Raw genomic sequence first — 49217 nt, 5'->3', positions numbered from 1 at the left:
GCCCGGACCCCGAGACCTGCTACCTCGTGCAGCGCCCTAACTGAACGGTATTGGGGTTAGCGTCCGACAGCTTTCTCCAGCTCGGCCTTGCTCATGGACGACCGGCCCGCGATGTTCTTGTCCTGGGCCTCCCTGTAGAGCTGCGCCTTGGTGCGGCCACCCGCTCCCTTGTGCGAGCGCAGTCCGCCACGCCGGGCCGACGAGATGTCATCGGTAGAGGTCTTGCTGGCCTGCTTCGCCTCGCCGGTGCGCGCCCGCTCCTTGTTCACGGTGCGCGCCGCGATCTGCTTGGCCGTCTTCTCGGAGCGGCCGCGGTCCTCGAGACCGTCCTTGATGTGCTCGTACTGCTTCTCGCGTTTCTTGCTCCAGCCCTGCGGCACGGTTCCTCCTGCTCGTGGTCTGCCCTTAGGAGTACCCGCGAGCGCGGGCTCGTTACGACCGGGGCTCGTCGGGGCACTCCTAGACAAACGCCACCATCCGGAGGTACTTCATGACTGCGCCCCAACAGTCCGCGCACCAGGACAAGCCAGCTGCCCAGCCGACGTCTGTACAGAACGCGAGCATCGGCCAGCTGACCTCCCAGGTCAGCGAGCAGGTCACCCGCCTCGTCCGCGACGAACTCGCGCTCGCGCAGATCGAGGCCAAGAGCAAGGTCAAGCACCTCGGCGTCGGCGTCGGGATGTTCGGCGGCGCCGGCGTCTTCGGCTTCTACGCCTTGGGCGTGTTCATCGCCGCCGCCGTACTCGGGCTCGCCACCGCGCTCGACGCCTGGCTGGCCGCGCTGATCGTCGGAGCTGTGCTCGTGATCATCGCGGCCGTCGTGGCGCTGACCGGCAAGAAGAACCTGTCGCAGGGCTCACCGCCGGTACCGAAAGAGGCGATCGAGAGCACCAAGACCGACGTCGCGACCGTCCGCGAGGCGGTTCAGCGATGACCGAGTCCGCCGACAGCACGCCGAAGACGGCCGAGGAGCTGCGCGCCGACATCGAGGCCACCCGCGCGGAGCTGGCCGAGACCGCCGACGCGCTCGCGGCGAAGCTCGACGTCAAGGCTCAGGCCAAGGAGAAGGTGCACGCGGTCGGCGATAAGGTCACGACGACGGTCACCGAGAACAAGACGCCCATCGGCGCCATTGCCGGCTCCGCGGCTGCAGTATTCGCCCTCGTCGTGGTGCTGCGGGTGCGGCGCAGCCGCAAGCCGAAGGCCAAGGTGGCAAAGGCGCTCGCGAAGGCCGAGAAGGCGCGTCAGAAGAAGAACAAGAAGAAGGATTAGGACGGACTAGCCGCTGGTCGCCCGCACGAGGTGGGCGACCAGCTTCGGGTCGGCCTCGAGGAAGATCAGCTTCCGGAGTTCTTCGAACGTCTGCCGCAGTCGTTTGACGTCCACCGGCTGCTCACGTTGTTGCGCTCCGACAAGCAGGTTGATCGTCATTCGGGCAAGCAGCCGCGCAGCGGTGCGGTCCAGGCCCAAGGCAACTACCGCGTCCGTGACGTGTCGTTCCCGACGGCGGTCGACGCGCACCGTAACCGCGTTCACCTCGGCGTTGCTGCGGGCCCACGCCCGGATCGCCGCTTCTGACGCATGCGGCAACGAGACGGTGAACTCGAGGAGGGTGGCGATCCGCAGCGTGGCATCGGGCTGGGCCTTCGCGATTGCGGTGAGCCGCTCGGTGCTCTCGGACTCCCAGAACAGCAGCAGCGCGTCGACGAACGCCGGCATGCTGCCGAAGTGGTGATAGAACGAGCCCTTCGTGACCTGCAGCCGTTCGCACAGCGCGTTGATCGTCAGGGCCTCGCTCCCGCTCTCGCCCAGGACGTCCAACGCCGCGCGGTAGTAGTCCTCGACGCTCAGGCGGTCCATGCCGCTATCGTGTCACGGCTTCACGGCAGGTAGCGGTAACCCATGCCCGGCTCGGTGATCAGGTGCCGTGGCCGCGATGGCTCCGGCTCGAGTTTGCGGCGCAGTTGTGCCAGGTAGATGCGCAGGTAACTCGGGTCGGTGTGCTCGGACGACCCGCGCACGGCGGTCAGCAGGGTGTCGCTGCTGACGAGCTTGCCCGGGCGGCGCAGCAGCACGTCCAGGATCTTCCATTCGGTAGGCGTCAGGTGGACGGACGTGCCGTCGGCAGCCGTCGCGGTCGTCAGACCGAGGTCGATACGCACCTCGCCGACCGTCACCGCAACGTCCTCGTCGGTGGTCGCCGAGCGGCGGCTGGTGGCCCGCAACCGAGCGAGTAGCTCGTCCATACTGAAAGGTTTGGTGACGTAGTCATCGGCGCCGAGGTCGAGCGCCTCGACCTTGTCGGCGCTGTCGCTGCGCGCCGACAGCACGATGATCGGGGTGCTCGAGTACGAGCGCACAGCGCGGATCACTTCGACGCCGGAGATGTCGGGCAGACCCAGGTCGAGAACGATCACGTCGTGCTTCTGCTCGGCCAGCGCGGTGAGTGCGCGGGTGCCGGTCTCGGCCTCGGTGACGGCGTAACCCCGGGCCACCAGGTTCATTGCCAACGCCCGCAGCAGAGCCCGCTCGTCCTCGACGATCAGCACGCGCGTCATGGAGCCACCTGCCGAGCGATCTCCAGTGAGACGACGAAGGTGGCGCCGCCGCCGGGCGTGGGTTCAGCCGTGACCGAACCGCCCATGGCCTCGGTCAATCCGCGCGCGATAGCCAGCCCGAGCCCGACGCCCGAGCCGTTGCGGGGCGAGTCGTCGGTGCACTGGAAGGCTCGGAACCAGGCCTCGGGATCCTCGCCGGGCAACCCCGGGCCCTGATCGATAACCCGCAGCTCGACCCGGTCGGCGTGCGCGCTGCCCGCCACCCGTACCGCCGTGTCCGCGGGGGCGTAGCGCTGCGCGTTCTGGATCAGGTTGGCCAGCACCCGTTCGAGCAGGCCGGCGTCGGCGCGCACCTCGGGCAGGTCGGCCGAGACGTCCACCTCGATCGGCCGCTCGAGCGCTACGTGGTCGAGCGCGCGGGCCAGCACGTCGTCGAGTCCGACGGCTGCGGGCGCGACCGGCATCGCCCCCACCTGCAGGCGGGAGAGGTCGAGCAGATTGGTGACGAGATCGGTGAGCCGATCCAGCGAGGTCTCGGCCGAGGCAAGCAGCTCGTCGCGGTCGGCGTCGGTCCATGCCACCTCGGGTGCGCGCAGGCTGGACACCGCCGCCTTGGCCGCTGCGATGGGCGTGCGCAGGTCGTGGCTGACGGCGTTGAGCAGCGCCGTGCGCTGCCGGTCGGACTCGGCCAGCGGCTCGGCGGCCCGGGCCGCTTCGGCCAGCTCGCGCTGGCGGTACGCCACGGCCAGGTTGGCCGCGAAGGCGCTGAGGACGCGCTGGTCACCGGCACTCAGCGGGTGGCCGCGCAACGCGAGGTGCAGGCCGTCGACGACCAACGCTCCGGCGTCGCCCTCGTCCGGCGTGCTCGGTGGGTCGTCGCCGACCGACGCCTCCACGCGCCACTGCCGGGTGGCCGGTTCCTGGCGGAGCAGCGACGCCGCATCGACGGCGAAGCTCTCGCGGGTGCGGGTGAGCAGCGCGGGCACGGCCTGCTCGCCACGGAGCAGGCTTCCCGCGAATGTCGACAGCGTCTCGGCCTCGGCGCCGGCGCGAGCAGCCTGCGTCGAACGCCGCGCCGCGAGGTCGACCACCCGGGAGACCAGCACCGCAATGACGAGGAAGGTCACGACCGCTACCAGGTTCGACGGCCGGTTGATGTCCAGCGTGTAGCGCGGCTCGACGAAGTAGTAGTTGAGCAGCAGGCTGGCGGCGACGACGCTGACCAGCGCCGGGTAGAAGCCGCCGACGAGACTGGTGAGCACCACGATCAGCAAGAAGAGCGGGACTTCGGCGGCGAAGTCGAGTTGCCCGCGAAACTGCGTGCCGACGACCGTCAGCGCCGGCAGCAAGATAGCGGCGAGCACAAATCCGGCGATCCGACGCTGCGCCGTGAGCCCATGGGTCAGCTGCGGTAGTCGCAACCCCGAGCTGCCGGCGCCGCGCGCGTAGTCGTGGCTGACGAGGTGGACGTCGATGTGGCCGGACATCCGGGTGACCAGTTCGCCGGTGCCGGCCCCGGTCAGCGCGGCGGCGAACCGGTTACGTCGCGAGGTGCCCAGCACGATCTGTGTGGCGTCGACGCGACGGGCGAAGTCGAGCAGCGCCGACGGCACCGCGTCGCCAAGCACCGAGTGGTACGTGCCCCCGAGCGACTCCACGAGCAGCCGCTGCCCGGACAGCGCGGCGACGCCGGGGCCGGACAACCCGTCGCTGCGGGCGACGTGCACAGCCAGCAGCTCGCCGCCCGCGGTGCGGGCCGCGATGCGTGAGGCCCGACGGATCAGGGTGTCGCCCTCGGGGCCGCCGGTGAGCGCGACGACAACGCGTTCCTTCGTCTCCCAGGTGGCGGTGATGCCGTGCTGCTCTCGGTAGCGCTGCATCCCCTCCTCGACCGAATCCGCGAGCCACAGCAGCGCCAGCTCGCGCAGCGCGGTCAGGTTGCCGGGACGGAAGTAGTTCGACAGCGCAGCGTCGATCTTGTCGGGCTTGTAGATGTTGCCGTGCGCCATCCGCCGGCGCAGCGCCTCGGGCGTCATGTCGACGAGTTCCACCTGCTCGGCCGCGCGCACGAACGCGTCGGGCACCGTCTCGCGTTGCGGCACGCCGGTGATCTCGGCGACCACATCGTTGAGGGACTCGAGGTGTTGGACGTTCAGCGTGGTCACCACGTCGATGCCCGCGTCGAGCAGCGCGTGGACGTCCTGCCAGCGGCGTTGGTTCGGCCCTGAGCCGGGCACATTGGTGTGCGCCAGCTCGTCGACCAGCGCAACGGCCGGGTGCCGCGCGAGCACCGCGTCGAGGTCGAGTTCGGTGAATGTGGCGCCGCGGTGCACGACACTGCGGCGCTCGACGCAGGGCAGGCCGTCGAGCTGCTTCGCTGTATGCGGGCGATCGTGGGTCTCGGCGATGGCCACCACGACGTCGGTGCCGCGCTCAAGGCGCCGACGGCCCTCGTCGAGCATGGCCACCGTCTTGCCGACGCCCGGCGCGGCGCCGAGGTAGACGCGCAGCGTGCCGCGTGCCATCGCCACCTCCCGGTCCGGCCCCGTCCGGGCCCCAACCTAACGGGCGGCATGACCGACACGAGTCATGGCCGGTCGGCGGGCAGGGCGACAACGGCGGTCCGGCCGCCGCCCGGCGTGTCGTCGAGGGTGAGGGTCCCGTGCATCGCCTCGGTGAAACCGCGGGCAATGGCCAGGCCCAACCCGACGCGGTGTGCTGTAGCGGGTGGCGTGGTCCTCGCGGCGTTGGAACGGCGCGAACACCCGGTCGCGCTCGTCGTCGGGGATGCCGGGACCGCGATCGGCGACCCGGATCTCGACGGCCTGCCCGACTCGGTGTTGGAGGCGGTGCCCGCGGCCGAGGCGCAGCTGGTCGAGTTCGGGCGCACCTTCGACGCCGCCGCGCTGCAGAAACTCGCCGACCGGCACCGCGACCTGCTCGACCCGGACGGCACACTCGACGACGTCGAGAAGCGGCGCCGGGAGCGGGACCTGCGGTTCACCCAACGCCCCGACGGGTCCTGCACCGGCAGCTTCGAGGGCACCGCGGAGCCGGCGGAGGTGCTGCAGGTCGCGTTCGACTCCCTCAGCGCACCGAAACCCGCTGCCGATGGGGTGAAAGACCCCCGCTCGGCGGGGCAGCGGCGTCACGACGCGCTGCTCGACGCCCTCAAGATCACGGTCGGGTCCGGCAGCTTGGAGAAGTCCGGTGGGGTGCTGGCCACCATCATCCTGACCATGACCGCCCACGACTACGCCCACGGCACCGGGTTCGCCACCACCAGCCACGGGGCGCAGGTCCCCACCGCGGAGGCGATGTCCTGGGCCGGTGGCAACTACCGACCTGTGACCTCCCAACTCAGCCAAGCAATCGTGGCCTACCGCAGTACCGACCAACTGTGCGAACCCAACCTCACCCGGACCCAGCGGCGTGACTGACCGCAGCCCGCAGTACGGGCCCATCACCACCGGGAGTTCGAACGCATGGGCTGGACCGTCCGCATCGTCGACGGCCGACCAGAATGGACGCCCCCACGCTGGATCGACCCGGGATCGACCCGCAACAGAAACCCACCCGCACGTGACAGATCCGATCTTTGTGATCCAGCACCACCTGGCCACCGCCGACCACTACGACGTGCGGTTCGAGATCCAGGGCGTGTTGGTGTCGTGGGCCGTGCCGAAGGGTCCGTCCACCGATCCGCGGGTCCGCCGGCTGGCCAAGCGCACTGGCGACCATGATCTCGCGTACGCCGATTACGAGGGGGTTCTCGGTCCGCGACGCGGCGGAGGGACGGTGCAGGTCTGGGATCGCGGCACGTTCCGCAACATCAGCCGGCGCAAGGGCGAGCCGATCAGCGCCGCCGAGGCGCTGGACGAAGGCCACCTCTCCGTCGACGTCGCGGGCGAGAAGATCAGCGGCGGCTACACGCTGATCCGCACCGGCGGCGACATGTGGTTGCTGATCAAGCACAAGGGAGCCGGCGCCGATCCCTCGAGCGAACCGACGAGCGCGCTACCCGAGTCGGTGCTCACCGGCCGCACGATGGCGCAGATCGCCGAGCAGGGTTAGCGATGGTCAGCCGGCGTCAGCCCGACCGGCCGCCCAGCCGCTCCACCGCTCGACGTGCACGGTCACGACCGGGCCGGGCGGCGGCTGCAGTTTATAGACGGGGTAGCGCGCCACGAGCAGGTCGAGTACCTGGGGCGTCAGGTCATTGACCTCGGCCAGGCCGTCGGCGCGCGCCCACCACAGCTGCGTCCAGTCGTCGGCGTAATGGTCGACGAGGAGCGAGACGGCCGGGTGAGCAGCGATGTCGGCCAGGCGCCCGAGCGACGTCGTCGACTTCGGCTTCCTATCGACGGCCGAATGCAGATCGTCACCGTCGACGGCGAATACGAGCGGCACCAGGCGTGGTTGCCCGTCGGCCCGCACGGTGGCCAGCCGGGCAACAGGCGATGCCACGAACCGAGCGCGAGCTTGTTGCGACGTCAACCGCACAACCGCAGCCTAGGGAACCAATCGTGCACTTCGTGGTGGGATGAGGGCATGACTGCTCCCCCGCAGGACGGCCGCATCGTCGTCGAGGAGCTGACGAAGGTGTTCGGCGGCAATGTCCGCGCCGTCGACCAGCTCAGCTTCACCGTCGAGCCCGGCTCGGTGACCGGCTTCCTCGGCCCGAACGGCGCCGGCAAGACGACCGCGCTGCGCATGACGCTGGGCCTCGTTCGGCCGACAAGCGGGCGCGCCACGATCGGCGGCGTCGAATACCGCGACCTCGGCACGCCGACCCGCACGGTGGGCGCGGCCCTCGAGGCCTCGAGCTTCCATCCGGCCCGCAGCGCACGCAACCACCTGCGGATCATGTGCACGGTGGCCGGCCTGCCCGACCAGCGGGCCGACGAAGTGCTGCAGCTCGTCGGACTGGGCGACGCCGCACGGCGCAAAGTCCGGGGTTACTCCCTGGGAATGCGCCAACGGCTGGGCCTTGCCGCGGCGCTGCTCGGTGACCCAGCCGTCCTCATTCTCGACGAGCCGGCAAACGGACTCGACCCCGACGGCATCCGCTGGCTGCGGGGATTCCTCCGCTCCCTGGCCGATCAGGGACGCACCGTGCTGGTCTCGAGCCACCAGCTCAACGAGGTGCAGGAGATCGCGGACCGCGTGGTCATCCTCAATCATGGACGGCTCGTACGCGCCGGCTCGATCGCGGAGCTGACGGCCGGCACGGACCGGGTCTTCGTCCGCACACCTGATCCCGAAAGTCTGCGTCGTGCCCTCGGGCCGGCCGCCGCGCTCGACCTGGCCGACGCGACGACCGTCTACGTCCGCGGGCTCACCGCCGAGCAGGTCGGCCATGCCGCCCACGCCAACGGCGTCGAATTGCACGAGTTGACCCCGCAACGCTCGGACCTCGAGGACCTGTTCTTCGCGCTGACCTCAGGAGCACCTCGATGATCCGCCTCATCCGCGCCGAGCTGCTCAAGCTGCGCACGACCCAGGTGTGGTTCTGGCTGCTCCTCGGCGCCATCGCCATCAGTGCGCTGTTCGTGATCGGCCCGCTGGCGTCGGATGACATCAAGAGCAGCGGCGACGTTGCCGACATGTTCTCCAACGCCGCAATCGCCTACGTCCTGACCTTCGTGCTCGGCGTCCTCGGAGTGACGACAGAGTTCCGCTACCAGACGATCACGCCCACGCTGCTGGCCACACCGTCGCGGTGGGCGCTGGTGACGGCCAAGATGATCACCTACGCGATCCTCGGCATCGTCTACGCCGCCATCTGCGTGCTGGTCGAGCTGGCGATTGCGGTGCCGTGGCTCAGCAGCAAAGGCGTCGACTACTCACTGGGCGGCGACGGCATCCCGCACGCGCTGATCAGCGTGTTCGTCGTGCTCGCCCTGTTCGGGACGATCGGCCTCGGCGTGGGCGCGCTGCTGAAGAACCAGATCGTCGCAGTCACCGTCGGCATCGTGTTCCTAGTCGTGCTGCAGAACATCTTTCTTGCGATTCCCGGTGTCAAGCACGTCTACCCGTACCTGCCGGGCGGCGCGGCCGCAGCGATCGCGGCCGTGACGTCCGACAATCGAAGCATCAACGGCGTCACCCTGCTCTCGACCGCCGGCGGTGTCATCGTGCTGGTGCTGTGGGCGATCATTCCGGCGGTCGTCGGCGCATCATTCACACTGAATCGCGACATCACCTGATGCACAGCGTCTGATGCCGCACACCGCAGCGAATTCAGCCCTCCGAGTCTGATTCCCAGGTCTGTTCCGCGTACCCTCGACAACTGGCGACAACAACGAGGACAACCCGAGGACGGCCGAACACACCGTGGCTACGACGGAGCAGTCGACAGGCACCGAAACCCTCACGCCCGGCGACTTCGGCGCGAACGAGTGGCTTGTCGAGGACATGTACGAGCGCTACCAGGCCGACCCGGACAGCGTCGACGCCGCCTGGCACGACTTCTTCGCCGACTACCGCCCGGACAGCAACGGGTCGGGCAACGGACGCGCAGCGGCCAGTGACATCGACCCCGAGGCCGAGATGGCGACTGAGAACGCGTCTGTCGCCGAGACCCTGCCCGCGCCCGCCCCGAAGCGCAAGCCGGCCCCAGCCGCCCCAGAAAAGCCGGCGGAGCACGCGCCCGCAGCTGCTGCTCCGCAGCCCACGGCCGCGGCGACACCGTCCACCCAGCGCACCAATGCCCGCAGCACGCCGGCCGCCCGTCCCGCCGAGGGCTCGCCCGCCGAATCACCCGCCGCTGAGAACGTCACCCCCGCCGCGGCCACGGGGCCCGCGACGCACGGCATCGAGAACGCGGGCACGGTCACGCTGCGCGGTGCGGCGGCCAGGGTCGTCAGCAACATGGAGCAGTCACTGCACGTACCGACGGCGACAAGCGTGCGGGCGGTGCCGGCCAAGTTGATCGCCGACAACCGAGTCGTGATCAACAATCACCTGCGTCGCGCACGTGGCGGCAAGATCAGCTTCACGCACATCATCGGCTACGCCGTGGTGCGCGCCCTGGCCGACGTCCCGGTCATGAACAACTACTTCGCCGAGATCGACGGCAAGCCGGCCGTCGTCACCCCCGAGCACGTCGGCCTGGGTATTGCCATTGATCTTGCCGGCAAGAACGGCGCGCGCTCGCTGGTCGTCGCGGCGATCAAAGAGGCCGAGTCGATGGACTTCAGCCAGTTCTGGAACACCTACGAGGAAATCATCCGGCGCGCCCGCAACGGCAAGCTGACCGCGGAGGACTTCCAGGGCACCACGCTCAGCCTCACCAACCCGGGCACGATCGGCACGAATCACTCTGTGCCGCGGTTGATGGCGGGGCAGGGCACCATCGTCGGCGTCGGAGCCATGGAGTACCCGGCCGAGTTCAGCGGCATGAACGAGGATGCGCTCACCGAGCGCGCGATCAGCAAGATCATGACGCTGACCTCCACGTACGACCACCGCATCATCCAGGGCGCGCAGTCCGGGGAGTTCCTGCGCCGCATCCACCAGCTGCTGCTGGCCGACGAGTTCTACGACGAGATCTTCGCGGCCCTGCGCATCCCTTACGAGCCGGTGCGCTGGCTGGTCGATCGCGACTTCACCCACGAGGGCCAGATCGGCAAGAACGCCCGCGTCATCGAACTGATCAACGCCTACCGCACCAACGGCCACCTGATGGCCGACACCGACCCGCTCGAGTTCACCGTCCGCAGCCACCCCGACCTCGACATCGCCCGGCACGGGCTCACGCTGTGGGACCTCGACCGCGAGTTCCCGGTCGACGGCTTCGCCGGCGAGAAGTTGATGAAGTTGCGCGACATCCTGGGCGTGCTGCGCGACGCGTACTGCCGGCGCGTCGGCGTCGAGTACATGCACATCACCGATCCCGAACAGCGCCGCTGGCTGCAGGAGCGCATCGAGATCAAGGCGGCCCAGCCGTCGCGCGACGAGCAACTGCACATTCTGGGACGACTCAACGTCGCCGAGGCCTTCGAAACGTTCTTGCAGACCAAGTACGTCGGGCAGAAGCGGTTCAGCCTCGAGGGCGCCGAGACTGTCATCGCCCTCATGGATGCAGTCCTCGGCCAGGCCGCCGACGAGGGCCTCGACGAGGTCGTTATCGGCATGCCGCACCGCGGCCGGCTCAACGTGCTGGCCAACATCGTCGGCAAGCCCTACGCCAAGATCTTCAACGAGTTCGAGGGCAACATCGACCCGGGCTCGGCGCAGGGCTCGGGCGACGTCAAGTACCACCTCGGCGCCGACGGCACCTTTCACGCCGCGAGCGGCAACGAGATCACCGTCTCACTGACCGCGAACCCGTCGCACCTCGAGGCCGTCGACCCCGTGCTTGAGGGCATCGTGCGCGGCAAGCAGGACGAGCTGAACCAGGGGCAGGAGAATTATTCGATCCTGCCCGTGCTCATGCACGGCGATGCCGCGTTCGCCGGCCAGGGCGTGGTCGCCGAGACCCTCAACCTTTCGCAGCTGCGCGGCTACCGTACCGGCGGCACCGTGCACGTCATCGTCAACAACCAGGTCGGCTTCACGACATCGCCGTCGTCGTCGCGCTCGTCGCTGTACTCCACCGACATCGCGCGGATGATCGCGGCGCCGATCTTCCACGTGAACGGTGATGATCCCGAGGCGTGCGTCCGCGTCGCCGAGATGGCCGTCGAATTTCGCCAACACTTCCAAAAAGACGTCGTCATCGACATGGTCTGCTACCGCCGTCGCGGGCACAACGAGGCCGATAATCCCTCGTTCACGCAGCCGCTGATGTACGACATCATCGACAGGAAGCGCAGCGTCCGAAAGCTCTACACCGAGGCGCTTGTCGGCCGCGGCGACATCACCCTCGAGGACGCCGAGCACGCGCTCAAGGACTTCCAGGCCCAGCTGGAGAAGGTCTTCATCGAGACCCGCAACGCCTCCGACAAGGCCCCGCCGCAGCCCGAGATCGAGCGTGAGACGCCGTCGCAGACCGTCACCACCGCCGTCCCGATCGACGTCATCAAGCGCATCGGCGAGGCGTACGCGAACCCGCCCGCGGGCTTCACCATGCACCCGCGGCTCAAGCCACAGATCGACCGCCGGGTGGCCATGGCCAGTTCGGGCAACGTCGACTGGGCCACGGCCGAGCTGTTCGCCTTCGGCTCGCTGGTCATGGAGGGCCGTACGGTGCGCCTGTCCGGCCAGGACAGCCGACGCGGCACGTTCACCCAGCGGCACGCCACGCTCATCGACCGGGAGACGGGCGACGAGTACACGCCGCTGCACGACCTGACCCCCGACCAGGCGCACTTCATGGCCTACGACTCGCTGCTGTCGGAATTCGCGGCCATGGGCTTCGAGTACGGCTACTCGGTGGCCCGAGCCGACGCGCTCGTCTGCTGGGAAGCCCAATTCGGCGACTTCTTCAACGGCGCGCAGACCATCATCGACGAGTTCATTTCCTCGGGCGAGGCTAAATGGGGTCAGCGTTCGGCGGTAACGCTGCTGCTGCCGCACGGGCAGGAAGGTCAGGGCCCCGACCACTCGTCGGGACGTCCCGAGCGGTTCCTGCAGCAGGCGGCGGAGAACAACATGACGGTCGCGATGTGCTCGTCGCCCGCGAACTACTTTCACCTGCTGCGCCGGCAGGGTCTGTCCCCCGTGCGCCGCCCATTGATCGCGTTCACCCCGAAGTCGCTGCTGCGCCTGAAGGCTGCGGTCAGCGACCTGGACGACTTCACCACCGGCACGTTCCAACCCGTCCTGGGCGACGCCAAGGTCGACCCGGCCGGCGTCACCCGGGTGTTGCTGTGCTCGGGCAAGGTCTATTACGACCTCGCGGCCGAGCGCGAGAAGTCCGGACGCACCGATGTCGCGATCGTGCGGCTCGAGCAGCTGTACCCGCTGCCGGTCGAGGCGTTGCAGGCCGAGCTCGGACGCTTCCCGAACGCCGATCTCGTGCACGTGCAGGAGGAGCCTGCGAACCAGGGTCTGCGACCGTTCCTGGCGCTGAACCTGCCCGAGCACCTCGAGGGTCGCACCCTGCGGCACGTCTCGCGTCGAGCCTCCGCCTCGCCGGCCGTCGGCTCGCAGTCCAAGCACGAGGCCCAGCAGAAGCAGATCGTCGTCGAGAGCTTCGCGTAGAGCTGACGTCCGCCGTCCCCGTTGAGTGTCGGGTTGCCGTCCGAGTGGCGACTTTCAACGCGCCACTCGGCCGGTAACCCGACACTCAACCTGATGGGGGGACGGTCATCGACGCGATCCGCTGGGGCATCCTCGGCGCGGGCGGGATCGCGGCCACCGTGTCGGCCGACATCACCGCGCTGCCCGGTCATGTGCTGCACGCCGTCGGAGCGCGTGACGCCGATCGCGCGGCCGCCTTCGCCCACCGGCACGGGGTGCACCGGTCCTACGGCTCGTACCTCGAGCTCGTCACTGACCCGGGTGTTGACGTTGTGTACATCGCAACCACGCACGCGCAACACCAAGAGCACGCGCTGCTCGCCCTGCGCGCAGGCAAGCCGGTGCTGGTCGAGAAGGCGTTCACCCTGAACGCAGCGCAGGCGCGTGATGTGGTGGCCGAGGCACGGTTGCGTCGGCTGTTCTGCATGGAAGCGATGTGGGTGCGCTTCCACCCGCTGATCCGGGAGGTGTCGCGGCTGCTTGCCGACGGCGCCATCGGCAAGGTCGTGGCCGTCCGGGCCGATCTGTCCAAGCGCTTCGACTTCGACCCCGCCCACCGGCTCTTCGACCTCGACGCCGGAGGGGGCGCCCTGCTCGACCTCGGCGTCTACCCGGCCGCCGTCGTGTGGACGTGGCTGGGCCGACCTGACACCGTGCAGGCGACGGGAGCACTGGCCCCCACCGGCTCGGACCTGTCCGTGGGCATGCAGTGGGGTTACCCCGACGGGCGGTTCGCCCAGATCCACACGAGCGCCGCGACGGACAGCCCGTTCGCCGCTCTCATCACCGGCACCCGCGGATGGATCAGCCTCGAACCGCGCCTGCACCGCGGCCGCCGACTCGTCGTGCACACCGCCGACGGCGACGTCGAGCACCTCGCCCCGGCGATCGCCGGCAACGGTTACCGGGCCGAGTTGGAAGAGGTCGCCCGCTGCCTGGCCGCCGGTGAGCTGGAGAGCCCGGCCGTCCCGCTCGACGACACGATCGGCATCCTGGACGTCCTGGACGACGCGCGCCGGCAGCTCGGTGCGCGTTACCCCGCCGACTGATTCGGAGCGCAGGCATGTACTTCACCGACCGAGGCATCGAGGAGCTCGTGTCCCGGCGTGGCGAGGAGGAGGTAACCCTCGAGTGGCTCGGAGCCCGGCTGCAGGCTTTCGTCGACGCGCATCCGGATTTCGAGACCGCCATCGACCGCCTCGCCACCTGGCTGGCCCGCGACGACGAGGACGAGGATTAAGGGCCGACCGGCACAAGTATCGGAGAGTCGGCAGCGCGCCGAGCGGGGTCGAACAGCGGCAGGAACAGCTGCGTCAGCGGGCCGATGGCCAACGCGAAGACGACGGTGCCGATGCCGATCGTCCCGCCGAACAACCACCCGACGATCAGCACGCCGAGTTCGATACCGGTGCGGCACAGCCGGATCGAGCGGCCGGTGACCCGGGCGAGCCCGGTCATCAGCCCGTCGCGCGGGCCGGGCCCGAGGTGCGCGCCGATGTACATGCCGGTCGCCACGCCGCACAGCAGCAACCCACCGACCATGAACCCGATCCGGCCTGCCCACCCGGAGGTGTGCGGCAACACCGCCAGGCTCACGTTCATCGACACCCCGACGAGCACTACGTTGCTGACCGTGCCGAGTCCGGGCCGCTGCCGCAAGGGAATCCAGAGCACCAGCACCGCTGCGCCGACAATGATCACCAACGTGCCGATGGCCAGACCGGCGTGCCGGGCCAGGCCCTGGTGGAACACGTCCCACGGGTCGAGGCCGAGCCCCGAACGGACCTGCATCGCCCCCGACAGGCCGTAGAGCCAGAGCCCGACGTAGAGCTGCCCGAGACGACGTATCCACACCATGTGTCAAGGATGCGCGCGAATTGGCAGGCAAACCCGGGCCATTGGCGAACCAACGGTCTGGTTTTGGCAGGCCATTGCTGGCAGGATTGCCCCATGTCAGCGCTCACCCGGATCGGCGGCCGATCATTGGCCGAGCAGTTGCCCGACGTCCGCTTGCTCCCGGGGCCGGTGTACTCGGCGCTCGCGTCCGGCATCACCGCGCTCGTCGTCGACGGTCGGGTGCCCACCGAGACGCGGTTGCCATCAGAGCGCGAACTTGCCGCCGCTCTCGGATTGAGTCGCGCCACCGTCACCGCCGCGTACGACGCGCTGCGCGCCGGTGGTTACCTTGCCAGCCGCACCGGCTCGGGCAGTTACGTCACCGTGCCGGTCGGCCGCCGACCGTCCAGCCGGATCGCACGCTGGTCGACCGTGGGCGAGGCGGGCACGGTGCTGGACCTGTCATGCGCAACACTGCCTGCTCCACCAGGTTTCGCAGGGGTCGTGGCCGAGGCCGCCGACGCTCTCGGCCCCTACCTGCACGGCGACGGTTACGACCCCGCCGGCCTGGCCGAACTACGCGAGGCGGTGGCTGCGCGCTTCACAGCTCGCGGGGTGGCCACCCGGCCCGAGCAGATCCTGATCACCGGCGGCGCGCTGCACGCCCTCGACCTGGTGCTGCGTCTGCTCGTGGGGCCGGGCGACCGAGTCGTCACGGAGTTGCCGACCTACTCCGGCGCGCCGGACACCGTGCGCGCCAACGGTGGGCGGCTCGTGCCGGTGCCGATGGCCGCCGACGGCGGCTGGCAGGTAGACCAGCTGCGCAACACGCTGCGCCAGACGGCCGCCCGGATTGCGTTCCTGATCCCCGACCACCACAACCCGACCGGCGCCTTCATGCCGGACGACGAGCGCCGTGCCGTCCTGGCCGCTGCGCGCCAGACCGGCACCACGGTCGTGGTCGACGAGAGTTTCGTCGACCTCGGTTTCGAGGGCACCGCCCGGCCGGCCGCGTCGTTCGACCCGACGGTCATCACCATCGGCTCACTGTCCAAGCCGGTGTGGGGTGGGCTACGTGTCGGCTGGATCCGCGCGTCCACCGAGCTCACCCACCGCCTCGCCGCCCTGCGTGCGTCCATCGACCTCAGCGGGCCGGTGCTCGAGCATCTCGTGGCTACGCGGCTGATGCGTCGCCTCGACGATATCGCTGCGTGGCGACGGACCGAACTGCGCCCGCAACGGGACGCACTGGTCGCTGCCCTCGCTCGCGAGCTGCCTCAGTGGCGCGTCGTCGTGCCCACCGGCGGGTTGTCACTGTGGGCCGAACTGGACGCACCGATGTCCACGTCGCTGTCGCTGCTGGCCGCGCAGGCCGGTGTCGTCCTCGTGCCGGGCTCGCGCTTCGGCGTCGACGGCACCCTGGAGCGCTTCCTGCGGCTGCCCTTCGCATTGCCCGCGGCCCAGCTGGACGACGCGGTGCGGCGCATCGCGGACGTGTGGGCGCAGCTGCCGCGGACCGGCCCGGCACCTCGACCGCTCATCGTTGCATAACTAGTTCCCGGTTGTGTGATCTGTGTGTCGTGATGATGGGTACCTTGCGAGTCGGAGATTGTTCACGGGTCCTGGGGGGGATTTGTCATGGCGGAGTCACACGAGAGCAAGCACGGCACAGCTGACGACCGGCGCGCAGGCGTACAGACGAAGACGCTCGGCGTCCTGGTGGCGGTCATGGTTGTGGCCGGCGTCGTCGCGCTGCTACTGACGGTGTTCGGTGGCAACTCGAAGGACAACCAGGCGGCCGGTCAGCCGGCCGGCAGTCAGGTAGGTAAGCAGACCAGCTCCAGCGCCGCGGCGAGCTCGACCATCGCCGCACCGACGACCAGCGTGGCTGCGACGACCACCACCAGCGCGCCAATCGCTGCCGCGCCCACGACCAGCGCCGTAACGAAGGCCAGCACGCCGAAGGCGAAGCCGGCCAAGACCAAGGCGTCGGCCAGCCCGACCACCAAGGTCGTGAAGTACAAGGTGAAGAAGGGCGACAACCTGACGCAGATCGCCGGGTGGTTCAACCAGCGCGGGTACGGGCTGGTCTACGACTGGAACAAGAGCGTCATCGGACAGAACCCGAACCTGATCTACCCGGGCCAGACGATCATCGTGTCGCTCACCGGCGACAAGATGAAGGTCACTACCAAGAACAAGTAGCCGACGATCAGGCGCGGGCGACACCGTCGCGCCGCGCCTGCTCGGCTACCGCCGAGCGCACGGCCGGTGCCACCCGCGGGTCGAACGGGGTAGGCACGATGTGCGTCGCCTCGAGCGAGTCGGCCACGACATCGCCCAGCGCCTGAGCCGCGGCCAGCTTCATGTTCTCGGTGATCGCCCGCGCACCGGCGTCGAATGCCCCGGCGAACACGCCGGGGAAGGCCAGCACGTTGTTGATCTGGTTCGGGTAGTCGCTGCGCCCGGTGGCCACCACAGCCGCATGCCGGTGCGCGACCTCGGGATGGACCTCCGGGGTGGGGTTGGCCAGCGCGAAGATGATCGCGTCGTCGGCCATCCGCGCGACGTCGTCCTCGCCCACCGCACCCGAGCTCAGTCCGAGGAAGACGTCGGCGCCTTCGAGGGCGTTGGACAGCGAACCGGCGAGCCCGGCCCGGTTCGTGATCCGGGCAAGCTCCGCCTTGACCAACGGCAGATCCTGGCGACCGGGGTGCACAATGCCCCTCGAGTCGGCCACCGCTATGTCGCCGATACCCGCTGCGAGCAGGATCTTGGTGCACGCGACGCCGGCCGCTCCGGCGCCGGAAACCACCACCCGCAAGTCGGCGAGCGTGCGACCGGTGACTATTGCGGCGTTGCGCAGCGCGGCCAGCACGACGATCGCGGTGCCGTGCTGGTCGTCGTGGAATACCGGGATGTCGAGCGTCGCGCGCAGCCGGGCCTCGATCTCGAAGCAGCGCGGCGCCGAGATGTCCTCGAGGTTGATGCCACCGAAGGACGGCGCGATGCGCTGGACGGTCTCCACGATCTCGTCGACGTCGGTGGTGGCCAGCACGATCGGGACGGAGTTGAGGCCGGCGAACTCGCTGAACAGCGCTGCCTTGCCCTCCATCACCGGCAGCGCAGCCGCGGCCCCGATGTTGCCCAGCCCGAGCACGGCGGTGCCGTCGCTGACCACGGCCACGAGCCGCGAGCGCCAGGTGTAGCGCCGGGCGAGCGCCTCGTCGTCGGCGATCGCGCTGCAGACCTCGGCCACCCCCGGGGTGTACGCCAGCGACAGGGCGCGGCGGTCGGTGAGGGGCGTGGTGCTGTGCACCACCAGCTTCCCGCCCTCGTGCGCGGCGAAGATCTCCTCGCGCGAGACGCTCGTGGCTGGCTCGGAGATGTGCGCGGCGGCGCGGACGTCGGTGCTCACTGCTGCTCCCATGGCTGACTTCGGGCATCGAGGCGATGCCCGGGATGGTCCCGGCCAGGTTGTGGCGCAGATCGTGTGGCATGCGGGGTTCGCCCGCTCCGTGGAGTGTGACACAGGTTGCCGGGCGTCTGCCGTGACGCGGGCTCAGGTCATGGGCGCGTCACTGGCGCGCGAGGAAACGGGGGCCCGGACCCCGCAGCCGCAGCACGACTTGCGCCTCCACGTCTGCGACACCGTGCAGTTCGCTGCCGCCGCCGGCGAAGGTGTTGTCGGACGCGAGCCACCATCCGTCGTCGACCTGACGCACGACGCGCTTGACGACCAGCCGATCCGGCATCGAGCGGAAGCGGGCCAGCACGACGTCACCAGCCGAGACCCGGCCACGACGGCCGGCTCGCCGGACGAGGACGACGTCGCCGTGGTGCAGCGTCGGGACCATCGACGGGCCGGACACCTCGACCACGCGCAGCGGCAGCAGGGTGCGCCACATGGCTGATCAGCGGCCCTTTCAGACGGGCATGGATGCGGGAGTAGGGTCAAAATCGTTCGCCTGACGGCGACCCGACTTTGGAGGAAGGCTATGCGCTTGTTCCACCCGTCCACCGTGGCTCACGCCCACTGCGACCTGCCGTGCGGGGTCTACGACCCGGCTCAGGCGCGCATCGAGGCCGAGTCCGTGAAGGCCATCATGGAGAAGTACCAGGGCAACGAGGACCCGGTCTTCCGCACCCGCGCGCTGATCATCAAGGAACAGCGCTCGGAGCTGGTCAAGCACCACCTGTGGGTGCTCTGGACCGACTACTTCAAGCCGCCGCACTTCGAGAAGTACCCGCAGCTGCACGAGCTGTTCAACAAAGCCACCAAGGCCGCGGGCGCGTCTGGCGGCAAGGGTGAGGTCGACCCGGCCAAGGCCGATGAGCTGCTGGGCCTGATCGCCGAGATCGACAAGATCTTCTGGGAGACAAAGGCCGCCTGAGCGAACTGCTCACGACGCAGATGACGTCACCCGCGAAGGCCGGCACCACCGCTCAGACCTCGGTGGAGCCGGCCTTCGCCGACTCCACCGAGGTCTGGCTGGTGCGCCACGGCGAGACCGAGTGGAGCATCTCCGGGCAGCACACCGGAGCCACCGACATCCCGTTGACCGCGGACGGCGAGCGGCAGGCTGCAGCCCTGCGCGAGCTGCTCACGACCGTGCGTCCCGCGTTCGTGCTGTCCTCGCCGCTGTCGCGTGCGGTCGACACCGCCCGCCTCGCCGGCATCACGGTCGACGAGACCACCGCCGACCTCGGCGAGTGGGACTACGGCGACTACGAGGGCATCGCCAGCCGGGAGATCCACAAAACCCGGCCGGGCTGGACCGTGTTCGCCGACGGCTGCCCGAACGGCGAGAGCGTCGAGGACGTGCAGCAGCGCGCCGACCGGGTGCTGCAGCGCATATCGGGACATCTCGCCGATGGACCGGTGATGTTGTTCGGGCACGGGCACTTCAGCCGAGTGCTCGGAGCCCGGTGGATCGGACTGCCCGCCGCGGGCGGCGCTAGTCTGCTGCTAGGCACGGCAGCGCCGTCGGTGCTGGGAGCCGAGCACGGGAAGCCGGCCCTGGTCCGGTGGAACATGCCGAACCCGGCCGCGTGAGCGGCGCAGACCGCGCAGCCAGGCAGCACCCGATCCGTTCGACGACCGAAGGAAGCACATGAGCGCACCGGAACCGACCCGCGTCGACCGCGACATCGTCGAGGTCGCCGCTCCGGCCGATGTTGCCTACGTCTCCACGCTGCGGCTCACAGCAGCGAGCCTCGCCGCCCGCTGCGAGCTGACCATCGACGACATCGAGGACCTGCGCCTGGCCGTCGACGAGGCCTGCGCACTCCTGCTACCCCACGCCTCGCACGGGTCCCGCCTCACGGCCCGCTTCGAGCTCGCCACCGGGCGCCTGCAGGTGTCCGCGTCGGTGTCGACACTCGATGCCGCCGAGCCCGACCGCGACGGTTTCGGCTGGACCGTGCTCGGCGCGCTGGCCACCTCGGTCGACGTCGTCAAGGCCGACACGCAGCTCACCATCTCCGTCGTCAAGGCCCGTGAGGCAGCGCCAGCGTGACCACTGTTGATAGGCCGAGCCGCGATCACGGCCGGGCGTCCGCGCTGCTCGCCGAACTGCACGAGCTGTCCGAGGACGACCCGCGGCGCCGCTTGCTGCGCGACCAGCTCGTCGAGCTGCACATGCCGCTCGTCGTCTACCTGTCGCGCCGCTTCTCGGGGCGCAACGAGCCGATGAACGACCTCGTCCAGGTCGGTGCCATCGGCCTGATCAAGGCAATCGACCGCTTCGACCCCGAGCGCAAGCTCGAGTTCTCGACGTACGCCACCCCGACGATCCTCGGCGAGATCAAACGGCACTTCCGCGACACCGGCTGGCTGATCCACGTGCCGCGCCGCGCGCAGGAACTGCAGACCACGCTGAACGCGGCCCGGGCCGACCTCAGCCAGGAGCTCGGCCGAGCACCGACGGTGCCCGAGCTGGCGTCGCGGATCGAGATCGACGAGGAGACCGTCCTCGAAGCGCTCGACGCCGCCCGCGCCTACTCCGGCGTGCCGCTCGACGTGCTGGCCGCACCGGGCGAGACCGTGCCCGAGCACCCCATGCTCGGCACCATCGACGAGGGCTTCGAGCAGGTCGAGCAACGCGCCATGCTGCGCAAGGTCATCGCCAACCTGCCCGAAGCCGAACGCGAGATCCTGCTGCTGCGCTTCATCGCCAACAAGACCCAGACCGAGATCGCGGCGATTGTCGGCGTCTCGCAGATGCAGGTGTCGCGGCTCGTCGCCCGCGGGTTGAAGCGGATGCGCGAGAGTCTCGGCGCTCCGGAACCCGAGGTCGAGCAGCGCCGCCGCAAGTCGTGACTCGCGGCTCGGTCAGCGGGGCGGCTCGCGGTCCAGTGCGGCGCGGGCCGGCGGGGTGAACACCAGGTAGAGCACGGCCACCGCGGCCACCAGGATCGGACCACCGTAGGCGACCCGGCCGGCCTGGAAGGCCAGGCTGTAGGACACCGGGATGGCCAGCAGCTGCAGCACCACCATCGGGGTGCGGGCCGCGGGCCGCAGCAGCAGCAGCCCGCGCGCGCCGACGAGCAGGGCCGCGGCGCCGAGCAGCGCGAACGCCCCGCCGAACAGCGCGCGTCCCACGCTGTCGGGGTCACCGAGCAGGGTGTTCACGATCTCGAACAGGCCCAGACCGGTCAGGCCCGCTGCCTCGACGATCAGGATGACGGCGGCCACCCGGATCGGGACGGGGGCACCGCGCCACGCGGCACGGTAGCCATGCACCTGTCCAGCCTAGCCACGGGCGTGCCGGGCCTCGTGCGGGCCGTAGGCTGGCCGGATGCGGGCTCTAGTCGTGACGAATCCGCACGCCACGGCGACGACCCACCGAGAGCGCGATGTCCTCGCGCATGCCCTCGGCGGCGTCGCCGACCTCGAGGTCGTGGGCACCGCCAACCGCGGTCACGCCGCCGCCCTGGCCTGTCGGGCCATGCGCAATGGCACCGACGTCGTGGTCGCGCTGGGCGGCGACGGCACCGTCAACGAGGTCATCAACGGCCTGCTCACCGACGGCGTGCACGACCGCATCCCGGCCCTCGGCATCGTGCCCGCCGGGTCGACGAACGTCTTTGCCCGCGCGCTCGGTCTGCCCAACGATCTCTTCGAGGCCACCGGGTCGCTGCTCGAGGGGCTACGTGCGGGCACCCGGCGCAAGGTCAGCATGGCCCTCGCGGACGATCGCTATTTTTGCTTCTCCGCGGGGCTCGGCTACGACGCGGCCATCGTGCACGGCGTCGAACGCAAGCGACGGCAGGGCCGCCGTTCGACGCACACGCTCTACGCACGGGTCGGAGTCCGCGAATTCCTGCGCACCGACCGCCGGCACCCCACGCTGCACGTCGAACTGCCCGATGGCACCCGCATCGACGACGTCTTCTTCACGGTGCTCACGAACACCGACCCGTGGACGTACGTCGGCAACCAGCCGCTGCACCCGACGCCCAACACCACCTTCGACACCGGGCTGGGCCTTTACGCCCGGCGGCGGATGAGCGCGCTGGGCATCCTGTTCAGCATGGCGCGGCTGGCGGGCCCGCGCCCTCGGATCGGCCGGCGCGGCGCCTTCGTGGCCGAGGACCTGGACGGTGTGACGGTCATCGCCGACGAGCCCATCGCCTTCCAGGTCGACGGCGATGCGCTCGACACCCGTTCGAAGGTGACCTTTCGGACCGTTCCCCGCGCCCTCGATGTCGTCGTGGCACCGGACGAGCAGGCCCCGCAGGACTGAGGAAATCGACCGACTCAGAGCGTCACGGCTGGTGACAGACCTCGACCCGGGCCCACGAACCGCGTACCGTCGCCGAGGTCGGGTTGCACGGCTGGCACACGGGCCGTCGCGTACACGGCCCGAGCCCCCAAAGCTCTGCAAGGTATTTACACGCCACGTGCGCGTATCCGCACCGAGGTGTTCGGATGTGCGCAGGAGCGCAGCCGGATGTGCTTGAAACCGCGGGTGCGCTCGTGAAAGGATTCACAAGCGTAGGCGAACGAGCGACGATGCTCGTGCGTACGCGCGCCGAGTGAGGAGATTTTGACAATGGACTGGCGGCACCGAGCAATTTGCCGTGACGAGGACCCGGAGCTGTTCTTCCCGATCGGGAACACGGGACCTGCGTTGCTGCAGATCGAGCAGGCCAAGATGGTCTGCCGGCGATGCCCGGTCATTCAGGAATGTCTGACCTGGGCTCTGGAATCAGGGCAGGATGCGGGCGTGTGGGGCGGTTTGTCCGAGGACGAACGGCGCGCCCTGAAGCGCCGTAACGCGCGGGCCCGCGCCCGCCTCGCCTGACCCATGAACGCCCCCTCGACGTCGCGCAGGATCCGGATCGTCCCTCGGTAGTCACGCGGACGAGCGGGACTTGCGCGGCGCGAGTGGCAACCGCAATATCGCCTCCGTGCCGCCAGAACCGCCAGAACCGCCGACGCCGCCGTCCGCGGCCAGCCGACGGTACTCCACCGTTCCGCCGAGTTCGGCCGAGACCAGCGTGTTCACGATCTGCAGGCCGAGGCGATCGGGTTTCGCTCCGGAGAACTCCGGCGGCAGGCCCACCCCGTCATCGCGCACCGTGACGCTCAACGAGCCGCGGCTGCGCTGCGCCGACACGGTGACCGTCCCTGACCGCTCGTCTGGAAATGCATGCTCGATGGCGTTCTGCACGATCTCGGTCATCACCAGCACGAGCGCGGTCGCGATCTCGGCCGGCACCTCACCAAAGGTGCCCTCGCGCGCCGCGTGCACCCGCTCGGCAGAGCCCATGACGTCAGAGAGCATGCCGAGCAACCGGTCGACGACCTCGTCGAAGTTCACAGCCTCGTCGATCGACACCGACAGCGTCTCGTGCACCAGCGCGATCGACTGCACGCGCCGCATCGACTCCTCGAGCGCCGTCCGGGCGGCCGGCACCGCTACCCGGCGGGCCTGCAGCCGCAGTAGCGCGGCCACCGTCTGCAGATTGTTCTTCACCCGGTGATGGATCTCGCGGATCGTGGCGTCCTTCGACAGGATCTGCCGGTCGCGACGCCGTAGCTCGGTGACGTCCTGCATCAACAGCAGCGCGCCAAGCGTCTCGCCGCGGGGTCGCAGCGGCAGGGCGCGGAAGAGGATCGTCGCTCCCCCGCCGTCGATCTCGATGCTGGCCGGGTGTCCGCCGTCAATGGCGTCGGCCACCGCGGCAGCGAGGTCGCCGGCGTCGAACGGGTCATCGGCGACGGTGCTGGTCAGCGCGTCGATGGGCTCGCTGAGAACGTTGCCGGTGACGCCGAGCCGGTTGAACGCCGACAGCGCGTTCGGGCTGGCGTAGATGATCGTGCCGTCGGGCTCGAGGCGCACGAGGCCATCGCCCACGCGCGGGCCTGCGCCCTCCTCCACCGGCGAGTCGGTGGCCGGGAACGTGCCGTCGGCGACCATGCCGGCCAGGTCCGCGGCGCTCTGCAGGTAGACGAGCTCGAGTTGGCTGGGTGTGCGCACGCTGGCCAGGTTGGCGTCGCGGCCGATGACGGCCACGACGTCCTCGCCGCAACGCACCGGGATGGCCTCTCGGCGGATGGGTAGGTCACCGTCCCAGTCGGGGTCGACCTCACGGAAGATCCGCGACTCGGAGTATGCGACGCGCAGCGGCGCAACCCGACCGCCGACCTGCAGTATCCCCACCTGGTCGTGCTGGTAGGCCGTCGGCCCGGTGGTGGGCCGGCACTGCGCCACGCACAGAAACGCCGGGACGCTGCCCGCTTCGGCGGCGGGCACCGCGACCGGCACCCAGAGCAGCAGGTCGGCGAACGCGAGGTCCGAGAGCAGCTGCCATTCACCGACCAGGCGCGCGATGTGATCGACCTGGACGTCGTCGAGTGAGGTACGGGCGGCAAGGGTCTCGGTGAGCGCGGACATCGATAGCGAGCCTGCCACTGCGTGCTGTGCCCTCCGCGCCGGGGCGGCAACTCACCGGCGCAAGGGGGTGCCAACGGGGCATGTCGTACGAATGTTTCCGCGCAGTCTCAGGCTGACGACATTCAGAGGAGAGACAATGCCGTCGACGAACCGCCCGCCCCGCCTGCCCGTACCCGCCGCGATAACGGTGGCCGTCCTTGCTCGTCGTCCCCCTGGTCGCGCTGGCGAGTAGTTACGCTCGGGCACGTGCTGCAGCTGGTGTTCGTCGAGCCGTGCATCCCTGGGAACACCGGCAACGCGATCCGCACCGCGGCGGCCACCGGCACGCATCTGCACCTCGTCGAGCCGCTGGCGTTCAGCCTGGCGGACGCTCAGCTGCGCCGGGCCGGGCTCGATTACCACGACCTTGCGGTCGTGACGGTGCACCCCTCCGTCGCCGCGCTGTGGGACGCACTCGGTCCGGCTCGGGTGTTCGCGTTCACCAGCCACGCAAGCACGTCGTACACCGACATCGCCTATCGCGACGGTGACGTCCTGGTGTTCGGCGGCGAGCCCGACGGCCTACCCGAGCACGTGCTCACCGACCCGCACATCACCGAACGCGTGCGCATCCCGATGTTGCCGGGACGCCGCTCGCTGAATCTGTCGAACTCGGCCGCGATTGCCACCTACGAGGCGTGGCGGCAGCTCGGCTTCGCCGGCGCCTGACCCGGCTTCGCGCCTGCAGTGGTCGCCAAAATCGCAGATTTTGCGACCGCTGCAGGCGCGAAGCCGGGAGTGGTCAGGGCAACCGGACGCAAACGGTGAGCCCGCCGTCGGCGTTGGCGCTCGCCTCGATCTCGCCGCCGTGGGCCGCCACCACGGAGCGCGCGATCGTCAGCCCCAGGCCGACTCCGCCGCCGTGGTCGAGCCGCTCGCCACTCATCCGGCGGAACGGCTCGAACAGCCCGGCTACGTCGCTCGGAGCAACCGCAGGGCCGGTGTTGGTCACGGTCAGGCCGCTGTCGGGGTCCACGCTCACCTGCACCTGACCGTCCTCGACGTTGTACTTGATCGCGTTCTGCACGAGGTTCCCGGCAAGGCGTTCAAGCAGGGGCAGCTCGCCGCGGACGGTCGTGGGGCGGGACTCGAGCTCGACGTGCACGCCGCGTTCCTTCGCGAACGGCGCCTGCAGGTCTACCGCATCGCGCACGATCCGATCAAGCGGTTGCGGTTGCCGCGACAGCAGCCCGCGTTCGGTCTCGGCGAGGGTGAGCAGCCCGTCGATGAGCCGTTCATTGCGTTCGTTCGTCGCGAGCAGTTGCCGCGACACCAGCTCCAGCTGGTCGGCGGTCAGCGCGTTGCCGAGGCTGACCTCGATCACCGCTCGCTGGGTGGCAAGTGGCGTGCGCAGCTCGTGCGAGGCGTTGGCTGCGAAACGTCGCTGCGCCTCGTAGCCTGCGGCCACCCGGTCGAGCATGTTGTCGACCGCGTCGGCGAGCGCGCGGGTCTCATCATGCGGGCCCTCGCGGCGCAGTCGCAGACCCAGGCTGGTGGGCCCCAGCCGCTCGACGGTGTCGGCCATCGCGCGCACCGGTGACACCGTCCAACGGGCCAGGCTGTAGGCGGCTGCACCCAGCACCGCGGCCATGGCAATCAGCTCGACCCAGGCCGTCGCCGGGCTGAAGATGCGGTCGCAGCCGGCGATGACACCGGGAAGGTTCACTCGCCCGAGACCGCCACCGCAGCTGGTGTCGTAGGTGCTGCTCTTCTCGAGCAGCGAGTAGCCGAGCAGCGCCATCCACCCGACCCAGACGAAGGCCACGGGCCAGGTGACCAGCAGGACGAGCAACACCCGTCTGCGCGGGGTCAGTTGCACGGCTCGTACCCGTCAGACCCGGTCCCGAGCCGGTAACCGATGCGTGGCACGGTGTGTACGACAGCCGGCTCACCGAGCTTCTTGCGTAGCGTCATCACGGCCACGCGCACGGCGTTCGTGAACGGGTCGGCGTGCTCGTCCCACGCCTTTTCGAGCAGTTCCTCGGCGCTGACGACGGTGCCGGCCGAACGCAGCAGCACGGTCAGGACGGCGAACTCCTTGGGCGTCAGGTCGAGCAACCGCCCGTCGCGGAACGCCCGGTGCCGCGGGATGTCGACCTCGACGCCGGCGTGCTGCAGGACAGGCGGCGCGGACACGGGCGGGCGCCGGGCCAGCGTCTGGATGCGGGCGGCGAGCTCGGCGAACGCGAACGGCTTGGTCAGGTAATCGTCGGCACCGAGCGAGAGACCGTCGACGCGGTCGCGGATGCCGGCTGCGGCGGTGAGGATCAGGATGCGGGTGCCGAGCTCGGCATTGACGGCCCAGCGGCAGACCTCGTCGCCGGTGCGGTGCGGCATGTCGCGGTCGAGCACGGCGACGTCATAGCGGTGCACGCTCAACCGTTCGAGCGCGGCCTCGCCGTCGTAACAGACGTCGACGGCCATCGCGAGTTTGCGCAGACCGTCGGCAACGGTGTCGGCGAGCAGCCGCTCGTCGTCGGCCAACAGCACGCGCACGACGTCCTCCCTGCCTCCGGTCGGTCGCGCCAGCCTGGCGCAGCGGCCATAAGCGCGGCATAAGCGCCGACGGAACGTTGACCATAGCCGCTGCCCGGCACCGTCACAGCCATGACCGGCCTCCGCGTGACCACAGTCCTCGACCCGCCCGCCTCGCCCGCCGTGCCGTCGCGCCGCCGGCGGCCGGTCCTGTTGGTCACCCTGGTCGTCGTTGCTGTCCTACTCGCCGCGGCCGGATACGTCGCCGCGGCCCGCGTCCGCAGCACTGATCTACGCCGCTCCTACCTGGGTGCGAACGGGTGGCCGACGATCGGGCAGGCTGCCTACCGCGTCGGCACGGTCGTGCACGCCAGCGCGGCGCAGGATCCGGTACCGATCGCCAGCCTGGCCAAGGTGATGACTGCCTACGTCGTGCTGCAGAGCATGCCGTTGCGCGGGCGCGACGAGGGACCGTCGCTGACCATCACCGCACGCGACGTGCAGGACTATGTACTACGCCGCAGCCGCGACGAGTCGGTGGTGCGCGTCGCTGCTGGTGAGCGGCTCACCGAGCGGCAGGCCCTGGCAGCTCTGCTGATCCCCTCGGCAAACAACGTGGCCGTGCTGCTCGCGCGCCGCGTCGCCGGGTCGACTGCTGAGTTCGTGGCTCGAATGAACGCAGCGGCGAGCCGATTGGGCATGGCGCAGACCCGCTACGTCGACCCGAGTGGTTTCGACCCGCGCACGGTGTCGACGGCCCGCGACCAGCTGACGTTGGCAACGGCCGTCGCCGGCAACGCAGTGATCAGTGATCTCGTCTCACGCACGTCGTACCGGCTGCCCGTGGCGGGGGTGGTGCGCAACACCGACATCCTACTGGGACGGGAGGGGTTCGTGGGTACGAAGACGGGCTCCGACGACGCGGCCGGCGGTTGCTTCATGTTCCGAACCACGCGTGTGGTGCACCGCCAGCTCACCGAGGTGCTCGGGGTGGTGCTCGGGCAGCGGGGACGCCACGACATCACCGCCGGGTTGACGGCAGCGCACCAGCTTGCCGCCCACATCGGTTCGCCCGCGGGCGGTTGAACAGCGCTACTCGACGAGGGTGATCTCGGTGATGCGTACCGAGATGCGGGTGCGCAGGCTGTCAGGTGCACGGTCGCCGCCACAACAGCGACTGATCAACGCCCGGACGTCCTTCTCGAGGCCCAGCTGGCGTAGGCACGGACTGCAGGCATTGAGGTGCTGCGCGATGCGCGACTTGGTCGCGTCGTCGGTCTCGTCGTCGAGGAACACCGACAACTCCTCGAGGACGTCCCCGCAGTCTATGTTGCCCGGCCCGAAGCCCATCCGTACGTTCATGAATCGCTCCCCGCTCCGGTGCGGATGAGACCCCGCTCGCGGGCGTAGTCGGCGAGCAGGCTCTGCAGTTGTTTGCGCCCGCGATGCAGGCGGGACATCACAGTGCCGATAGGAGTGCCCATGATCTCAGCGATCTCCTTGTAGGCAAAGCCCTCGACGTCGGCGAGGTACACGGCCAACCGGAAATCCTCGGGCAGGGCCTGCAGGGCGTCCTTGACGTCGGAGTCCGGGAGGTGATCGAGCGCCTCCATCTCGGCCGAGCGCAGCCCGCTGGAGGTGTGTGACTCGGCGCGGGCGAGCTGCCAGTCCTCGACGTCCTCGTTACCGGACTCGAGTGGCTGGCGCTGCTTCTTGCGGTACGTGTTGATGAAGGTGTTCGTCAGGATGCGGTAGAGCCAGGCCTTGAGGTTCGTACCTTCGGTGAACTGGTGGAAGGCGGCGTAGGCCTTCACGAACGTCTCCTGGACGAGATCCTCAGCGTCGGAAGGGTTACGCGTCATGCGCATCGCCGCGGCGTAGAGCTGGTCGAGGAACGGCAGCGCATCGCGCTCGAACCGGGCCCGACGAGCCTCTACCGTCTCCTCCGCCACCGTGCTCCCCTCATGCGAATCGCTCCGCAGGTCAGGGGTCGAGCCTAGCGCGCGGCCACCCATCGGTCGCTCCAGCGTGGACACCGTCATCAGCGTGCATCTCCCTCTTGGCTACCCCGGTGGAACCGCTCGCGGGCCGCGGACATTCCGGCTCAAGGCCGGCGGCCGGCACACAGGACCCGGTGCACGACGGCCAGCTCCGGGACGAGGTCGGGACGGGGCCCGGCGTCACGCCCGGCCGCCGAGCGGCGCACCCACACCGTCTGGGCGCGCAGCCGGCGCCGATAGCGGGCATCGGCTCGGACATCGACGTGGAGGTCGAGCCCGCGCAGCGCGCCCAATGCGTCCACCGGGTGGTGAGTGGCGCGGCGGGCGAGGACGCGCCGGTGGCCGCGCAGGGTCGGAGCGAGCTCTTCCAACCGCCCCAGGCAGCTGGCGTACCGCGCCGGTGCGTCGGGAACGTCGTCACCCAACGCGTCGGTGAGCGCGGCGAGACAGTCGAACAGCCTGCGGCGCAGGACGTCGGAGGTGCGCACGGGCAACACGAACCACGCCACCGCGACCGCGAGCACCGAGCCGACAAGGACGCCCAGCACCCGCTCGGCCAGCGCCGACGTCCCACCCTCGCCGTAGTAGGCGTGCAGGAGGGCAACGATCGCCGTGACCGCGACGGCCCACCACGCGTAGCTGCGCTCGCGCAGCACCAGACCGATGAACAGGACCGCGAACAGCGCGACCAGAGTCCCGCGGTGGCCGGCACCGAGCGGCGCGACAGCCACCGACGCGAGCACCGTTCCGCCCAGGGCGCCTGCCACGCGCAAACCCGCCTTGTGCACGACGTCGCCGCGCCCGCGGTTGCCACTGGCCACGAGAAACGCCGACAGCACCGTCCACCCCCAGTGCTGCCCGAACAGCAGGTGTCCGAACACGAACGCCGCGCCCACGCCGAGCGCCATCTGCACCGCCATCCGAGTCGGGGCGTCGAGGCGGCGCCGAGCCGGCGTCTCGGCAGGCTCGCTCGTCGGGGCGCCGGCGGGCAGTAACGGGGCGACAGCCAGATTCCAGGCGAGGCCGACGCCGGCCGCGGCGACGGCCCAGCCCAGTGGGAGCGGGCGTCCGTCCACCACCGGTGCCGGGGTGACCAGCAACGCGACGAAGGGCAGCGCGACGAGCCGACCGGCCCGGCGTACCTGCGGGCGGTAGCGACGGGCCAGGATGCCGATGCTGAGGCCCGCGGTCATCAGGGTCGCGCCCGCCCAGGGCACGTCGATGAGCAACCGTCCAGTCAGGCCGGCCACGACGGTGACCACCACCAGTTCACCGGCTGCTACTGCGCTGTCGTGCACACCGCGCGGCCGCACCCGGCGCAGCGTCAGGGCAAGCACCACGGCGAGCACGATGAACTGCTCGGGCGCGCCGACCGTGGCGTGCAATGCCCAACCGGTGCCGAGCGAGCCCAGCACAGCGACCATGACTACGGCCGCGGGGCGGACAGCCAACGCAACAGCCCGCATGCTCATGCCTCGACGGGGGCGACGCCGCTGCCGTGGGCGGCGAGACGCTGCATGATCTCGGCCGCGGCCAGCAGGGTCTGGCGCTCGTCGGGGGTGCAGAGGTCGCGCATCGCGCGCGCGGTCCAGCGGTCGCGGGGCGCCATCTCCTCCCGCAGCGCGCGGCGCCCGGCCGGCGTGCACGTGAGCAGCGCGGCCCGCCCGTCGGACGGGTCCGGCGTCCGACCCACCAGCCCCCCGGCCACGAGCGCTTGCAGCGTCCGGGTCAGGGACTGCGGCAGCGTGCCCAGCTGGGCGGCCAGCTCCCCCGGCGTCATCGGGCCCACGACAAGGATGCGGCCGAGCGCGGCGACCTGGTTGAGGCTCAGCCGCCCCGTTCGCTCGGCCCGGGCCCGGGCGGCCAGCGACGTTGCCGCCCGGCGGACCACCGCCGCCTCAGCGAGCTGATCGGCAGTAGTACGCATATGCTGACTATATCGTCAGCGGACGCGAAGTACCTGACGCCAGCACGGGATTGACTACCCTGCACACGTGGCCACCGGGACGCCTGCGACATCAGCGCTGACGTCAGCGGGCATTGCCTTCACGCTGCACCCGTACGCGCACGATCCGCGGGCGACTGCGTACGGCGAGGAGGCCGCCGCGGCGCTCGGCGTCGAACCCGAACAGCTGTTCAAGACCCTGATCGCTTCCGTGGACGGAACGCTCGCCTGCGCGATCGTGCCCGTCGCAGCGCGGCTCGACGTCAAGGCATTCGCCGCAGCGCTGGGCGGCAAGCGCGCCGAACTCGCCGACCCCGCCGCGGCGGCCCGAGCCACCGGTTACGTCGTCGGCGGCATTTCCCCCATCGGGCAGAAGACGCGGCTGCGGGTCGTAGCCGACGAGTCCGTCGAGCTGTTCGACACCGTCTACGTCTCGGCCGGCAAGCGCGGGCTGCAGGTCGAATTGGCGCCCGCCGATCTCGTCCGGGTCACCAGCGCTCTCGTCGCGGATATCTCGACGGGCTGAGTCCGGCGCGCGCCGCAGCTCCTACGGGGTAACGGCAGTGCCTCTCATTCGCGCACCACGGTGCCTATCGTGAATCGCATGGACGTCGACCAACGCACCCAGGCGAAAGACTTCCTCGCCTCCCGACGCGAGCGCATCACTCCGGACTACCCGCCTACGGTGGCGGGAACCGCCGGGTGAAGGGCTGCGCCGCGAGGAGGTCGCGCTGCTCGCCGGCGTCAGCATCGATTACTACGTGCGGATGGAGCGCGGCAACCTCGCCGGCGCCTCGGACTCCGTGCTGGACGGCATCCCGAACGCGCTACAGCTCGACGAGGCCGAGCGCGAGCACCTGTTCGCGCTCGCCCGCGCCGCCGGCCACTCGACCCGGCGGCGACGCACTGCCCCCAGCACTGTGCGGCCGGTCATCCACCAGGTGCTGGCCGCCCGACGTGCCGGCCTGGGTACGCAATGCCCGGCACACATCCTCGCGATGAACCCGTTGGCCCTGGCCCTGTACTCGTCGGTGCTCGACTCCGCCGTCGCAGGCGCGACGAGCAGGCGGCCGGCGAACACCACGCGGTTCCTGTACCGCGACCCCGCCGCGCGCGAGTTCTTCGTCGACTACGACCGCATGGCCAGGGACGCCTCCGCGATGCTGCGACTCGAGGCTGGCCGCAACCCGCACGACAAGGACCTCATCACCCTCGTCGGCGAACTCTCCACGCAGTCCGAGGCATTCCGCCAGCACTGGGCCTCGCAGAACGTCACATTCTACCGCACCGGCCGCAAGCGACTGCGCCACCCCGCCGTCGGCGAGCTGGACCTGAACTTCGAGGCGATGCAAGCTACCGTCCGACCCCGAGCTGCAGTTGAACATCTACACCGCCGACCCCGACACCCCGACCGCCGACGGGCTCAAGCTCGTCGCCACCTGGGCCGCCACCCGGTCAGCTGCCCGGTCCTCCTCGGTCGCCGACGCCAACTCCTGAGCGGGCAGGGCTGCACATCAAAACGTGCGTCGCTACGTGGTTGTGGGTGTGCTCAGCAGGTCGGTGGTGTCGTGGTCGCGGACGTGCATGTCCAGTGCGTGGGCAAGGCGGGCGAGCGCGCCGTCGAGCATGGTCAGGTCGCGTAGTGCGAGGACGAGGGATGGGTTTGCAGCCGCCGGCAGCGTGCGTGCCGCATCATCGATGAACGCCGCCGCGCGCAGGTAGACACCGTGTTGTCCCGTCTCGATCCGCCTCTGGATGGCTGCGGTTGACGCGGTGATATCCCGCACCGCGTGATGCAGTTCCGGAACATCAGACGCCTCGATGTTGCTCACGGCCTCCGCCAGCGAGCGCAGGTAGAACCGAGTTGCCGAGCTGACGCGGCCTTTGAGCGCTACCTGCAGGCCGACGCCGACCTGCAGCACGCATGCACGGAGCTCGGCCCGCCGTTCGCTCGCGTCGAGGAATTGGAACGCCGCTCCGGCTTTCGCATCCAGCGCGAGCCGCTCGACGGAGCCGGCGAGTCGTTCAGTCCCGACGGGCGCGCCCTGTGCCGCACACTGCTCGGTGACCTGCCGCACGCACGGCTGGGGCGGTTGTCGAGCACCACCAGCCCAATACCTGGATTCACGTGTTGAGCGATCACGCGGTGAGCTTCAGAGCGCTGCCGCTGTCGCCGGGCAAGACCCTGATGCGCTCGACCTGGCTGGTGCGCGAGGACGCCGTCGAGGGTGTCGACTACGACGTCGCGGAACTGACCGACACGTGGCGCCACACCAACCGCCAGGACGCCGCCCTCGTCGCCCGTGCGCAGCTCGGCGTGAGCAGCCCGACCTATGAGCCCGGCCCGTACACGCTCAGCGAGTACCAGGTCGAGTCGTTCTGCGTCTGGTATCGACCCGCTGCGTGAGGTCTGCGGATGACGGGCCTGCTGAGCCGCACCGAACTCAATGCGGGGATCGACGAGGACCTGATCCGCGCAGTCGTGCCCATCACCCACGACGTGTGCAGTTTCGTCCTAGCGTCACCGGCCGGTCGGCGCTTCTCGTTCGACGCCGGGCAGTACGTGATCGTGGCCGCCGCGGTGGACGGGCAGGACATCGAGCGCTGCTACACGATCTCGTCACCTGTCACCTGCCACCTGCCACCTGCCACCTGCACCGAGACCCTGACGATCACCGTCAAGCGCGTGCCCGGTGGGCCGATGTCGAACTGGCTGCACGACCGGTTCGTGCCCGGCGACCGACTGTCGGTGACCGGCCCGCTCGGCCGGTTCAGCACCGCCGAGCACCCGGCATCGAAGTACCTCCTCCTGTCCGCCGGCAGCGGCGTCACGCCGCTGATGTCGATGACCCGCACGCTGCTTCGCGACACCACGCTCGACGTCGTGTTCGTGCACAGCGCCCGCACGCCGCGCGACATCGTCTTCCGCGCCGAGTTGGACGACATTGCGGCGGCACGGCCGGGTGTACGCGTCACCCCGATCTGCGAGGACGACGCCCGGACGAGCGCTGGAGTGCGCCGCGGGGCCGGCTGACCCTGGAGCTACTGCAAGCCCTCGCCCCGGACCTGGCAGATACCGGCAAGGTGGTGCCGTGCGAGGCGGGCGACACCGTGCTGCAAGAACACGCTCCTGGCCGGCGAGGTCGACATGCAGCACAACGGCGGCATCCGGCCACGCGAGATCGCGAAGGGCGAGATCCTGCTCTGCTGTTCGACCCCGCTCGGCAACCTGACCGTCGACGCCTGACGACCGAACTGGGACGCTCGGGTTGGGAAATCTTCCGCAGCGTTCAGGACATGGGTCCGCAGACGGTGGGACAGCGCCACAATGAGGCTGGGCGAGCCGGTGATTGCCGGCACGTCCGGCCTCGGGCCGGCCCGTCCTCGGAGGTTGCCATGACTCGTTCTCGGAACTACACGATCGCGGCTGTCCTCGCCGGCCTGCTGTCGCTGGCGAACGCAATCGTCGCTTTGTCGCTCCTGCCGCAAGGCGCCCACAAGATCAACCACAGCAGCAACCAGCCGCCCTACGTCGTCATCCTGGTCGAGGTCGTCATCGGCCTCATCGGCGTCGTCGCGGCGTACGGAGTCTTCCGCAGCCAGCGCTGGGGCGTCATCGTCACTCTCGTGCTGATGGTGGTCAACGTGCTGATCTCCCTGCCCGGCATCCCGTTCGGGCCGACCACCTTCGACAAGGTGAGTTCGGTGCTCGGGTTCGTCATCTCCGCGGCGGTCATCTACTTCCTGTTGCGCCGGGACACCCGTCGCAGCATCGCCGCCGAACCGAAAGCCAAGCAAAAGGTATGACCGCCTTGGACGAGGGCAGGCGGGCACGTCGCACGGCCGGCACGGTGCAGAGCAACCGCTCCGCCCGCTGGTTGGCGACGACGCTCGTCTTCCTCGTCCTGCTCGGCTGGATCGCGACCGTGTACATGCTGGTCCTGGTCGCCGACGGGCTGAGCGAGACCGACTCGCACATCGACTGGTGGGCGCACGCCATCGCCATCGGCATCATCGCGGTCACGATCGAGCCGCTACGGCGCTGGCTGCGGCTCGCCGTCGACGATGTCGTCTATGGCCACCTCGACGATTCCTACACGGTGATGACCGAGCTCAACCGTCAGATCGACTCCACGACGCCGACCGGCCCGTCGAGCGGCGACCCGGCGCTGGCCTTGATGATCGCCCGCACGCTCAACGTTCCCTACGTGTCGATCGTCGACGGCGACACCGAGACGAGCGTGATCGGTGAGCGCCCGTCCGACCGCGACGTCGCCGACATGCCGCTGACCTACCAGGGCAGCGAGATCGGCCACCTGTACGTCGCCCCACGGCACGCGCGGACCACGCTGTCCAACCGCGACCTCAAGCTGCTGTCCGACGCGGCCCAGCAGCTCGGGGTCGCGCTGTACGCGATCCGGGCGTCGGAGCAGGTGCAGGCATCCCGGGCCGCGCTCGTCACCGCCCGTGAGGAGGAGCGGCGCCGGATCCGTCGCGACCTGCACGACGGGCTCGGGCCGACCCTGGCCTCGATGAAGCCGCAACTCAGCGCGGTGTCCCGCCTGCTGACGGCCGACCCGGTGCGCGCCGCCGACCTGCTCAGCGAGGTCCGAGACGGTATGGACGAGACCACCGCCGACATCCGCCGCCTCGTGTACGCGTTGCGTCCACCGCTCATCGACGAACTCGGCCTCATCGCCGCGCTGCGCAATCATCCGGCCGCACAATCGGGCCTGGAGGTCACCGTCCACCCTGACGAACTGCCGGACCTGCCCGCAGCAGTGGAGGTCGCGCTCTACCGGATCGCGTCGGAGGCGCTGCACAACGCCGCGCGGCATTCGGGTGGGCGACGCTGTGCGGTGAGTTTCGAGTTGACGGCGGACGAGGTGTGCCTGCGCGTGAGCGATGACGGCCACGGCCTGCCCGCGCCGCTGATCGAGGGCGTCGGAATCTCAGCGATCCGCGAGCGCGCCGGCGAACTCGGCGGCATGGTGCAGCTCACCAGCGGTGCGGGCACGACGATCACCACCGTGATGCCGCTGCGATCGTCAGCCGCCTCATGAGCGACGACCTACTGCGGGTGCTCATCGCCGACGATCACACGCTGTTCCGGCGCGGTGTGCGCTCGCTGCTGTCGACCGTGCCGGGGGTCGAGGTGGTCGGCGAGGCCGGAGACGGGGAGAGCGCCGTCGCCCTGGCCGTCGAGTTGGCTCCGGACCTTGTGCTGATGGATCTGCAGATGCCCGGCGGCGGCGGGTTGGTGGCCATCCGTGCGGTCACCGAGCAGGCACCGAGCGCGAACGTCCTGGTCGTGACCATGTTCGAGGACGACGACTCGGTCTTCGCGGCCATGCGCGCCGGAGCCCGTGGATACGTCCTCAAGGACATGGACGCCGACGACTTCGCCCGGGCGATCGTCGCGGTCGGCCGCGGCGAGGCGCTGTTCTCGCGCGGCATCGCCGCTCGCATGATGCGGTTCTTCAGTGAGCCGGCACCGGCCGCCCGACCGTTCCCCGATCTCACCGACAGCGAACGTGGCGTGCTGCGGCTGATGGCGACCGGCGCGAACAACGCAGCCATCGCGCGCGGGCTGTCCCTGTCACCCAAGACGGTGCGCAACTACATCTCGAACATCTTTCGCAAACTGCAGGTCGCCGACCGGGCCCAGGCGATCGTCATCGCCCGTGAAGCCGGCTTGGAGCAGTGATTCACGCGCGTCGGTCCGCCCACTCGTGGTGAAGCAATGACATGAGCACTTCGTCGTACCACGCACCGTCGTGCCAGACCGCCTCACGGTGCCGGCCCTCCTCGACGAAGCCGGCCTTCTCGTAGGCGCGGACAGCCCTCCTGTTGTACGGCGCCACTACCAGTTGCAGACGATGCAGTCCCATCTCGCGGAAGGCATAGTCGACGATGACGCGCATCGCGTCGGTGCCGTAGCCGCGGCCGAGGTGGTCGCGACCGAGCGCGATGCCGATGGTGGCGCAGCGGTCCTTCGGGCGGGCGCCGAACAGGCCCAGGTTCCCGACGAGCGTCGGCGGGTCGTTCAGGGTCTCGATGGCGAAGCCGAGGTCGTCCTTGTCGTTCGCCGACCAACCCGCGATGCGCTCTTTCGCCGCGGCCTCGGACGGGGGGACCACCCAGTTCGACAGGGTCGACATGCGGCCGGCGTCCATCTCCCAGCCGGCCAGGACGGGCAAGTCGTCGTCGCGCACACCGCGCAACCGGATCAGCTCACCGACGAGGATCGAATCGCCGTATGCGAACGCGCTGACCGGGTCGTCGAGCTCTGCCACGCGGCCATCATGCTCCAAGTCCAGCTGCTTGGTGCCTGGTGGTCGCCTGGTCACCGTGGCTCAATCGCAAAGTGTCGTGACGAACGCGTGGACGGCCGTGGCGACACTGTGCACGTCCTGCCGGAGTGAGTGGTCTCCCCGCGGCACGACGACGATCTCGCGTCCTGCCCCGGGTGGGGGCATCCCGAAGGGATCACGCTCACCCTGGACCACGAGGACGGGTCGGCCGGCGCCCTCCAACTCGGCGATCCGGGTCTTCTCCGGGCGCCCCGGCGGATGCAGGGGGAAGGCCAGCGCGACCACGCCGTGCGCGCCCGCCGCGGCTGCGGTGCGGCACGCGACCCGCGCGCCGTTCGAGCGGCCGCCCAGGATCAGCGGTAGCCGGGCGAGCCCGCGGCCGCGGCGGACCGCCGCCACGATCTCGAGCCAGGCGGGGTCCTGGCGCACCGGCGCCGGTGGGGCGCCGCGACCGGCCACCCGGTAGGGCTGGGTGACCAGGGCGACGGCCACGCCGTCCGCGACGAGAGCGTCACGGACGGCGAGTACATCCACGGTCTGCACGCCGCCGCCGGCCCCGTGCGTGAGCAGGACGAGTGCCTGCGGACGGACGGGCCGGCTCAGTTCGACGTGCGCCGGGCCGGCCGTCGTCGGGATCTCGATGGTCGGCACCGGCCCAGCATGCCGGGCGCGGTGATGTCGAGCTACGCGACGGTGCGCAGTCCGGCGCTCTGCAGGCCGCTGCGGGCGGCGTCGGCGTAACCGTTGCGGGCCACGACGTCGTAGCGGGTGGCCACCAGGGTGCGCGAAGACGCGAAGTCACGCGTGCCGCGGGTCGCGGCATGGCCGAGGTAGCCGAACACGGCACCCCAGGCCGCGCCGATCGCCGCACCGGCGATCAGCAGGCCGAACCACGAACCGCTGGTGAAGATGCCCAGCAGCATGCCCATCAGCAGCCCGAACCAGGCACCGCTGGCCGCGCCGGCGGCGGCGGCGCGGCCCTTGGTGAGCCGTCCGGTCACCCGCTCGACGAGGCGCAGGTCCGAACCGACGATGTCCATGTACTCGACCGGGAAGCCGTCGTCGGACAGCCGGTCGACGGCGCGCTGGGCGTCGGCGTAGTCGTCGTAGCTCGCGACCGTGTTCCACGCCATGTAGGTGGCGTCGAAACGGGGCGGCGTGGTGAAGGGGACGGACGGTGTCGCGAAGGCGGTCATGGCTCATCAACTCCTCTGGGAAGCCTGACAGGACCTACGATCCCCGTGACAGCTGTGTCGAAGCGGTGTGAATGCTGTGCGCTGATCGAGAGGTGATGCCTGCTGGCGCGGGCACAATGGACGGCATGTGTGGCCGCTACGTCAGCGTCGCGTCGGATCCGGACCTGACGCTCGAGTTCGATGTCGAGGAGACGCTCGACGACCCGCCACCACCGTCGTGGAACGTGGCGCCGACCGACCCGGGACGCATCGTCGTGGAGCGTCGTCCGCACGGCGCCGACGACGATGCACCGACAGTCCTCCAGCTGCGCACGGCCCGCTGGGGTCTCGTCCCGAGCTGGTCGAAGGACGCCAAAGGCGGCGCGCGGATGATCAACGCACGGATCGAGACGGTGACGAGCAAGCCTGCGTTCGCCAAGGCCGCGGCCGCGCGGCGCTGTCTCATCCCGGCACTGGGCTACTACGAGTGGCAGAAGCTGGACGGCGGTGGAAAGACGCCGTACTTCCTGCACGACCCGAACGGCGGGCTGCTCGCCTTCGCCGGGCTCTACGAGCTGTGGCGCGACCGTTCGCGAACCGACGACGACCCGCAGCGCTGGCTCTGGACGTACACGATCATCACCCAGCAGGCCACCGATCTGCTCGGCGAGATCCACGATCGCAACCCGGTCGTCATCCCGCCGTCGCTGCGCGAGCAGTGGCTCGATTGCTCCAGCGGCGAGGCAGGCACGGCGCAGCTCATGCTCGACGAGCTGCCCGTCGCCAGCCTCGAGCCGTACGAGGTCGGCCCGGCCGTCGGCAACGTCAAGAACAACGGGCCCGAGCTCATCGCCCCGGCCTCAGCCGCACCGGTGGCCGAGCAACCCGAGCAGCAGGCCCTGGAGATCTGACGCCGCCCGGTTCGCTGCCGATTAGTCTGGCGCCGTGACGTCGTGGCCCGCTCCGCGCGCCCACCGCCCGGTGGACGCGACCGTTGCGTTGCCCGGCTCGAAGTCCCTGACCAACCGCCTGCTCGTCCTCGCCGCGCTCGCCGACGGCCCGTCGCGGCTCGTCGCCCCGCTGCGGGCCCGGGACACCGAGCTGATGGCTGCGGCGTTGCGCGCGCTCGGGATCGGGGTCGCCGACGACGGGGCGGACTGGGTCGTCACGCCGGGGCCCCTGCACGGCGCCGAGATCGACACCGGGCTGGCCGGCACCGTCATGCGCTTCCTGCCGCCCGTCGCGGCCCTGGCCGACGGGGCGGTGCGCTTCGACGGGGACGCCTATGCCCGCGAGCGGCCGATGACGACACTGCTCGACGGGCTGCGCCAGGCCGGCGCCGACATCAACGACAGCGGCCGCGGTCGGCTGCCGTTCACCGTGCACGGCACCGGATCGCTCGCGGGCGGCGCTGTGCGCATCGACGCAAGCGCGTCGTCGCAATTCGTGTCGGGGTTGCTGCTGTCCGGCGCCCGCTTCGACAAAGGCCTCGAGATCACCCACGTCGGCGATACGCCGGTGCCGTCGCAGCCGCATCTGACCATGACCCTGGACGTCCTGCGTACTGCGGGTGTCGACGCAAGTTCTCCGTACCCTGGGGTATGGAGCGTGGCGGCCGGACCGGTGCGTGCCGGCGAACACGTCGTCGAACCAGACCTGTCGAACGCCGCCCCGTTCCTGGCCGCGGCTTTGGTCAGCGGCGGTTCCGTGCGCATCCCGCTGTGGCCCGAGCAGTCCACCCAACCCGGCGTCGCGCTGCGCCACCTGCTCACGACCATGGGCGCGCAGGTCAGTCACGACGCGGACGCGCTGGTCGTCACCGGCACCGGGCGGATCAACGCGCTCGTCGCCGACCTGCGCGACGTCAGCGAACTGTCGCCGACGCTCGCCGCGCTGGCCGCCCTGGCCGACGGAGAGTCGGTGCTGACGGGACTGGCGCACATGCGCGGCCATGAGACCGACCGGCTCGCCGCGCTCTACGCCGAGCTCACCGGCCTGGGCTGCGAGGTCGTCGAGCACGCCGACGGCTTGACCATCCGCCCGCGACCGCTGCACGGCGGTACCTGGCACGCCTACGCCGACCACCGGATGGCCACCGCCGGCGCGGTCCTCGGGCTCGCTGTCGACGGCGTCGAGGTCGACGACATCGGCGCCACCACCAAGACGTTGCCCGACTTCCCGGGCATGTGGTCCAGCCTCCTCGACCCGACCTCCGTGGGCCGGTAACGGGTGGCCCGCCGGCCACGGGAGCTCGACGAGGACGACGTCCGCTCGCGGGCGAATCCGCGCGGCACCCGACCGCGGTCCAAGCAGCGCCCGGCGCACGAGGACGCGGTGGACGCCTTCGTGGTCGCGGTCGACCGCGGGCGGTATCTGGTGTTGGCCGGGGACACCGAGGTCACTGCGATGCGTGCTCGGGAGCTCGGCCGCAAGAGCATCGTGGTCGGCGACCGCGTCGGCGTGGTCGGCACGATCGACGACTCCCCCGACGCGCTGGTGCGCATCGTCCGCCTCGACGAACGCGACACGGTCCTGCGCCGTACGGCCGACGACAACGACGAGCACGAGCGGGTCATCGTGGCCAACGCCGACCAGCTCGTGATCGTCTCCGCGCTCGCCGACCCCGAGCCGTCGTTCGGACTGATCGACCGCTGCCTCGTCGCCGCGCTGGCTGCCGGCATCGAACCGGTGCTGTGCCTGACCAAATCCGACCTTGCGTCGCCGCAGCTGGTCACCGAGCGCTACGCGGCGCTCGACCTCCCGGCCGTCACCACCCACCGCGGCGGGTCGCTCGACGCGTTGCGCGACCTGCTGATCGGGCATGTGTCGGTGCTGGTCGGGCACTCCGGCGTCGGCAAGTCGACGTTGATCAACGCACTGGTGCCCAGCGCCGACCGGGCCACCGGCGTGGTCAGCGCGATCGGCAAGGGCCGGCACACGTCGTCGTCGGCGGTGGCCCTGCGGTTACCTGACGATGCGGGCTGGGTGATCGACACCCCGGGCGTGCGGTCCTTCGGGCTTGCGCACGTCGGTCCCGACGATCTGCTCTGGGCGTTCCCAGATCTCGAGGACGGCGCGAACCTCTGCCTGCCCGGCTGCGAGCATCTCTCGACGGAGGTGGGCTGCCGCCTCGACGCCTGGGTTGCCGACGGCCATTCCACTCCCGAGCGACTGGCCGCGTTCCGCCAGCTGCTCGTCAGCCGCTGACGGTCCTAGCCCGGGTAGCGCGGGGGTGGGGCGTTGACGCCTGCCGTGTGCACCGGACCGGGCCGATCGCGCAACGCGCCGCCGCTCGACTGCGCGCGATTGGCCAGGATCTCGGCGACGATCGAAATCGCGATCTCGCCGGGGGTGTGCGCATCGACGTCCAGTCCCGCGGGCCCGTGGATGCGCGCCTGGGCTACGGCGTCGACACCGTGCTCGGTGAGCCATTCGCGCCGGGCAGCCTGCGTACGACGCGAGCCCAACGCGCCGACATAACCGGCCTCGCCGGCCAGCGCCGCCGTAAGGGACGGGCCGTCGACCTCGCGCGAGTGCGAGAGCACCACGAATGCGTCGCTGCGGTGCAACCGCTGCGCCGCCCGCACGGCTGCGTCGACAACGGTGGTGACCTCCGATGACCAGCCCAGCAGCGTCGCGGCGCCGGCCAGCGCGTCAGCGATCAGCCCGTCACCTACGACCACCAGCGTCGGCACCGGCCAGAGCGAGACCACGGCATCGCCGGCCAGCAGCTCGGTGGCGCTGACGCCGCGGCCGAAGATGCGCGGTATCGCGCCAGGTGCGTCGCGGACGGTCTGCGGCGTGTAGGACGTGACGTCACCCGTCTGCAGCGACGTGACGAGCAGGACGGGTTCGCGCGCGGCCAGACGGTCCCATACGTCGAGACCGAGCACCTCCGCCGGTTGCACGAGCACGGTCGCTCGGCCGCCGCAGGACAGCCCGGCCCGCTGGGCGTCGTCATCGGAGATCGTGATCTCGTGCAGGCCGGCGTGGCGGCCGATCAGCGTGCTCGTCGAGACGCCGTCGAGCACCTGTCCCGTCTCGTCGGCATCCGTCCACGCCGCGGCCGCCACGGGGTCGCGCGAGCTGAAACCCTGGGTGGCCATCACCTGCGCCACGCTGACGTCCCGGCCGGCCTCGAGCCAGGTCCGGACCTGTTCGGCGATCTCGTACACGCGCCCATCCTGCTCTCGTCGGAAGCGCGACCCATACCCTGGGGCGGTGCCTTTAACGCTCGACGCCATCCACCGTTTCCCGGTGAAGTCCTGCCGCGGTGAGGCGCTGCCCGAGGCCGTGGTCGAACCGTGGGGTCTGGTCGGCGACCGCCGGTGGCTCGTGGTCGACGCCGACGGCGAGCAGGTGACGGCCCGCGAACACCCCGCCCTGCTGCTCGTGACACCAACGTTGCGAGCCGACGGCGGGGTCGACCTCACCGGCCCGGACACCGACCCGGTGCAGGTTCCCCCGCCCGCCGGCCCGCTGGTCGACGTCAGCGTCTGGAAGACCGAGCTGACCGCGACGCTCGCCGACGATCGCGGGTGGTTCAGCTCGCTGCTCGGCAAGCCGGTCCGGCTGGTCTACCTCGATGACCCGACGCGCCGGCCCATCACCTCCGGTTACGCCCGGACGGACGATCGGGTCTCGTTCGCCGACGGCTACCCGCTGCTGGTCGCCACCACGGTGTCACTCGACGCGCTGAACGACCTGATCGCCGACGGTTCGCGTGGCGACGAGGGGCCGTTGGCGATGGCCCGGTTCCGGCCCAACGTCGTCGTCGGCGGCGGAGCGCCGTGGGCCGAGGACGGGTGGCGCGTGGTGCGCATCGGCGACGCGGTGTTCCGCGCCGTCAAAGGCTGCGAGCGCTGCGTCATGACCACAACCGACCCCGATACCGCAGCGCGCGGCAAGGAGCCGATCGCCACGCTGGCCCGGCACCGCCGCTGGGACGGCAAGACCTGGTTCGGCATGAACCTGGTGCCCGACTCCCCCGGCGCCGTCATCCGCATCGGTGACCCCGTCGAGATCCTGCACGCCGAGCCCGACGCCGACGGCCCGCCACGCTGACCGCGCACGTTCGGCGCGTCGAGCTCGCTGCGTACCTGCTCGCCGCGCTGCTGCTGGCGACGGGCACGCTGCACTTCACCTCGCCCGGTCCGTTCGAGAGCATCGTGCCCGGCTTCCTGGGCTCATCCGCGTTCTGGGTGGCGGCCAGTGGTGTCGCCGAGCTGCTGTGCGCGGTCGGGCTCGCGCTGCCCAGGACACGCCATCTTGCGGCGTGGGCCGCCGTCGCGCTGTTCCTCGTGGTGTTCCCGGCCAACATCACCATGGCGGTGCACGCCGCACAGGGTCACGGCAGCTAGCCCGTCGCGTACGCGCGGCTGCCGCTGCAGATCCCGCTCGTGCTCTGGGCCTGGTGGATCGCCCGCCGGGCTACGCGCGTCTGACGCGCAGGACGCGCACCGTCGCGGTCGCCGTTGTCACGACCGTGCCGTCCGGTGCGTACAGCTCGCCGGCGAGGAACGCCACCGACGACCCCCGCCGCAGCACCCGACCCCGTCCGGTGAGGGTGCCCAGCGGCGCCGTGTTGAGGTAGCTGATGTTGAGCTGCAACGTCGGCGCGAAATGGTCGGCCGGCAGCACTGCGAGCACGGAGCAGCTGACGGTGGTATCGAGCATCGCGGCCAGGAACCCCCCCTGCACGCCGCCGAGCATGTTCGCGAACTCCGGCCGGGCCTGGAAGGTGCCCTCGACCTCACCGCGCTCGCTGTCGACGGACACCAACCGGAACCCGAGATGCTCGGCGGCCGGTGGCAGTGGCCCATCGCGCCCCAGCAGCTCGCGAAACCAGTGCGACGGGTGCGGCGCTTCGCTCATGGGCGGCAGCCTGCCACGACACTCACTCGGGGGAGACGTCCAGGCCCAGACCCAGGGCGACGATGATGGCCTGTTCCCAGGTGATCCGGGCGCCGGCCAACTGGACGTGCCACGGGTCGAGCGTGCGCAGATCCGTGCCGCGCAGGTCGCAGCGCTCGAGGAACGCGTTCTGCCAGATCGCCGAGGTGGTGTCGCAGCCGCGCAACGTCCCGCCGCGGGCGTCGATGCCGGTGAGGTCGGTCTCGCGCATCCGAACGTCGGCGAACGCAGCGGTGTGCAGGTCGGCGCCGCGCAACGACACGAACGACCAGTCGCCGCCCTCGACCGTCGTACGGGTGAACTCGCAGCGCTCGAACGACGACCCGACGAACTTGCAGTCGCGCAGCCGGGTGTTGGTGAACCGGCAGGAGATGAAGGAGCAGTTCCCGAAGGCGGCGGAGGTGTGCTGCGCGAGGTCGAAGCCGATGTCGCGGAAGGTGCAGGTGTCGAACACCAAGCCGCCGTCGGACGTCGTCTCGGCCATGTCGACGCGGACGTACTCGACCAGCGTCTCCTCGCGCCCGGTGAGGTCATCCAGGCTCCAGTCCTCGCCGACCACCCGGCGCTGCGGCTGGTGGACGGAGCCGCCGGGCCCAGTCAACCGATACGCCGCAACGCCGCCGTGGCAAGGAGCCTGCTTGCCAGGTAGGGCTCGAGCGCGAGCGTGTAGGAGGCCTGATCTCGGTGAGCAACGTCGTCATGACCGCCTTGCCCCACGCGGTGGACGACGTGTACGGCGTCTTTTGCCCCACCACGGCCGTCTCGACCGCGGTCCACGGGCAGCCGTACTTCGTCGCAACAACGAGCTTCCAGTGCCGCTGCTTGGCAATGACATCCAACGCATCCAACCACTGACCGGCGTGCGAGTCCCCAACCAGCGCCACCGTCTTCATCGGGTGCACGGTGTCGCCGAGCACGCAGGTCTTCACGGTCGCGCGCACCTGGTCCGTCTCGCATGTCGGTGTCGTCCCGAGCGGTTAGTCGGTGCTGGCGCTGGCCAGTGTCGGGGCGAGGCTGGCACCCGACGGGGCCGCGACCCCGGTCACGATGCTGGCCGCCCCCGGGTGTTGGGCGTCGACGTGCTGGGTCGGCTGCGACCGATCGGACAGCCAGATGCTGGCAAGCAGGACGGGTACCCCGGCCAAGGCAACCGTGGCCAGCGACCGGACCAGAAGTGCTGCACCGGGCTGGCCTGCCGTTCGGCCTTCAGGTAGTCGACGGCGTCGCGGGCCAAGACGATGTTCTGCACGTACAGGGCGCTGGCGCGGACCTGCTCGGCGGCCGCAGGCAATTGGGTGACCGGCAGGACGACCCGCGACACGAGCCACGTCACGGCCAGGACGAGGGCGGACGCAGGCATCAGCCGGCGGGCGCGACGGCCGTAGAACTCGAGCAGATTGACCCGGCCGGTGCGGGCCACGCCGCGGGCCAGCAACCCCGTGATCAGGAAGCCGGAGATGACGAAGAAGACATCGACGCCCACGTAGCCGCCCGGCAGCGCTTTCGGCCAGACGTGGTAGTCGACGACGAGGCCGACGGCGAGGGTGCCGCCGCGATCAAGTCGCCGTCGGCAGGCTGCCTAGCCATCTGCCCATGATCTGGATCGCGGCGGCCAGCTCGACGCCGTCACCGGCGAAGCACATGCGCACGTACCGGCCGCCGTCCACCGGGTCGAAGTCGACGCCGGGTACAACGGCCACGCCGGTGTCGGCGAGCATGCGGGCAGCGAAGTTGATCGAGTCGTCGGTCCAGCGCGAGATGTCGGCGTAGACGTAGAAGGCGCCGTCGGCGGGCGCCAGGCGGTCGAGTCCGATCGCGGGCAGCGCGTCGAGCAGGATCGCCCGGTTGGTGGCGTAGCGCTCGACGTTGGCGTCCAGCTCGTCGTAGGCGTCGAACGCGGCCAAGGCTGCGAGCTGCGACAGCGCCGGCGGGCAGATGGTGAAGTTGCCGGCGAGGCGGTCCACGGAGTCGAGCAGGTCGTCGGGCACGAGCAGCCAGCCGATGCGCCACCCCGTCATCGAGAAGTACTTCGAGAACGAATTGACGACGACCGGCGTCCGGGCATGCTGCCAGGCGCACGACGGCTGCTGGCCGAAGGTGATGCCGTGATAGATCTCGTCGCTGATCAACCGGGTGCCGTGCGCGTCGCACCAGGCCGTCACGGCGGCGAGTTGACCTGGCGGCACCATCGTCCCCGTCGGGTTCGCCGGACTGGCCAGGACGAGGCCGGCGGGCGGCTCGTCGAGCGCATCCAGCTGCCCGACGGTGGGTTGGAAGCGGGTCTGCGGACCACACGGCAGCTCGAGGACCTGGCAGCCGAGTGCGGCCAGCATGTTGCGGTACGCCGGGTAACCGGGGCGCGCCATCGCAACAGTGTCCCCGTGCTCGAAGGCGGCCAGGAACGCGAGCAGGAAGCCGCCGGACGAGCCGGTCGTCACCGCGACATTGCGGGCCTTGACGTCCACGCCTGCGCGGTCGCGGTAGTGCTGCGCGATCGCTCGGCGCAGCGGTCGCAGGCCGAGCGCGGTCGTGTAGCCGATGCGGTCCATGTCCAGCGCGCGGGCGGCCGCGGCCCGGACTGCTCTCGGCGCGGGCGTCGACGGCTGCCCGGCGGACAGGTCGGCGACGAACAGCCCGGCCTCGCGCCGCGCGGCGACGGCGTCCAGGACCCGCATCACCTGGAACGGCGGCACCTGGCCACGCTGGGAGATCACCGTCCGACGTTAGCCTGCGCTCGTGCCCGATTACGCCGCAGACCTCGCGCTCGCCCTCGCCCTCGCCGATGACGCCGACGCGATCTCCATGCCCCGCTTCGGCGCGGCCGATCTGGTCGTCGAGAGCAAGCCCGACCTCACCCCGGTCAGCGACGCCGATAAGGCCGTGGAGCAAGCGATCCGCTCGCGCATTGAGCGCGAGCGTCCCGACGAGGCGGTGTTCGGCGAGGAGTTCGGCTCGGCCGGCTCATCGACCCGTCGCTGGGTCCTCGACCCCATCGACGGCACGAAGAACTTCGTCCGCAATGTGCCCGTATGGGCCACCCTGATCGCGTTGATGGACGGCAACGACGTCGTGGTGGGTGTCGTGTCGGCACCCGCACTCGGCCGTCGCTGGTGGGCGGCACACGGCAGCGGCGCGTGGGTGTCGGTGTTCGGCGCACCCGCTCGCCGGCTGGCGGTGTCGCGCGTCGCAGCAATCGCCGACGCCAGCGTGTCGTACTCGTCGTTCAGTGGCGACGAGGCGTGGGGCAAGCGGCACGCCGGCTTCACCGGCCTGCTGCAGGAAGCCTGGCGCACCCGCGCGTACGGCGACTTCTGGTCCTACATGCTCGTCGCCGAAGGCGCCGTCGACATCGCCGCCGAGCCGGAGCTCGAGCTCTACGACATGGCCGCGCTCTACCCCGTGGTGACCGAAGCCGGCGGAAGGTTCACCGGGCTCGACGGCGGCGACGGGGTGCTGCATGGCAACGCGGTGGCCACCAACGGCCTGCTGCACGACACGGTGCTCAGCGCACTCGCGTGAGCGCGCCGCGCGTCGGCCCGTGGGTGCATAGCTGTGATTGTGGGGCCATCGCAGCAGCTACACCGACCGTGGTGTGGCGGGTTCTGGTGGGCGCTGGTGCACACCTTGGGACGCCCGCGTCCTGGCGGCACACCGAATCGATCCCCGGCTCCGGAGTGGTCTACGTCGTCACGCTGTCGGCCCTGCAGCTGATCGCCGCGCTGCTGATTCTGGTGTTGATCGTGCCGGGTGCCGACCGCGTGCCGCGCCGGAGCCCCTGGGCGGCCGGGCGGCGGCTCCCGCTCGGATTCGTCGTCGGGACGGCGTGGACCGGCGCCGCCGCCCTGACTGCCGTGTGTGTGCTCAGCGCAGTCAGCTGGCAGGTCGAGGAGTACCGGGTCGTCGGCCACGCCGTGCGCCCACGTCTCGAAGCAGATCGACGGTCCGCGCGCTTCGACCAGGCAAACCGTCGGTACCGCTCGCGGGTGTTCACCGCGCGAGACCCTCGATCACCTCGGCGCCGGGCAGGCCGGCGAGGACGTGCGGTGCGATCGCGATCTTCGAGCGCCGCAACCCGCTGCCGATCACGACCGAGGCGCGCTCGAGTACCGCGGCGTCGATGAGCACCGGCCAGTCGGCGGGCAGCCCGATCGGGGTGATGCCGCCGTACTCCATGCCGGTAAGCGCCACCGCGTCGTCCATCGGGGCGAACGACGCCTTACGGGCGTCGAGACGCTTGCGCACCACACCGTTGACGTCGGCGCGCGTGGTGGCCAGCACAACACATGCGGCGTAGCGGGTCACGTCGCCCCGTCGCCCCGCGATGATCACGCAGTTGGCCGAGTCGGCGAGGTCGACGCCGTAGCGGGCGCAGAACTCGGCCGTATCGGCGAGGTCAGGATCGATGGGTGCGGCCAGGACGTCCAAGCCGTCGAGCACGGCGGCCACCGGTGTTGCAACCAGCTCAGGCGTCGCGGGCGTCCAGTCGGGATCACCGGGTCCTTGCATCGCTCGAACGTATCGTGAACGCCATGGACACCGATGCGACGGTCGAACAGATCCTGCGCCGCTACGACACCATCACGGTCGTCGGGGCCAGTGCCGACCCGGCCAAGCCGGCGAACTACGTTCCGGAGCACATGAGCGAGCACGGTTGGCGCATCATCCCGGTCAACCCGCGCGGCGGTGAGATCCTCGGCGTGACCGCCTACCCGTCGCTCGCCGACGTGCCCGAGCAGGTCGGCCTAGTCGACGTGTTCCGCCCGTCGGAGCAGACGCCGGACATCGCTCGGCAAGCGGTAGCCGCGGGCGCAACCGCGCTGTGGCTGCAGCTGCACATCAGCTCGGCCGAGGCGCGGCAGATCGCCGAGG

Annotated in this window: 59 protein-coding genes and 2 pseudogenes (1 of these 61 only partly in view); 33 read left to right on the top strand and 28 right to left on the bottom strand. The window is 70.1% G+C overall.

What is annotated here, in order from left to right; translation table 11 throughout:
- Positions 1-56 precede the first annotated feature (56 nt).
- The gene (locus tag ACFFC4_RS11400) at positions 57-380 is read right to left on the bottom strand and encodes a plasmid stabilization protein (RefSeq protein ID WP_375500863.1); all 324 of its coding nucleotides are present in this window, start codon (positions 378-380) and stop codon (positions 57-59) included.
- A gap of 110 nt (positions 381-490) precedes the next feature.
- Between ACFFC4_RS11400 and ACFFC4_RS11395 the strand changes: the two genes are divergently transcribed.
- Positions 491-934 (top strand): phage holin family protein, encoded by a 444-nt coding sequence (locus ACFFC4_RS11395; RefSeq protein WP_375500861.1) that lies wholly within the window; start codon positions 491-493, stop codon positions 932-934.
- The gene (locus ACFFC4_RS11390; RefSeq protein ID WP_375500859.1) at positions 931-1272 is read left to right on the top strand and encodes a DUF3618 domain-containing protein; all 342 of its coding nucleotides are present in this window, start codon (positions 931-933) and stop codon (positions 1270-1272) included. The genes ACFFC4_RS11395 and ACFFC4_RS11390 overlap by 4 nt, the downstream gene beginning before the upstream one ends.
- 6 nt (positions 1273-1278) lie before the next feature.
- On the opposite strand, the gene ACFFC4_RS11385 is transcribed toward ACFFC4_RS11390, so the two are convergent.
- The 4 genes and pseudogenes from ACFFC4_RS11385 to ACFFC4_RS11370 form a co-directional block, all read right to left on the bottom strand.
- Positions 1279-1860, bottom strand: a complete 582-nt coding sequence (locus tag ACFFC4_RS11385; protein ID WP_375500857.1) for a TetR/AcrR family transcriptional regulator — start codon at positions 1858-1860, stop codon at positions 1279-1281.
- A gap of 20 nt (positions 1861-1880) precedes the next feature.
- Positions 1881-2558, bottom strand: coding sequence for a response regulator (locus ACFFC4_RS11380; protein WP_375500855.1), 678 nt, complete (start codon positions 2556-2558; stop codon positions 1881-1883).
- A complete protein-coding gene (locus ACFFC4_RS11375) occupies positions 2555-5083 on the bottom strand; it encodes a DUF4118 domain-containing protein (RefSeq protein ID WP_375500853.1) in 2529 nt (842 codons plus the stop codon). Before ACFFC4_RS11375 ends, ACFFC4_RS11380 begins: the two co-directional genes overlap by 4 nt.
- Positions 5084-5145: 62 nt before the next feature.
- A pseudogene (locus tag ACFFC4_RS11370) lies at positions 5146-5392 on the bottom strand (sensor histidine kinase); the annotation flags it as partial.
- Positions 5393-5395: 3 nt separating this feature from the next.
- Here ACFFC4_RS11370 and ACFFC4_RS11365 point away from each other — a divergent pair.
- Positions 5396-5998, top strand: coding sequence for a DUF222 domain-containing protein (locus ACFFC4_RS11365; protein WP_375500851.1), 603 nt, complete (start codon positions 5396-5398; stop codon positions 5996-5998).
- Between the two features lie 142 nt (positions 5999-6140).
- Positions 6141-6632: a DNA polymerase ligase N-terminal domain-containing protein gene (locus ACFFC4_RS11360; protein ID WP_375500849.1), complete on the top strand. Its 492-nt coding sequence runs from the start codon at positions 6141-6143 to the stop codon at positions 6630-6632.
- Between the two features lie 6 nt (positions 6633-6638).
- Here the strand turns inward: ACFFC4_RS11360 and ACFFC4_RS11355 are convergent, their stop codons facing one another.
- Positions 6639-7061, bottom strand: a complete 423-nt coding sequence (locus ACFFC4_RS11355; protein ID WP_375500847.1) for a TIGR03668 family PPOX class F420-dependent oxidoreductase — start codon at positions 7059-7061, stop codon at positions 6639-6641.
- A 48-nt stretch (positions 7062-7109) separates the two neighbouring features.
- On the opposite strand from ACFFC4_RS11355, the gene ACFFC4_RS11350 reads away from it, so the two are divergent.
- The 5 genes from ACFFC4_RS11350 (at position 7110) to ACFFC4_RS11330 (ending at position 13986) form a co-directional block, all read left to right on the top strand.
- Positions 7110-8018 carry an ABC transporter ATP-binding protein gene (locus ACFFC4_RS11350; protein WP_375500845.1) on the top strand — a complete coding sequence of 303 codons (909 nt, stop codon included), beginning with the start codon at positions 7110-7112 and terminating at the stop codon, positions 8016-8018.
- Positions 8015-8767: an ABC transporter permease gene (locus ACFFC4_RS11345; protein ID WP_375500843.1), complete on the top strand. Its 753-nt coding sequence runs from the start codon at positions 8015-8017 to the stop codon at positions 8765-8767. The genes ACFFC4_RS11350 and ACFFC4_RS11345 overlap by 4 nt, the downstream gene beginning before the upstream one ends.
- Positions 8768-8894: 127 nt before the next feature.
- Positions 8895-12707: a multifunctional oxoglutarate decarboxylase/oxoglutarate dehydrogenase thiamine pyrophosphate-binding subunit/dihydrolipoyllysine-residue succinyltransferase subunit gene (locus ACFFC4_RS11340; RefSeq protein ID WP_375500841.1), complete on the top strand. Its 3813-nt coding sequence runs from the start codon at positions 8895-8897 to the stop codon at positions 12705-12707.
- 107 nt (positions 12708-12814) lie between these two features.
- Positions 12815-13795 (top strand): Gfo/Idh/MocA family protein, encoded by a 981-nt coding sequence (locus ACFFC4_RS11335; RefSeq protein ID WP_375500873.1) that lies wholly within the window; start codon positions 12815-12817, stop codon positions 13793-13795.
- A 14-nt stretch (positions 13796-13809) separates the two neighbouring features.
- Positions 13810-13986 carry a DUF6104 family protein gene (locus ACFFC4_RS11330; RefSeq protein WP_375500839.1) on the top strand — a complete coding sequence of 59 codons (177 nt, stop codon included), beginning with the start codon at positions 13810-13812 and terminating at the stop codon, positions 13984-13986.
- Here the strand turns inward: ACFFC4_RS11330 and ACFFC4_RS11325 are convergent.
- Positions 13983-14603 carry a YitT family protein gene (locus ACFFC4_RS11325; RefSeq protein ID WP_375500837.1) on the bottom strand — a complete coding sequence of 207 codons (621 nt, stop codon included), beginning with the start codon at positions 14601-14603 and terminating at the stop codon, positions 13983-13985. The two genes, ACFFC4_RS11330 and ACFFC4_RS11325, sit on opposite strands and share 4 nt — an antisense overlap.
- A gap of 93 nt (positions 14604-14696) precedes the next feature.
- On the opposite strand from ACFFC4_RS11325, the gene ACFFC4_RS11320 reads away from it, so the two are divergent.
- Both ACFFC4_RS11320 and ACFFC4_RS11315 read left to right on the top strand, forming a co-directional pair.
- Positions 14697-16133 (top strand): PLP-dependent aminotransferase family protein, encoded by a 1437-nt coding sequence (locus ACFFC4_RS11320; RefSeq protein WP_375500835.1) that lies wholly within the window; start codon positions 14697-14699, stop codon positions 16131-16133.
- Between the two features lie 87 nt (positions 16134-16220).
- The gene (locus tag ACFFC4_RS11315) at positions 16221-16787 is read left to right on the top strand and encodes a LysM peptidoglycan-binding domain-containing protein (protein ID WP_375500833.1); all 567 of its coding nucleotides are present in this window, start codon (positions 16221-16223) and stop codon (positions 16785-16787) included.
- Between the two features lie 7 nt (positions 16788-16794).
- On the opposite strand, the gene ACFFC4_RS11310 is transcribed toward ACFFC4_RS11315, so the two are convergent.
- The gene (locus tag ACFFC4_RS11310; RefSeq protein ID WP_375500831.1) at positions 16795-18012 is read right to left on the bottom strand and encodes an NADP-dependent malic enzyme; all 1218 of its coding nucleotides are present in this window, start codon (positions 18010-18012) and stop codon (positions 16795-16797) included.
- Positions 18013-18160: 148 nt separating this feature from the next.
- Positions 18161-18490: a helix-turn-helix transcriptional regulator gene (locus ACFFC4_RS11305; RefSeq protein WP_375500829.1), complete on the bottom strand. Its 330-nt coding sequence runs from the start codon at positions 18488-18490 to the stop codon at positions 18161-18163.
- 90 nt (positions 18491-18580) lie between these two features.
- Between ACFFC4_RS11305 and sodN the strand changes: the two genes are divergently transcribed.
- Genes sodN through ACFFC4_RS11285 form a run of 4 tightly spaced genes read left to right on the top strand, consistent with a single transcriptional unit; the run spans position 18581 to position 20904 of the window.
- Positions 18581-18976, top strand: coding sequence for a superoxide dismutase, Ni (gene sodN / locus ACFFC4_RS11300; RefSeq protein ID WP_375500827.1), 396 nt, complete (start codon positions 18581-18583; stop codon positions 18974-18976).
- A 20-nt stretch (positions 18977-18996) separates the two neighbouring features.
- Positions 18997-19638: a histidine phosphatase family protein gene (locus tag ACFFC4_RS11295; protein WP_375500825.1), complete on the top strand. Its 642-nt coding sequence runs from the start codon at positions 18997-18999 to the stop codon at positions 19636-19638.
- 58 nt (positions 19639-19696) lie between these two features.
- The gene (locus tag ACFFC4_RS11290; protein WP_375500823.1) at positions 19697-20101 is read left to right on the top strand and encodes an ATP-binding protein; all 405 of its coding nucleotides are present in this window, start codon (positions 19697-19699) and stop codon (positions 20099-20101) included.
- Complete coding sequence (locus ACFFC4_RS11285) at positions 20098-20904, top strand: SigB/SigF/SigG family RNA polymerase sigma factor (RefSeq protein ID WP_375500821.1); 807 nt, start codon at positions 20098-20100, stop codon at positions 20902-20904. The genes ACFFC4_RS11290 and ACFFC4_RS11285 overlap by 4 nt, the downstream gene beginning before the upstream one ends.
- Positions 20905-20916: 12 nt before the next feature.
- Here the strand turns inward: ACFFC4_RS11285 and ACFFC4_RS11280 are convergent, their stop codons facing one another.
- The gene (locus tag ACFFC4_RS11280; protein WP_375500819.1) at positions 20917-21327 is read right to left on the bottom strand and encodes a hypothetical protein; all 411 of its coding nucleotides are present in this window, start codon (positions 21325-21327) and stop codon (positions 20917-20919) included.
- A 55-nt stretch (positions 21328-21382) separates the two neighbouring features.
- Between ACFFC4_RS11280 and ACFFC4_RS11275 the strand changes: the two genes are divergently transcribed.
- Together ACFFC4_RS11275 and ACFFC4_RS11270 are read left to right on the top strand one after the other, a co-directional pair.
- Positions 21383-22330, top strand: a complete 948-nt coding sequence (locus tag ACFFC4_RS11275) for a diacylglycerol/lipid kinase family protein (RefSeq protein WP_375500817.1) — start codon at positions 21383-21385, stop codon at positions 22328-22330.
- Positions 22331-22639: 309 nt separating this feature from the next.
- Positions 22640-22891, top strand: a complete 252-nt coding sequence (locus ACFFC4_RS11270; protein WP_375481557.1) for a WhiB family transcriptional regulator — start codon at positions 22640-22642, stop codon at positions 22889-22891.
- A gap of 51 nt (positions 22892-22942) precedes the next feature.
- Here ACFFC4_RS11270 and ACFFC4_RS11265 read toward each other — a convergent pair whose 3' ends face one another.
- Positions 22943-24487, bottom strand: a complete 1545-nt coding sequence (locus tag ACFFC4_RS11265) for a sensor histidine kinase (protein ID WP_375500815.1) — start codon at positions 24485-24487, stop codon at positions 22943-22945.
- Between the two features lie 246 nt (positions 24488-24733).
- On the opposite strand from ACFFC4_RS11265, the gene ACFFC4_RS11260 reads away from it, so the two are divergent.
- Positions 24734-25195 carry a tRNA (cytidine(34)-2'-O)-methyltransferase gene (locus ACFFC4_RS11260; RefSeq protein ID WP_375500813.1) on the top strand — a complete coding sequence of 154 codons (462 nt, stop codon included), beginning with the start codon at positions 24734-24736 and terminating at the stop codon, positions 25193-25195.
- Between the two features lie 73 nt (positions 25196-25268).
- On the opposite strand, the gene ACFFC4_RS11255 is transcribed toward ACFFC4_RS11260, so the two are convergent.
- A complete protein-coding gene (locus ACFFC4_RS11255) occupies positions 25269-26345 on the bottom strand; it encodes a sensor histidine kinase (protein ID WP_375500811.1) in 1077 nt (358 codons plus the stop codon).
- Positions 26336-27022, bottom strand: a complete 687-nt coding sequence (locus ACFFC4_RS11250; protein WP_375500809.1) for a response regulator transcription factor — start codon at positions 27020-27022, stop codon at positions 26336-26338. The genes ACFFC4_RS11255 and ACFFC4_RS11250 overlap by 10 nt, the downstream gene beginning before the upstream one ends.
- A gap of 111 nt (positions 27023-27133) precedes the next feature.
- On the opposite strand from ACFFC4_RS11250, the gene ACFFC4_RS11245 reads away from it, so the two are divergent.
- A complete protein-coding gene (locus ACFFC4_RS11245; RefSeq protein WP_375500807.1) occupies positions 27134-28087 on the top strand; it encodes a D-alanyl-D-alanine carboxypeptidase family protein in 954 nt (317 codons plus the stop codon).
- 6 nt (positions 28088-28093) lie between these two features.
- Here ACFFC4_RS11245 and rsrA read toward each other — a convergent pair whose 3' ends face one another.
- From rsrA to ACFFC4_RS11225, 4 genes are all read right to left on the bottom strand, one after another.
- Complete coding sequence (gene rsrA / locus ACFFC4_RS11240; protein ID WP_375500805.1) at positions 28094-28363, bottom strand: mycothiol system anti-sigma-R factor; 270 nt, start codon at positions 28361-28363, stop codon at positions 28094-28096.
- A complete protein-coding gene (locus ACFFC4_RS11235; RefSeq protein ID WP_375500803.1) occupies positions 28360-28953 on the bottom strand; it encodes a sigma-70 family RNA polymerase sigma factor in 594 nt (197 codons plus the stop codon). The genes rsrA and ACFFC4_RS11235 overlap by 4 nt, the downstream gene beginning before the upstream one ends.
- Positions 28954-29105: 152 nt before the next feature.
- Positions 29106-30473: an FUSC family protein gene (locus ACFFC4_RS11230; protein WP_375500801.1), complete on the bottom strand. Its 1368-nt coding sequence runs from the start codon at positions 30471-30473 to the stop codon at positions 29106-29108.
- Positions 30470-30928 (bottom strand): MarR family winged helix-turn-helix transcriptional regulator, encoded by a 459-nt coding sequence (locus ACFFC4_RS11225; protein WP_375500799.1) that lies wholly within the window; start codon positions 30926-30928, stop codon positions 30470-30472. Before ACFFC4_RS11225 ends, ACFFC4_RS11230 begins: the two co-directional genes overlap by 4 nt.
- A gap of 67 nt (positions 30929-30995) precedes the next feature.
- Between ACFFC4_RS11225 and ybaK the strand changes: the two genes are divergently transcribed.
- Both ybaK and ACFFC4_RS11215 read left to right on the top strand, forming a co-directional pair.
- A complete protein-coding gene (gene ybaK / locus ACFFC4_RS11220; RefSeq protein WP_375500797.1) occupies positions 30996-31472 on the top strand; it encodes a Cys-tRNA(Pro) deacylase in 477 nt (158 codons plus the stop codon).
- A gap of 241 nt (positions 31473-31713) precedes the next feature.
- Entirely contained in the window at positions 31714-32589 is an 876-nt protein-coding gene (locus tag ACFFC4_RS11215) for a hypothetical protein (protein ID WP_375500795.1), read from the top strand.
- Here ACFFC4_RS11215 and ACFFC4_RS11210 read toward each other — a convergent pair.
- Entirely contained in the window at positions 32476-33024 is a 549-nt protein-coding gene (locus ACFFC4_RS11210) for a hypothetical protein (RefSeq protein ID WP_375500793.1), read from the bottom strand. The genes ACFFC4_RS11215 and ACFFC4_RS11210 overlap by 114 nt on opposite strands.
- Before the next feature lie 68 nt (positions 33025-33092).
- On the opposite strand from ACFFC4_RS11210, the gene ACFFC4_RS11205 reads away from it, so the two are divergent.
- From ACFFC4_RS11205 to ACFFC4_RS11185, 5 genes are all read left to right on the top strand, one after another.
- Entirely contained in the window at positions 33093-33353 is a 261-nt protein-coding gene (locus ACFFC4_RS11205; protein WP_375500791.1) for an SRPBCC family protein, read from the top strand.
- Between the two features lie 9 nt (positions 33354-33362).
- Positions 33363-33980, top strand: coding sequence for an FAD-binding oxidoreductase (locus ACFFC4_RS11200; protein WP_375500789.1), 618 nt, complete (start codon positions 33363-33365; stop codon positions 33978-33980).
- A gap of 362 nt (positions 33981-34342) precedes the next feature.
- Positions 34343-34753, top strand: coding sequence for a hypothetical protein (locus ACFFC4_RS11195; protein WP_375500787.1), 411 nt, complete (start codon positions 34343-34345; stop codon positions 34751-34753).
- Positions 34750-36009, top strand: coding sequence for a GAF domain-containing sensor histidine kinase (locus ACFFC4_RS11190; protein ID WP_375500785.1), 1260 nt, complete (start codon positions 34750-34752; stop codon positions 36007-36009). The genes ACFFC4_RS11195 and ACFFC4_RS11190 overlap by 4 nt, the downstream gene beginning before the upstream one ends.
- The gene (locus ACFFC4_RS11185) at positions 36006-36653 is read left to right on the top strand and encodes a response regulator (RefSeq protein ID WP_375500783.1); all 648 of its coding nucleotides are present in this window, start codon (positions 36006-36008) and stop codon (positions 36651-36653) included. Before ACFFC4_RS11190 ends, ACFFC4_RS11185 begins: the two co-directional genes overlap by 4 nt.
- A 1-nt stretch (position 36654) precedes the next feature.
- Here ACFFC4_RS11185 and ACFFC4_RS11180 read toward each other — a convergent pair whose 3' ends face one another.
- Genes ACFFC4_RS11180 through ACFFC4_RS11170 form a run of 3 tightly spaced genes read right to left on the bottom strand, consistent with a single transcriptional unit; the run spans position 36655 to position 38456 of the window.
- Positions 36655-37242: a GNAT family N-acetyltransferase gene (locus ACFFC4_RS11180; protein WP_375500781.1), complete on the bottom strand. Its 588-nt coding sequence runs from the start codon at positions 37240-37242 to the stop codon at positions 36655-36657.
- A gap of 60 nt (positions 37243-37302) precedes the next feature.
- A complete protein-coding gene (locus ACFFC4_RS11175; RefSeq protein WP_375500779.1) occupies positions 37303-37911 on the bottom strand; it encodes an alpha/beta family hydrolase in 609 nt (202 codons plus the stop codon).
- Positions 37912-37943: 32 nt separating this feature from the next.
- Complete coding sequence (locus ACFFC4_RS11170) at positions 37944-38456, bottom strand: general stress protein (protein WP_375500777.1); 513 nt, start codon at positions 38454-38456, stop codon at positions 37944-37946.
- A gap of 95 nt (positions 38457-38551) precedes the next feature.
- Between ACFFC4_RS11170 and ACFFC4_RS11165 the strand changes: the two genes are divergently transcribed.
- From ACFFC4_RS11165 to rsgA, 3 genes are read left to right on the top strand one after another with little or no spacing between them, the layout of a single operon-like run.
- Complete coding sequence (locus ACFFC4_RS11165; protein WP_375500775.1) at positions 38552-39346, top strand: SOS response-associated peptidase; 795 nt, start codon at positions 38552-38554, stop codon at positions 39344-39346.
- A gap of 34 nt (positions 39347-39380) precedes the next feature.
- Positions 39381-40661: a 3-phosphoshikimate 1-carboxyvinyltransferase gene (gene aroA / locus ACFFC4_RS11160; RefSeq protein WP_375500773.1), complete on the top strand. Its 1281-nt coding sequence runs from the start codon at positions 39381-39383 to the stop codon at positions 40659-40661.
- A gap of 3 nt (positions 40662-40664) precedes the next feature.
- A complete protein-coding gene (gene rsgA, locus ACFFC4_RS11155; RefSeq protein WP_375500771.1) occupies positions 40665-41642 on the top strand; it encodes a ribosome small subunit-dependent GTPase A in 978 nt (325 codons plus the stop codon).
- A 5-nt stretch (positions 41643-41647) separates the two neighbouring features.
- Here the strand turns inward: rsgA and ACFFC4_RS11150 are convergent, their stop codons facing one another.
- Positions 41648-42610, bottom strand: a complete 963-nt coding sequence (locus tag ACFFC4_RS11150; protein ID WP_375500769.1) for an XdhC family protein — start codon at positions 42608-42610, stop codon at positions 41648-41650.
- Positions 42611-42656: 46 nt separating this feature from the next.
- On the opposite strand from ACFFC4_RS11150, the gene ACFFC4_RS11145 reads away from it, so the two are divergent.
- On the top strand, positions 42657-43499 hold the full coding sequence (locus ACFFC4_RS11145; RefSeq protein ID WP_375500767.1) for an MOSC domain-containing protein: 843 nt from the start codon (positions 42657-42659) through the stop codon (positions 43497-43499).
- On the top strand, positions 43496-43795 hold the full coding sequence (locus tag ACFFC4_RS11140; protein ID WP_375500871.1) for a DoxX family protein: 300 nt from the start codon (positions 43496-43498) through the stop codon (positions 43793-43795). The genes ACFFC4_RS11145 and ACFFC4_RS11140 overlap by 4 nt, the downstream gene beginning before the upstream one ends.
- A gap of 70 nt (positions 43796-43865) precedes the next feature.
- On the opposite strand, the gene ACFFC4_RS11135 is transcribed toward ACFFC4_RS11140, so the two are convergent.
- The 5 genes and pseudogenes from ACFFC4_RS11135 to ACFFC4_RS11115 form a co-directional block, all read right to left on the bottom strand.
- On the bottom strand, positions 43866-44309 hold the full coding sequence (locus ACFFC4_RS11135) for a PaaI family thioesterase (RefSeq protein ID WP_375500765.1): 444 nt from the start codon (positions 44307-44309) through the stop codon (positions 43866-43868).
- Positions 44310-44331: 22 nt separating this feature from the next.
- A complete protein-coding gene (locus ACFFC4_RS11130; RefSeq protein WP_375500763.1) occupies positions 44332-44949 on the bottom strand; it encodes a pentapeptide repeat-containing protein in 618 nt (205 codons plus the stop codon).
- Positions 44879-45292, bottom strand: a pseudogene (locus ACFFC4_RS11125) (SGNH hydrolase domain-containing protein); the annotation flags it as partial. The gene ACFFC4_RS11130 and the pseudogene ACFFC4_RS11125, both read right to left, overlap by 71 nt.
- A gap of 98 nt (positions 45293-45390) precedes the next feature.
- Complete coding sequence (locus ACFFC4_RS11120) at positions 45391-45831, bottom strand: acyltransferase family protein (RefSeq protein ID WP_375500761.1); 441 nt, start codon at positions 45829-45831, stop codon at positions 45391-45393.
- A 73-nt stretch (positions 45832-45904) separates the two neighbouring features.
- Complete coding sequence (locus ACFFC4_RS11115; protein ID WP_375500869.1) at positions 45905-47023, bottom strand: aminotransferase class I/II-fold pyridoxal phosphate-dependent enzyme; 1119 nt, start codon at positions 47021-47023, stop codon at positions 45905-45907.
- Positions 47024-47084: 61 nt separating this feature from the next.
- On the opposite strand from ACFFC4_RS11115, the gene hisN reads away from it, so the two are divergent.
- The gene (hisN, locus tag ACFFC4_RS11110) at positions 47085-47867 is read left to right on the top strand and encodes a histidinol-phosphatase (RefSeq protein ID WP_375500759.1); all 783 of its coding nucleotides are present in this window, start codon (positions 47085-47087) and stop codon (positions 47865-47867) included.
- A gap of 468 nt (positions 47868-48335) precedes the next feature.
- Here hisN and ACFFC4_RS11105 read toward each other — a convergent pair whose 3' ends face one another.
- Positions 48336-48854 (bottom strand): YbaK/EbsC family protein, encoded by a 519-nt coding sequence (locus tag ACFFC4_RS11105; RefSeq protein ID WP_375500757.1) that lies wholly within the window; start codon positions 48852-48854, stop codon positions 48336-48338.
- A 23-nt stretch (positions 48855-48877) separates the two neighbouring features.
- On the opposite strand from ACFFC4_RS11105, the gene ACFFC4_RS11100 reads away from it, so the two are divergent.
- Positions 48878-49217: the 5' portion of a CoA-binding protein gene (locus ACFFC4_RS11100; RefSeq protein WP_375500755.1), read on the top strand. Its footprint extends 83 nt past the window's final position; the window shows 340 of its 423 coding nt (coding positions 1-340); the start codon lies at positions 48878-48880; the stop codon falls past the right edge of the window.

Origin of the sequence: uncultured Jatrophihabitans sp., from assembly GCF_964244045.1 — a bacterium.
Taxonomy (GTDB): domain Bacteria; phylum Actinomycetota; class Actinomycetes; order Mycobacteriales; family Jatrophihabitantaceae; genus Jatrophihabitans.
This window is presented reverse-complemented; position numbering and strand designations above follow the sequence as displayed.

Excerpts from the sequence above, each read along its gene's own strand:
- ACFFC4_RS11290 (WP_375500823.1), top strand. The coding sequence starts at position 19,697 with ATGAGCGCACCGGAACCGACCCGCGTCGACCGCGACATCGTCGAGGTC.
- ACFFC4_RS11375 (WP_375500853.1), bottom strand. The coding sequence starts at position 5,083 with ATGGCACGCGGCACGCTGCGCGTCTACCTCGGCGCCGCGCCGGGCGTC.
- ACFFC4_RS11275 (WP_375500817.1), top strand. The coding sequence starts at position 21,383 with ATGCGGGCTCTAGTCGTGACGAATCCGCACGCCACGGCGACGACCCAC.
- ACFFC4_RS11270 (WP_375481557.1), top strand. The coding sequence starts at position 22,640 with ATGGACTGGCGGCACCGAGCAATTTGCCGTGACGAGGACCCGGAGCTG.
- ACFFC4_RS11200 (WP_375500789.1), top strand. The coding sequence starts at position 33,363 with ATGACGGGCCTGCTGAGCCGCACCGAACTCAATGCGGGGATCGACGAG.
- rsrA (WP_375500805.1), bottom strand. The coding sequence starts at position 28,363 with ATGAACGTACGGATGGGCTTCGGGCCGGGCAACATAGACTGCGGGGAC.
- ACFFC4_RS11385 (WP_375500857.1), bottom strand. The coding sequence starts at position 1,860 with ATGGACCGCCTGAGCGTCGAGGACTACTACCGCGCGGCGTTGGACGTC.
- ACFFC4_RS11295 (WP_375500825.1), top strand. The coding sequence starts at position 18,997 with ATGACGTCACCCGCGAAGGCCGGCACCACCGCTCAGACCTCGGTGGAG.
- ACFFC4_RS11195 (WP_375500787.1), top strand. The coding sequence starts at position 34,343 with ATGACTCGTTCTCGGAACTACACGATCGCGGCTGTCCTCGCCGGCCTG.
- ACFFC4_RS11190 (WP_375500785.1), top strand. The coding sequence starts at position 34,750 with ATGACCGCCTTGGACGAGGGCAGGCGGGCACGTCGCACGGCCGGCACG.
- ACFFC4_RS11170 (WP_375500777.1), bottom strand. The coding sequence starts at position 38,456 with ATGACCGCCTTCGCGACACCGTCCGTCCCCTTCACCACGCCGCCCCGT.
- ACFFC4_RS11165 (WP_375500775.1), top strand. The coding sequence starts at position 38,552 with ATGCCTGCTGGCGCGGGCACAATGGACGGCATGTGTGGCCGCTACGTC.
- ACFFC4_RS11215 (WP_375500795.1), top strand. The coding sequence starts at position 31,714 with ATGGAGCGCGGCAACCTCGCCGGCGCCTCGGACTCCGTGCTGGACGGC.
- ACFFC4_RS11320 (WP_375500835.1), top strand. The coding sequence starts at position 14,697 with ATGTCAGCGCTCACCCGGATCGGCGGCCGATCATTGGCCGAGCAGTTG.
- ACFFC4_RS11185 (WP_375500783.1), top strand. The coding sequence starts at position 36,006 with ATGAGCGACGACCTACTGCGGGTGCTCATCGCCGACGATCACACGCTG.
- ACFFC4_RS11325 (WP_375500837.1), bottom strand. The coding sequence starts at position 14,603 with ATGGTGTGGATACGTCGTCTCGGGCAGCTCTACGTCGGGCTCTGGCTC.
- ACFFC4_RS11330 (WP_375500839.1), top strand. The coding sequence starts at position 13,810 with ATGTACTTCACCGACCGAGGCATCGAGGAGCTCGTGTCCCGGCGTGGC.
- ACFFC4_RS11225 (WP_375500799.1), bottom strand. The coding sequence starts at position 30,928 with ATGCGTACTACTGCCGATCAGCTCGCTGAGGCGGCGGTGGTCCGCCGG.
- ACFFC4_RS11305 (WP_375500829.1), bottom strand. The coding sequence starts at position 18,490 with ATGTGGCGCACCCTGCTGCCGCTGCGCGTGGTCGAGGTGTCCGGCCCG.
- ACFFC4_RS11310 (WP_375500831.1), bottom strand. The coding sequence starts at position 18,012 with ATGGGAGCAGCAGTGAGCACCGACGTCCGCGCCGCCGCGCACATCTCC.
- ACFFC4_RS11390 (WP_375500859.1), top strand. The coding sequence starts at position 931 with ATGACCGAGTCCGCCGACAGCACGCCGAAGACGGCCGAGGAGCTGCGC.
- ACFFC4_RS11245 (WP_375500807.1), top strand. The coding sequence starts at position 27,134 with ATGACCGGCCTCCGCGTGACCACAGTCCTCGACCCGCCCGCCTCGCCC.
- ACFFC4_RS11115 (WP_375500869.1), bottom strand. The coding sequence starts at position 47,023 with ATGCGGGTCCTGGACGCCGTCGCCGCGCGGCGCGAGGCCGGGCTGTTC.
- ACFFC4_RS11230 (WP_375500801.1), bottom strand. The coding sequence starts at position 30,473 with ATGAGCATGCGGGCTGTTGCGTTGGCTGTCCGCCCCGCGGCCGTAGTC.
- ACFFC4_RS11395 (WP_375500861.1), top strand. The coding sequence starts at position 491 with ATGACTGCGCCCCAACAGTCCGCGCACCAGGACAAGCCAGCTGCCCAG.
- ACFFC4_RS11315 (WP_375500833.1), top strand. The coding sequence starts at position 16,221 with ATGGCGGAGTCACACGAGAGCAAGCACGGCACAGCTGACGACCGGCGC.
- ACFFC4_RS11350 (WP_375500845.1), top strand. The coding sequence starts at position 7,110 with ATGACTGCTCCCCCGCAGGACGGCCGCATCGTCGTCGAGGAGCTGACG.
- sodN (WP_375500827.1), top strand. The coding sequence starts at position 18,581 with ATGCGCTTGTTCCACCCGTCCACCGTGGCTCACGCCCACTGCGACCTG.
- ACFFC4_RS11105 (WP_375500757.1), bottom strand. The coding sequence starts at position 48,854 with ATGCAAGGACCCGGTGATCCCGACTGGACGCCCGCGACGCCTGAGCTG.
- ACFFC4_RS11380 (WP_375500855.1), bottom strand. The coding sequence starts at position 2,558 with ATGACGCGCGTGCTGATCGTCGAGGACGAGCGGGCTCTGCTGCGGGCG.
- ACFFC4_RS11265 (WP_375500815.1), bottom strand. The coding sequence starts at position 24,487 with ATGTCCGCGCTCACCGAGACCCTTGCCGCCCGTACCTCACTCGACGAC.
- ACFFC4_RS11135 (WP_375500765.1), bottom strand. The coding sequence starts at position 44,309 with ATGAGCGAAGCGCCGCACCCGTCGCACTGGTTTCGCGAGCTGCTGGGG.
- ACFFC4_RS11345 (WP_375500843.1), top strand. The coding sequence starts at position 8,015 with ATGATCCGCCTCATCCGCGCCGAGCTGCTCAAGCTGCGCACGACCCAG.